This is a genomic window from Variovorax sp. BGA-UO-ETr-C22 (genome assembly GCF_059567965.1).
The window spans coordinates 1072497-1129705 of sequence record NZ_JCAQPA010000010.1; the positions used below are offsets into that span (position 1 = coordinate 1072497).

The 57209-nt window shown below is 68.9% G+C and carries 47 protein-coding genes and 1 tRNA gene (1 of these 48 only partly in view); 16 read left to right on the forward strand and 32 right to left on the reverse strand.

What is annotated here, in order from left to right; genetic code table 11:
• On the reverse strand, window positions 1–2199 hold the beginning of the coding sequence (locus AC57B8_RS18460) for a hypothetical protein (protein ID WP_496480364.1). 2301 nt of this gene lie to the left of the window's left edge; 2199 of the gene's 4500 nt are visible here — the first part of the coding sequence; it begins with the start codon at window positions 2197–2199; the stop codon falls past the left edge of the window.
• 298 nt (window positions 2200–2497) lie between these two features.
• Here AC57B8_RS18460 and AC57B8_RS18465 point away from each other — a divergent pair, with 298 nt between their 5' ends.
• Window positions 2498–2932: a DUF1841 family protein gene (locus AC57B8_RS18465; protein ID WP_070062687.1), complete on the forward strand. Its 435-nt coding sequence runs from the start codon at window positions 2498–2500 to the stop codon at window positions 2930–2932.
• A gap of 4 nt (window positions 2933–2936) precedes the next feature.
• On the opposite strand, the gene AC57B8_RS18470 is transcribed toward AC57B8_RS18465, so the two are convergent.
• Window positions 2937–3932 carry a LysR substrate-binding domain-containing protein gene (locus AC57B8_RS18470; RefSeq protein ID WP_496480365.1) on the reverse strand — a complete coding sequence of 332 codons (996 nt, stop codon included), beginning with the start codon at window positions 3930–3932 and terminating at the stop codon, window positions 2937–2939.
• Between the two features lie 103 nt (window positions 3933–4035).
• Here AC57B8_RS18470 and pcaH point away from each other — a divergent pair, with 103 nt between their 5' ends.
• Together pcaH and pcaG are read left to right on the forward strand one after the other, a co-directional pair.
• Window positions 4036–4758: a protocatechuate 3,4-dioxygenase subunit beta gene (gene pcaH / locus AC57B8_RS18475; protein WP_062482599.1), complete on the forward strand. Its 723-nt coding sequence runs from the start codon at window positions 4036–4038 to the stop codon at window positions 4756–4758.
• A 12-nt stretch (window positions 4759–4770) separates the two neighbouring features.
• A complete protein-coding gene (pcaG, locus tag AC57B8_RS18480; RefSeq protein WP_496480366.1) occupies window positions 4771–5382 on the forward strand; it encodes a protocatechuate 3,4-dioxygenase subunit alpha in 612 nt (203 codons plus the stop codon).
• A gap of 81 nt (window positions 5383–5463) precedes the next feature.
• Here the strand turns inward: pcaG and AC57B8_RS18485 are convergent, their stop codons facing one another.
• A complete protein-coding gene (locus tag AC57B8_RS18485; protein WP_095746763.1) occupies window positions 5464–6156 on the reverse strand; it encodes a c-type cytochrome in 693 nt (230 codons plus the stop codon).
• Window positions 6157–6306: 150 nt separating this feature from the next.
• On the opposite strand from AC57B8_RS18485, the gene AC57B8_RS18490 reads away from it, so the two are divergent.
• The 8 genes from AC57B8_RS18490 to AC57B8_RS18525 all read left to right on the forward strand — a co-directional run bounded on the left by AC57B8_RS18490 (window position 6307) and on the right by AC57B8_RS18525 (window position 16602).
• Entirely contained in the window at window positions 6307–7161 is an 855-nt protein-coding gene (locus AC57B8_RS18490) for an AAA family ATPase (RefSeq protein ID WP_070062691.1), read from the forward strand.
• Window positions 7162–7164: 3 nt separating this feature from the next.
• Entirely contained in the window at window positions 7165–7413 is a 249-nt protein-coding gene (locus tag AC57B8_RS18495; protein ID WP_159279304.1) for a hypothetical protein, read from the forward strand.
• A gap of 46 nt (window positions 7414–7459) precedes the next feature.
• Window positions 7460–8047, forward strand: a complete 588-nt coding sequence (locus tag AC57B8_RS18500) for a GNAT family N-acetyltransferase (RefSeq protein WP_496480367.1) — start codon at window positions 7460–7462, stop codon at window positions 8045–8047.
• Between the two features lie 21 nt (window positions 8048–8068).
• On the forward strand, window positions 8069–9256 hold the full coding sequence (locus tag AC57B8_RS18505) for a vWA domain-containing protein (protein WP_062482585.1): 1188 nt from the start codon (window positions 8069–8071) through the stop codon (window positions 9254–9256).
• A gap of 58 nt (window positions 9257–9314) precedes the next feature.
• On the forward strand, window positions 9315–11252 hold the full coding sequence (locus AC57B8_RS18510; protein WP_496480368.1) for an autotransporter assembly complex protein TamA: 1938 nt from the start codon (window positions 9315–9317) through the stop codon (window positions 11250–11252).
• 8 nt (window positions 11253–11260) lie between these two features.
• The gene (locus AC57B8_RS18515) at window positions 11261–15358 is read left to right on the forward strand and encodes a translocation/assembly module TamB domain-containing protein (RefSeq protein ID WP_496480369.1); all 4098 of its coding nucleotides are present in this window, start codon (window positions 11261–11263) and stop codon (window positions 15356–15358) included.
• 61 nt (window positions 15359–15419) lie between these two features.
• Window positions 15420–15494, forward strand: a tRNA-Arg gene (locus AC57B8_RS18520).
• A 97-nt stretch (window positions 15495–15591) separates the two neighbouring features.
• Entirely contained in the window at window positions 15592–16602 is a 1011-nt protein-coding gene (locus tag AC57B8_RS18525) for a LacI family DNA-binding transcriptional regulator (protein WP_496480370.1), read from the forward strand.
• Window positions 16603–16628: 26 nt separating this feature from the next.
• Here the strand turns inward: AC57B8_RS18525 and AC57B8_RS18530 are convergent, their stop codons facing one another.
• The 5 genes from AC57B8_RS18530 to AC57B8_RS18550 all read right to left on the reverse strand — a co-directional run bounded on the left by AC57B8_RS18530 (window position 16629) and on the right by AC57B8_RS18550 (window position 22979).
• Entirely contained in the window at window positions 16629–18161 is a 1533-nt protein-coding gene (locus AC57B8_RS18530) for an FGGY-family carbohydrate kinase (RefSeq protein ID WP_496480371.1), read from the reverse strand.
• Window positions 18162–18203: 42 nt separating this feature from the next.
• Window positions 18204–19235 (reverse strand): ABC transporter permease, encoded by a 1032-nt coding sequence (locus AC57B8_RS18535; RefSeq protein ID WP_496480372.1) that lies wholly within the window; start codon window positions 19233–19235, stop codon window positions 18204–18206.
• Window positions 19232–20845, reverse strand: coding sequence for an ATP-binding cassette domain-containing protein (locus AC57B8_RS18540; RefSeq protein WP_495272054.1), 1614 nt, complete (start codon window positions 20843–20845; stop codon window positions 19232–19234). Before AC57B8_RS18540 ends, AC57B8_RS18535 begins: the two co-directional genes overlap by 4 nt.
• A gap of 39 nt (window positions 20846–20884) precedes the next feature.
• Window positions 20885–21895, reverse strand: a complete 1011-nt coding sequence (locus AC57B8_RS18545; protein ID WP_496480373.1) for an autoinducer 2 ABC transporter substrate-binding protein — start codon at window positions 21893–21895, stop codon at window positions 20885–20887.
• A gap of 94 nt (window positions 21896–21989) precedes the next feature.
• Window positions 21990–22979: an ABC transporter permease subunit gene (locus tag AC57B8_RS18550; RefSeq protein WP_495272052.1), complete on the reverse strand. Its 990-nt coding sequence runs from the start codon at window positions 22977–22979 to the stop codon at window positions 21990–21992.
• Between the two features lie 296 nt (window positions 22980–23275).
• Between AC57B8_RS18550 and AC57B8_RS18555 the strand changes: the two genes are divergently transcribed.
• Window positions 23276–23677, forward strand: coding sequence for a hypothetical protein (locus AC57B8_RS18555; RefSeq protein ID WP_307696960.1), 402 nt, complete (start codon window positions 23276–23278; stop codon window positions 23675–23677).
• On the opposite strand, the gene AC57B8_RS18560 is transcribed toward AC57B8_RS18555, so the two are convergent.
• Genes AC57B8_RS18560 through AC57B8_RS18605 form a run of 10 tightly spaced genes read right to left on the reverse strand, consistent with a single transcriptional unit; the run spans window position 23640 to window position 34786 of the window.
• Window positions 23640–24359 (reverse strand): EthD domain-containing protein, encoded by a 720-nt coding sequence (locus AC57B8_RS18560; protein ID WP_496480374.1) that lies wholly within the window; start codon window positions 24357–24359, stop codon window positions 23640–23642. The genes AC57B8_RS18555 and AC57B8_RS18560 overlap by 38 nt on opposite strands.
• Window positions 24356–25540, reverse strand: a complete 1185-nt coding sequence (locus AC57B8_RS18565) for an NADH:flavin oxidoreductase/NADH oxidase (protein WP_496480375.1) — start codon at window positions 25538–25540, stop codon at window positions 24356–24358. The genes AC57B8_RS18560 and AC57B8_RS18565 overlap by 4 nt, the downstream gene beginning before the upstream one ends.
• 9 nt (window positions 25541–25549) lie before the next feature.
• A complete protein-coding gene (locus AC57B8_RS18570) occupies window positions 25550–26473 on the reverse strand; it encodes a DMT family transporter (protein ID WP_496480376.1) in 924 nt (307 codons plus the stop codon).
• 1 nt (window position 26474) lies between these two features.
• Window positions 26475–27443: an MBL fold metallo-hydrolase gene (locus AC57B8_RS18575; RefSeq protein WP_496480377.1), complete on the reverse strand. Its 969-nt coding sequence runs from the start codon at window positions 27441–27443 to the stop codon at window positions 26475–26477.
• Between the two features lie 28 nt (window positions 27444–27471).
• Window positions 27472–28182, reverse strand: a complete 711-nt coding sequence (locus AC57B8_RS18580; RefSeq protein ID WP_492730914.1) for an ATP-binding cassette domain-containing protein — start codon at window positions 28180–28182, stop codon at window positions 27472–27474.
• A 20-nt stretch (window positions 28183–28202) separates the two neighbouring features.
• Window positions 28203–29984, reverse strand: a complete 1782-nt coding sequence (locus AC57B8_RS18585; protein ID WP_496480378.1) for a branched-chain amino acid ABC transporter ATP-binding protein/permease — start codon at window positions 29982–29984, stop codon at window positions 28203–28205.
• Window positions 29981–30904 (reverse strand): branched-chain amino acid ABC transporter permease, encoded by a 924-nt coding sequence (locus AC57B8_RS18590; RefSeq protein ID WP_062469725.1) that lies wholly within the window; start codon window positions 30902–30904, stop codon window positions 29981–29983. The genes AC57B8_RS18585 and AC57B8_RS18590 overlap by 4 nt, the downstream gene beginning before the upstream one ends.
• 56 nt (window positions 30905–30960) lie before the next feature.
• Window positions 30961–32160 carry an ABC transporter substrate-binding protein gene (locus AC57B8_RS18595; RefSeq protein WP_062469728.1) on the reverse strand — a complete coding sequence of 400 codons (1200 nt, stop codon included), beginning with the start codon at window positions 32158–32160 and terminating at the stop codon, window positions 30961–30963.
• Window positions 32161–32220: 60 nt separating this feature from the next.
• Entirely contained in the window at window positions 32221–32997 is a 777-nt protein-coding gene (locus AC57B8_RS18600; RefSeq protein WP_495262346.1) for a glucose 1-dehydrogenase, read from the reverse strand.
• 34 nt (window positions 32998–33031) lie between these two features.
• Entirely contained in the window at window positions 33032–34786 is a 1755-nt protein-coding gene (locus AC57B8_RS18605) for an FAD-dependent oxidoreductase (RefSeq protein ID WP_496480379.1), read from the reverse strand.
• A 191-nt stretch (window positions 34787–34977) separates the two neighbouring features.
• On the opposite strand from AC57B8_RS18605, the gene AC57B8_RS18610 reads away from it, so the two are divergent.
• Window positions 34978–35775 carry an IclR family transcriptional regulator gene (locus AC57B8_RS18610; protein WP_070062752.1) on the forward strand — a complete coding sequence of 266 codons (798 nt, stop codon included), beginning with the start codon at window positions 34978–34980 and terminating at the stop codon, window positions 35773–35775.
• A 304-nt stretch (window positions 35776–36079) separates the two neighbouring features.
• Here the strand turns inward: AC57B8_RS18610 and AC57B8_RS18615 are convergent, their stop codons facing one another.
• The 6 genes from AC57B8_RS18615 to AC57B8_RS18640 all read right to left on the reverse strand — a co-directional run bounded on the left by AC57B8_RS18615 (window position 36080) and on the right by AC57B8_RS18640 (window position 40806).
• The gene (locus tag AC57B8_RS18615) at window positions 36080–36826 is read right to left on the reverse strand and encodes a lysophospholipid acyltransferase family protein (RefSeq protein ID WP_139704793.1); all 747 of its coding nucleotides are present in this window, start codon (window positions 36824–36826) and stop codon (window positions 36080–36082) included.
• Between the two features lie 58 nt (window positions 36827–36884).
• On the reverse strand, window positions 36885–38168 hold the full coding sequence (locus tag AC57B8_RS18620) for a dihydroorotase (RefSeq protein WP_496480380.1): 1284 nt from the start codon (window positions 38166–38168) through the stop codon (window positions 36885–36887).
• Window positions 38169–38307: 139 nt separating this feature from the next.
• Entirely contained in the window at window positions 38308–39270 is a 963-nt protein-coding gene (locus AC57B8_RS18625) for an aspartate carbamoyltransferase catalytic subunit (protein WP_056577783.1), read from the reverse strand.
• Window positions 39270–39767, reverse strand: coding sequence for a bifunctional pyr operon transcriptional regulator/uracil phosphoribosyltransferase PyrR (gene pyrR, locus AC57B8_RS18630; RefSeq protein WP_496480381.1), 498 nt, complete (start codon window positions 39765–39767; stop codon window positions 39270–39272). The genes AC57B8_RS18625 and pyrR overlap by 1 nt, the downstream gene beginning before the upstream one ends.
• Complete coding sequence (ruvX, locus tag AC57B8_RS18635; RefSeq protein WP_139704798.1) at window positions 39764–40198, reverse strand: Holliday junction resolvase RuvX; 435 nt, start codon at window positions 40196–40198, stop codon at window positions 39764–39766. The genes pyrR and ruvX overlap by 4 nt, the downstream gene beginning before the upstream one ends.
• An 8-nt stretch (window positions 40199–40206) precedes the next feature.
• The gene (locus AC57B8_RS18640; protein ID WP_062479100.1) at window positions 40207–40806 is read right to left on the reverse strand and encodes a YqgE/AlgH family protein; all 600 of its coding nucleotides are present in this window, start codon (window positions 40804–40806) and stop codon (window positions 40207–40209) included.
• On the opposite strand from AC57B8_RS18640, the gene AC57B8_RS18645 reads away from it, so the two are divergent.
• Entirely contained in the window at window positions 40807–42309 is a 1503-nt protein-coding gene (locus AC57B8_RS18645; protein WP_496480382.1) for a cryptochrome/photolyase family protein, read from the forward strand.
• 68 nt (window positions 42310–42377) lie between these two features.
• Here AC57B8_RS18645 and AC57B8_RS18650 read toward each other — a convergent pair whose 3' ends face one another.
• The 6 genes from AC57B8_RS18650 to AC57B8_RS18675 all read right to left on the reverse strand — a co-directional run bounded on the left by AC57B8_RS18650 (window position 42378) and on the right by AC57B8_RS18675 (window position 52368).
• Window positions 42378–48398, reverse strand: a complete 6021-nt coding sequence (locus AC57B8_RS18650; protein ID WP_496480383.1) for a hybrid sensor histidine kinase/response regulator — start codon at window positions 48396–48398, stop codon at window positions 42378–42380.
• A gap of 31 nt (window positions 48399–48429) precedes the next feature.
• Complete coding sequence (locus tag AC57B8_RS18655; RefSeq protein WP_062479109.1) at window positions 48430–50757, reverse strand: methyl-accepting chemotaxis protein; 2328 nt, start codon at window positions 50755–50757, stop codon at window positions 48430–48432.
• Between the two features lie 42 nt (window positions 50758–50799).
• Window positions 50800–51333 carry a chemotaxis protein CheW gene (locus AC57B8_RS18660; protein WP_307584473.1) on the reverse strand — a complete coding sequence of 178 codons (534 nt, stop codon included), beginning with the start codon at window positions 51331–51333 and terminating at the stop codon, window positions 50800–50802.
• Window positions 51334–51352: 19 nt separating this feature from the next.
• Window positions 51353–51718: a response regulator gene (locus tag AC57B8_RS18665; protein WP_062479114.1), complete on the reverse strand. Its 366-nt coding sequence runs from the start codon at window positions 51716–51718 to the stop codon at window positions 51353–51355.
• Window positions 51718–52116 (reverse strand): response regulator, encoded by a 399-nt coding sequence (locus tag AC57B8_RS18670; protein ID WP_021012487.1) that lies wholly within the window; start codon window positions 52114–52116, stop codon window positions 51718–51720. Before AC57B8_RS18670 ends, AC57B8_RS18665 begins: the two co-directional genes overlap by 1 nt.
• 81 nt (window positions 52117–52197) lie before the next feature.
• Entirely contained in the window at window positions 52198–52368 is a 171-nt protein-coding gene (locus tag AC57B8_RS18675) for a rubredoxin (RefSeq protein WP_007838397.1), read from the reverse strand.
• Window positions 52369–52479: 111 nt separating this feature from the next.
• Here AC57B8_RS18675 and thiD point away from each other — a divergent pair, with 111 nt between their 5' ends.
• Window positions 52480–53445: a bifunctional hydroxymethylpyrimidine kinase/phosphomethylpyrimidine kinase gene (gene thiD / locus AC57B8_RS18680; RefSeq protein ID WP_496480384.1), complete on the forward strand. Its 966-nt coding sequence runs from the start codon at window positions 52480–52482 to the stop codon at window positions 53443–53445.
• Window positions 53445–54725 (forward strand): glutamate-1-semialdehyde 2,1-aminomutase, encoded by a 1281-nt coding sequence (gene hemL / locus AC57B8_RS18685; RefSeq protein ID WP_496480385.1) that lies wholly within the window; start codon window positions 53445–53447, stop codon window positions 54723–54725. Before thiD ends, hemL begins: the two co-directional genes overlap by 1 nt.
• 16 nt (window positions 54726–54741) lie before the next feature.
• Here hemL and AC57B8_RS18690 read toward each other — a convergent pair whose 3' ends face one another.
• Both AC57B8_RS18690 and AC57B8_RS18695 read right to left on the reverse strand, forming a co-directional pair.
• Complete coding sequence (locus AC57B8_RS18690) at window positions 54742–56142, reverse strand: amidase family protein (RefSeq protein WP_496480386.1); 1401 nt, start codon at window positions 56140–56142, stop codon at window positions 54742–54744.
• A gap of 43 nt (window positions 56143–56185) precedes the next feature.
• The gene (locus tag AC57B8_RS18695) at window positions 56186–57175 is read right to left on the reverse strand and encodes a Bug family tripartite tricarboxylate transporter substrate binding protein (RefSeq protein ID WP_496480387.1); all 990 of its coding nucleotides are present in this window, start codon (window positions 57173–57175) and stop codon (window positions 56186–56188) included.
• Between the last annotated feature and the right edge of the window lie 34 nt (window positions 57176–57209).

The following is a 57209-nucleotide window of genomic DNA, read 5'->3' on the forward strand; positions in this document are numbered from 1 at the left end:
GAGCACGCCGCCCAGCACGCCGTCGCCGCCGAGCAGGCCGCCGATGGGGCCGGCATCGCCGAGCAGGCCACCGACCAGGCCGTCGTCACCCAGCAGGCCGCCCAACGGGCCGTCGCTGCCGAGCACACCGCCCAGCAAGCCGTCGTCGCTCAGCAGGCCGCCGACCAGGCCGTCGTTGCCGAGCAGGCCGCCGATGGGGCCGCCTTCGCCGATGACACCGCCGAGCACGCCGCCCAGCAGGCCGTCGTCGCCACCGAGCAGGCCGCCCAGCGGGCTGTCGGCGAGCAGGCCGGAGATCGCGCCGTCCTGGCCAAGCAGGTTGTCGATGAGGCCGCCCTGGCCGAGCAGTTCGCCGGTGAGGCCTTCCGAGCCAGCCAGGCCGGCCAGTGCGCCGTCGCCGCCGAGCAGGCCGCCCACGAGGCCGTTGTCGCCCAGCAGGCCGCCGATCGCGCCGTCGTCGCCGAGCAGACCGCCCAGCAGGCCGTCCGCGCCGAGCAGGCCGCCGGTCAGGTTGCCGACGGCGCCGTCGCCCAGCAGGCCGCCGACCAGGCCGTCTTCGCCGAGCACGGTGTCGAGCAGGCCGCCGACGGCGGTGTCTTCACCCAGCAGGCCACCGACCAGGCCGTCCGGTGCCAGCAGGCCACCGACCAGGCCGTCTTCGGCCAGCACGCCGGCCACGAGGCTGCCTTCGCCGAGCACGTTCTCGAGCAGGCCGCCGAGCGCGCCGTCGTCGCCCAGCAGCTGGTCGGTGACACCGCCCAGGCCGAGGGCGTCGGTGAGGCCGCTGACGATGCCGTTGTCGCCGACGAGGTTCTCGAGCCCGTTGTTGAGCGCGTCGGTCACGTAGTCGACCTGGCCGAGCAGGCCGTCCAGGATGGCACCGGCGGCGCCGGCACCGAGCAGCGGATCGAGCACCGGGCTCAGCGCTTCGCCGAGCGGGTCGGTGATGCTGCCGACGGTGTCGTCGATCGGGTCGAGCTGGTTCGGGTTGTTGGCCTGGAACTCTTCGCCGAGCAGCGGAGCGAGCACGTCGTCGACGACGTCGGTCAGGTCATCCACCACCCCCGCCACCGGGGTCAGCGAGCCACCAAGGCCGAGCGCGTCATCCAGGCCGTCGACCACGCCACCCACGATGCCGTCGGCTGGGTCGAGGAGGTGGTCGGCGTCTGCGTCGGAGTCGGAATCGCTGTCCGAGTCGGAGTCGGAGTCAGAGTCGGAGTCACTGTCCGAGTCCGAATCAGAGTCGCTGTCCGAGTCAGAGTCTGAATCCGAGTCACTGTCCGAGTCGGAATCAGAGTCGCTATCCGAGTCGGAGTCGCTGTCCGAATCCGAGTCAGAGTCCGAATCAGAGTCGCTGTCCGAATCCGAGTCGCTATCGCTATCGCTGTCGGAGTCGCTGTCCGAGTCGGAGTCAGAGTCAGAGTCCGAATCGCTGTCCGAGTCCGAATCGGAATCCGAGTCGCTATCCGAATCCGAATCCGAATCCGAATCCGAATCCGAGTCAGAGTCGCTGTCCGAATCCGAGTCGCTGTCAGAGTCCGAGTCGGAATCCGAGTCCGAGTCAGCGTCCGCATCGGACTCACCGCCCGGGCCGCCCACGAACAGCGGGAAGCCGGTGGTGCCACCGTCGCCGCCACCGCCGCTCAGTGCAGCACCCAGCGCCGCGGCGCCCAGGGCGCCCAGCGCGAATTCACCCAGGCCGATGCCGCTGCCGGCCGCGGTCTTCTTGGTCACTGCCAGAGCGGCCGCATCGGCGTCGCTGTCCGGCGGGGTCACCTGCAGGTCGCCCGAGGCGACGTCCACATTCACTTGTTCGAGGCCACCGGGCAGCTTGGTCGAGCCGATGGTCGCATCGGTGCCGCCGGTGAAGACGCCGGCCAGCGGCGCCTTGTTGGAGGCCGATCCGGGGAACAGCACGTTGGCCTGGCCGCCGTCCGGCACGATCACGCGGTCGCCGGCCATCAGGGTCTGATTGCCGTCCACCGGAATGCGGACACCCTCGCGCATCACTGCAACGCCGGGCGTAGCATTGGACAATGTGCCCACGCTGGGCGACGCCACGGCCGCAGGCGCGGCGGAGGCGCCGGCGCTGATGCCCGGCGTGCCGAGCGGCGTGACGGTGGCTTGGGCGAGAACCACGGGCGCGCCAGTGGCGGCGAGCCCTTCGGTCGAAACGGTCGATGCTTGTGGAGCGGTCATGGCAGCCTCTGTGACAAAAGATGCATCTACAGGGGCAACTTGCGTGCCGCTTTTCCGCCGCCGTGCCAACGCCGCGCCATCGGCGCTTCAAGTGATTGATTTGTATGGATATTTTTCTGAAAACCGCGCAACACACCGGCCTCCGAAACAGCCCGTAAGGAGGTCAATTCGCGATTCGTTACGTAACGATGTAACGCCTCGTACCCGGAACGCCGGGCGTGTCACGCGCACTTTCCACAGCCCTGGCGCCCACGCCGCGCCACCCGCTTTTTCTCTTTCCTTCTTCTCTCTTCTATATATGTTCAATCCCTCCCAGGAAGACGTGCGCCGCTTCTTCTGCGACGTGTACGCCAAGCACCGGCAGGGCCTGCCGATGGAGCCGCTGGAGACCATCGCGGCCGGCTGGATCGACGAGCACCCCGAGTACCACGAGGACCTGCTCGACGCCGATGCGGCGGTGGCGCGGGTCTACGACGGATCGAACGGCCGCGAGAACCCGTTCCTGCATCTGTCGATGCACCTGTCGATCAGCGAGCAGTGCTCCATCGACCAGCCGCGCGGCATCCGCCAGGCCGTCGAGCTGCTGGCCGCACGCCGCGGCTCGCTGCTGCATGCGCACCACGAGGCGATGGATTGCCTGGGCCAGATGATGTGGGAGAGCCAGCGCGCGGGACGCCCGCCGGATGGCGATGGCTATGTGGCCTGCGTGCAGCGTCGCGCCACGAAGGACTGAGCGATCAGCCGGCGGCGCGCGGCGTTCCTTTTCGCGCCGGCAACGCGCCCTGCGCCTTCGCCGCCTCGCGCAGCAGCCCCGCCATCGCGGCGCGCATCGGCGACGGCTCGGCCTCGCTGCGCTGCAGGAGGCCGACCGGCTCCTCTGTGCCGGTGGTGTCGATCGGCAGCCGCACCAGGCGGCCATCGGCCAGCTCGCTGCGCGCGGCGCCCAGCGGCGTGATCCACACCGCATCCGACACCGCCACCAGCGCGCGCGCCACCGCCACGTCGAGCGTCTGCAAGGCGTTGGGCGGCAGCGCGAGGCCGCGCGCCGACAGGAAACTCTCGGTGTTGTGGCGCGGGGCCGTGCCCTCGCCGTACACGACCAACGGATAGTCGAGCACTGCCTGCACCGGCGCTGCCTTGAGTGCAAGCGGATGGCCGGCGCGCACGGCGAACACCAGCGGCTCGGTGTGCAGCAGCTCGAAGCTCAGGCCCCCCATCAGGCGCGGGTCGCTCATGCGGCCCACCACGAGGTCGAGTTCGCCGGCGCGCAGCTCGTCGAGCAGCACGGCGTTGGCCGCGCTCTTCACCAGGATCTGCACCGCCGGCCAGCCCTCGCGCAGCCGCGCCAGCGCCACCGGCAGCAGCGCGGGCGCCACGCTGGGCAAGGCGCCGATGCGCAGGCGCTCGATGCGCCCGCCCGCCGCCGGCGCCACGGCCTGGGCGCTGGCGTCGAGCGCTTCGAGCACGCGCAGGGCGTGGGCCAGCAGCTGTTCGCCGGCCGGCGTGAGGCCCTGCACGCCGCGGCGACCGGCCTGGCTGCGTTCCACCAGCCGGGTACCGACCACGGCCTCGAGCTCCGACAGCGTCTTGGACACCGCCGGCTGGCTCAGCGCCAGCCGCTCGGCAGCGCGCGCCAGGTGACGCTCCTGCGCGACCGCGACAAAGGCGCGCAGGTGCCTCAACTGCACGTTGCGCACGAAATCCTGGCGAAGCTCGGCGGGAGACTTTTTCAATGCCTTCTGGTTATTGAAACTGGAACAATCTTCAATTTACATCATTGATCGCGACTTCTACAGTGCGGGCTTCGGATTCGTCCCACGACAGGAGACAACGTACATGACCAAGACCAGCGGCGTTCAGCCCACCCTCACCCCGCGCGACTGGGACGCCCACCCCAGCTACATCTACCCCGGCTACAAGTCGACCGGCAAGCGCGGCCCGCAGAAGCCGCTCATTCCGCTGAAGGCCTCGCTCGGCGAGCTGCAGCAGCCGGTGTACGGCCACGACAGCATCGGCGAGTTCGACCACGACCTCACGCGCAACGCGCGCGTCAACGGCGAGCCGCTGGGCGAACGCATGATCCTCACCGGCCAGGTGCTCGACGAGCGCCGCCGCCCGGTGGCCAACACGCTGGTCGAGCTGTGGCAGGCCAACGCCTCGGGCCGCTACGTGCACAAGGTCGACCAGCACGACGCCCCGCTGGACCCCAACTTCCTGGGCGCAGGCCGCTGCCTGACCGACAGCGAAGGCCGCTACCGCTTCCTGACCATCAAGCCCGGCGCGTATCCCTGGGGCAACCACCCCAACGCCTGGCGCCCGCAGCACATCCACCTGTCGCTGTTCGGCCAGAGCTTCGCCAGCCGCCTCGTGACGCAGATGTACTTCCCCGGCGACCCGCTGCTGCAGTACGACCCGATGGTCACCGGCACGCCCGAGCGCTACCGCAACCGCCTCATTGCCGACTTCAGCCTCGACATCACCGAGGAAGGCTACGCCCTGGGCTACCAGTTCGACATGGTGCTGCGCGGCGCCGATGAAACGCCGTTCGAGAACCGCTGAAAGGAATTCCCCATGCCATTGATGACCGCACAGGAAGCCGACTTCGGCCAGACCCCCTCGCAGACCGTGGGCCCCTACTTCGCCTACGGCCTCACCGCCACGCAGTACGGCTACAACTTCAACCAGCCCTTCGACGCCGTGCTGGCGCTGGACACCGCCAGCGGCCAGCGCATCCGCCTCGAAGGCCGCGTGATCGACGGCGACGGCAACCCGATCAACGACGCGCTGGTCGAGATCAGCCAGCCCGACGGCGAAGGCCGCTACCCGCAGACGCCCGACGAGGCACGCGCCCTGGGCTTTCGCGCCTTCGGCCGTGTCGGCACGGGCACCGACGCGCAGAACCGCTTCGTATTCCATACCGTCAAGCCCGGCGCCGAAACGCCCGGCGAAGCCCCGCACATCAACGTGATCGTGCTGATGCGCGGCCTGCTGCTGCATGCCTTCACGCGCGTGTATTTCAGCGACGAGGCCGAGGCCAACGCGAAGGACGCCGTGCTGCAGAGCGTGCCGGCCGAGCGCCGCCACACGCTGGTCGCCGAGCGCGTGGCGCAAGGCGGCGCGGTGACGTACCGCTTCGACATCCGCATGCAAGGCGCGGACGAGACGGCCTTCTTCGACGTCTGACCCCCGGGAAAATCCGGACGAAAAAAAGCCCGCATCAGCGGGCTTTTTCTTTGGAGCACCAGTCTTGCGGACTGGCCTGGCTTACTGAGGCGCGTGATGCAGGCGCGATTCAGGCACGACCTTCAGTTCGCCGGGCAGCGTGCTGATGTAGGTGGCCAGCGTCTTCAGCTCGGCGTTGGTGAACTTCTTGGGTTCGACCTGCGCGGCCATCACGGCGTTGGAGCGGCCGAGGTGGGGGTTGTTCTTCACGCGGTACGACTTCAGCGCCACGAACAGGTAGTCGGCGTGCTGGCCGGCCAGCTTGGGCACGGTGCCGTCGTTCGGCGTGTTGAAGTTGGCGCCGTGGCACTTGGTGCAGCTGTTGTCCTTGTCGCGCGCGATGAGCGCCTGGACGTTCTCGGACGCGGCCTTGGCCGGTGTGGCCGCAGGCGCGTCGCCTTCCTTCACGCCCAGCTGGCTGTAGTAGGCCGAGAGATCGGCGATGTCCTGTTCGGTGAGGCTGTCGGCGATGGCGCGCATCGTCGGGTGCTTGCGATCACCGCCCTTGTACGCGGTGAGCGCGGCCGAGATGTAGGTGGCGCTCTGGCCCGCGATCATCGGGACCTTGTGGATCTCGGGGAAGCTCGCCTGGTAGCCGATGATGCCGTGGCAACCCACGCACATCTGGACCTTCTTGGCTCCGTCCTGGGCCTTGCCAGTGACTTGTTGGGCTTGGGCCGAGACCGTCACGCAAGCGACAGCAAGGGCAAACATCGTGGTCAACAACTTGTTCATTTTGCGCGCACAATCTCGTGGAGATACAGTTTTTCGAATCAACATTCGATTATATGCAAGGGTCCCACGGGAACCTCGCGCGAGCTGCACAAGAGACTGCGCAATGCAGATCGAGTGTGTTCTTTTCTCCACCCTGCCTCCGCTCCACTCATGAAATTCAAGGGCTCAGACAACTACGTCGCCACTCAGGACCTGATGCTGGCGGTCAATGCGGCCATCACACTCCAGCGCCCCCTGCTCGTCAAGGGCGAGCCCGGCACCGGCAAGACCATGCTGGCCGAGGAAGTGGCGCAAGCGCTCGACATGCCGCTGCTGCAGTGGCACATCAAGTCGACCACCAAGGCGCAACAGGGCCTGTATGAATACGACGCCGTGAGCCGCCTGCGCGACTCGCAGCTGGCCGACGTGGACGGCGGCCAGCGCGTCAAGGACATCCAGAACTACATCGTCAAGGGCGTGCTGTGGCAGGCCTTCACGGCCGACAAGCCGGTCGCGCTGCTGATCGACGAGATCGACAAGGCCGACATCGAATTCCCGAACGACCTGCTGCGCGAAATCGACCGCATGGAGTTCTACTGCTACGAGACGCGCGAACTCATCCGCGCCAAGCACCGTCCGCTGGTGTTCATCACCTCGAACAACGAGAAGGAACTGCCCGACGCCTTCCTGCGCCGCTGCTTCTTCCACTACATCAAGTTCCCCGATGCCGAGACGATGAAGCACATCGTCGCCGTGCACTTCCCGAACCTGAAGCAGGAGCTGCTCACGTCGGCGATGAAGACCTTCTACGACGTGCGCAACCTGCCCGGCCTGAAGAAGAAGCCCTCGACCTCCGAGCTGCTCGATTGGCTCAAGCTGCTGGTGGCCGAAGACATTCCGCTCGAAGCCCTGCAGAGCAAGGACGACAAGGTCGCCGTGCCCCCGCTGGTGGGCGCGCTGCTCAAGAACGAGCAGGACGTGACCCTGTTCGAGAAGCTCGTCTTCATGCAACGCAACAACCGCTAGGCCATGAGCCGGCAACCGCATTCCACCAGGCAGCTGATGAAGCTGGGCATCGCCCAGGCGGTGCTGTTCGTGGTGGGCGCGCTGATCGGGCGCGGGATCGGGCTCTTGCTCGGGCTCGACGCCTTCGGCACCGACAGCAAGTACGGCACGCGCGAGATCGTCGGCATTGCGCTGATCGGCCTGGGCGGCGGCGCCGGTGCGCAGGCCGCGCGCGCGTGGTACGTGCACAAGTACGGCGACCCGCGCGGCTGAGCCCCAGATCCATCGAGACCCGCACGGAGACACGGAGAGTTTGCACATGGCGTTCGTCGAACCCGTCACGCTGAAGGCCCGCGGCCTCGCGCTGGTGCCGCTGGCACTCACCCACGAAGACGGCCTGCGCGCCGCGGCCGCCGATGGCGAGCTGTGGAAGCTGCGCGTCACCTCCGTGCCCGAGCCGCAGGACACGCGCGCCTACATCGAGACCGCCCTCAAGACGGCCGACCGCTTCGCCTTCGCTGTCACCGACGAAGCCACCGGCACCGTGCTGGGCAGCACGAGCTTTCACGACATCCTTCCGGGCGTGAAGCGCGTCGAGATCGGCTACACCTGGTACGCCGAGCGCTGCCAGCGCACTCACGTCAACACCACCTGCAAGCTGCTGATGCTCACGCACGCGTTCGACACGCTGGGCTGCAACGTGGTGGGCTGGCGCACTGACAACTTCAACTTCGCCTCGCAGCGCGCCATCGAGCGTCTGGGCGCCAAGAAAGACGGCGTGATCCGCGGCCACGTGATGCGCCGCGACGGCACCATCCGCGACACCGTCATGTACAGCCTGCGCGCGGGCGAATGGCCCGAGGTGAAGGCCCAGCTGCTGTACCTGCTCGACAAGCCGCGCGGCTGAACGAAACACAAGGAGCGCTCCATGCTCATCGACTTCTTCTACACCCTGCGTTCGGCCAAGCTGCCGGTGTCGGTCAAGGAATACCTCACGCTGCTCGAGGCGCTCAAGTCCGACGTGGTGGGCCCGAACTCCGACGGCGCCTACGGCATCGACGATTTCTACTACCTCTCGCGCACCGCGCTCGTGAAGGACGAGAAGCACTACGACAAGTTCGACCGTGCCTTCGCCGCCTACTTCAAGGGCGTCGAGATGCTCACCGACTTCACCAAGGAAGTGCCGCTCGACTGGCTCAAGAAGACGCTGGAGCGCGAGTTCACGGCCGAAGAAAAAGCCAAGATCGAGAAGATGGGCTGGGACGAGCTCATGGAAACGCTCAAGAAGCGCTTCGAAGAGCAGAAAGAACGCCACGAAGGCGGCAGCAAGTGGATCGGCACCGGCGGCACCTCGCCCTTCGGCAACGGCGGCTACAACCCGCAGGGCATCCGCATCGGCGGCGCCGGCAAGAACCGCAGTGCCGTGAAGGTGTGGGACCAGCGTGCCTACAAGGACTACGACGACACGCAAGAGCTGGGCACGCGCAACATCAAGGTCGCGCTGCGGCGCCTGCGCAAGTTCGCGCGCGAAGGCCACGAGGAAGAGCTGGACCTGGACAACACCATCCACTCGACCGCCGCCAACGCCGGCTACCTCGACATCAAGATGCGGCCCGAGCGCCACAACAACGTCAAGGTGCTGCTGCTGATGGACGTGGGCGGCACGATGGACGAGCACATCCAGCGCGTCGAAGAGCTGTTCTCGGCCGTGAAGACCGAGTTCAAGCACCTGGAGTTCTACTACTTCCACAACTGCGTCTACGACTTCATGTGGAAGAACAACAAGCGCCGCTTCTCCGAGAAGTTCGCGACCTGGGACATCCTGCGCAAGTACAACAAAGACTACAAGCTGATCTTCGTGGGCGACGCCACGATGAGTCCTTACGAAATCTTGCAACCTGGCGGCAGCGTCGAATACAACAACGAAGAGGCCGGTGCCGAGTGGATCCAGCGCCTCACGCACACCTTCCCCAAGTTCGCCTGGATCAACCCCGAGCCCCAGGGCGTGTGGCAGTACCGCCAGAGCATCGCGGTGATGCAGCAGCTCATGTCCAACCGCATGTACCCGCTCACGCTGCGCGGCCTCGAAGAGGCGATGCGCATGCTGTCCAAGTAACCCGCGGCCCCGCACAAGTGGGGGGCAACCGCCATACGGGTGCTGTCAGAATGCCCCCATGGTCAGGGTGGCATCCGTTCTTTCGCCGGCGTTGTGGCCGGCTTTGCTTTTTTCCGGCGTCCTGCTTTTGCAAGGCTGCAGCCTGCTGCCTAAAAAAGAGGCGGCGGACACCGGTGCGTCCACCGCCGGCGTGGTGCGCAGTGCCGATGCCGACAGCCACGGCGACAGCGCCAAGGACGACGACAAGGCCAAGGCCGACGGCCGGCGCAACGCCTTCACCGTCGACGTGCGCGGCCCCGAAACCGAGCGCGACTACCTCGCGCGCCACCTCGAAATCCAGCGCTACCGCGAGCTCGACGACCTGGGCGTGACCGAGGTCTCGCGCCTCATGGTCGCGGCCGAGGCCAATGCGCGCGAGCTGCTGGGCACGCTGGGCTACTTCACGCCCACGCTCACGCTCGAACTCAACGAAACGCCCGACAGCACCGAGGCCCCGCGCGAGGTCGTCATCACCGTGGCGCCCGGCGAGCGCACGAAAGTGTCGACCGTGCAGATCCGCTACGCCGGCCAGATCGCCAACGACCCCACTGCCGAAGCGCAGCGCGACGCCATCCGCACCGGCTGGGCGCTGCGTGCCGGCGAGCCCTTCACGCAAGGCGCGTGGGACGACGCCAAGACCACCGCGCTGCGCAGCCTCACGGCCAAGCGCTTTCCCACCGGCAGCGTGGAGATCAGCCGCGCCGAGATCGACGCCGACCGCCACGAGGCCCGGCTCGGCGTGACCTACCAGTCGGGCCCCGCCTATAAGTTCGGCCCGCTGGTGCTGCGCGGCGTGGAGCGCTACGACGCCGACGCCGCGCGCCGCATCGCGCGCCTGCCCACCGGCACCGACTACGACCAGCAGAAGCTGCTCGACGCCCAGCAGCGCCTGGCCAGCAGCGGCTACTACGACTCGGTGTTCCTCACGCTCGACACCGACAGCAACACGCCGCTGGCCGCGCCCGTGATCGCGCAGCTGCGCGAGGCGCCGCTGCAGAAAGTGGTGATGGGCGTGGGCTTCACCACCGACAACGGCCCGCGCCTGTCGATCGACCACACCCACAACCGCATGCCGCTGCTCGGCTGGCGCGCCGTGTCGCGGCTCTCGCTGGACAACGACATCCAGTCGCTGGGCACCGAGTGGAACGCCGTGCCCGACGACCGGGGCTGGCGCTGGTTCGCCGGCGGCGAACTCAAGAGCGAGCAGTCGGGCAGCTACGTGGTCGACAGCGGCCGACTGCGCGGCGGGCGCAACAAGTCGAGCGACCACATCGATCGCAGCTACTTCCTGCAGTACGACTACGCCCACAACCGCGGCACCGACGCGCCGCCCTCGGCCTCGGCCGTCACCGCCAACTGGGGCTGGACCGGGCGCTACTTCGACGACAACTCGGCGCCCTCGCGCGGCTACGGCCTGGCGCTCGAAATGGCTGCGGGCTACACGCTCACCGGCCAGCAGGTGCCCTTCACGCGCACCTACGCGCGCTTTCTCGGCGTGCTGCCGCTGGGCGCGGCCGAGGACAAGAACGCCCGCGCGCGCCGCAGCCGGCTGCAGATGCGCCTGGAGGCCGGCGCCGTCGCGGCCAAGGACAGCGCGCAGATCCCGTCCACGCTGATGTTTCTTACCGGCGGCGACACCACCGTGCGCGGCTACAGCTACAAGCAGATCGGCACCGTGCGCGCCGACGGCAAGACCGTGGCGGGCCGCTACCTCGGCGTGGCCAGCCTCGAATGGCAGCGCCCCTTCGTCTACAAGGACAAGCTCACCGAATGGGAGAGCGTGGTGTTCGTGGATGCCGGCGCCGTGGCCGACAAGCCCGGCGAGCTCAAGCCCAAGGTCGGCGTGGGCGTCGGCGCGCGCTGGCGCAGCCCGGTCGGCCCGGTGCAGGCCGACCTGGCCTACGGCGTCGACTCGAAGAAATTCCGCCTGCACTTCCGTCTCGGCTTCACCTTCTGACCCGCTTCATGCCGTCCACGCCCACCACAGCCACGCCCCGTCCCCGCTCGCGCACCCGCCGCGTGCTGCGCGCGCTGGGCTGGACGCTGGCGGGCCTGTTGCTCGTCGTGCTGCTGCTCGCCGCAGGCACGTGGTGGTGGCTCGGCTCGAACAAATCATTGGCCTTCGCGCTCGCCCAGGCCGCACAGCGCCTGCCCGCGGGCCAGACGCTCGAAAGCCGCGACGTGACCGGCTCGCTGCGCACCGGCGGTCGCATCGGCTGGCTCAAGTGGCAAAGCGAGAGCCTCGCGGTCGAGGTGAACGACGCCACGCTCGGCTGGCAGCTCGCCCCGCTGTTCCAGCGCAAGGTGCAGCTCGGCGAGATCCACGCGGCGAGCCTGTCGATCGAACGCCGCGGCCCGCCCAGCGACACGCCGACCGAGCCGCTCACGCAGGTCGCATTGCCCGTCGAAGTGGCCGAGGTGCCCTTCCGCATCGACGAGGTGCGCTGGGCCGGACCGCCCGCGCTGGAAGCCAAAGGCCTCGCGGGTCGCTACAGCTACCTCGGCGCGCAGCACGCGCTGGACATCGAAGGCGTCGACATCGCCGACGGCCACTACAGCGCCCGCGTGCGGCTGCAAGGCCCGGCACCGATGGCGCTCGACGCCACGCTCGACGGCCGCGTGAAAGCCCCGCTCGCCGAAGACCGCCACATCGAGGTGCAGGCCAGGGCCTCCGTGAAAGGCACGCTGGCCGGCCCCGAAGCGCGCCTGCAGATCGCCGCCGACCTGCAGCCCACCGAGCCCGACGCCGAAGCGCCCATGGCCGCCCAGCTGCGCGCGCAGATCGCGCCCTGGCTGCCGCAGCCCGTGATCGACGCCAAGGCCGACCTGCGCAACGTCGACGCCGCCAGCCTCTGGCCCGGCGCACCCCGGACCCGGCTCACCGGCACCGTCGAACTCGCGCCCGACGCTGCCACCGGCCCCGCCGCTTGGAAGGCCTCGGCCGACATCCGCAACGCCGTCGCCGGCCCGTGGGACGAACAGAAGCTGCCGGTCGAACAGGTCCAGGCGCAGGTCGGCTTCGACGGCACGACCTGGACCGTGCCCGAAGCCACCGTGCGCGCGGGCGGCGGCCGCGTCGACGCCGAAGGCAGCTGGAGCCCCGCGCCCTCGCCCTGGCAGGTGCGCGCCACCGTGCGCGGCGTGCGGCCCGGCGCGCTGTACAGCGAGCTGTCGGGCGCGCCCGTCGGCGGGCAGATCAGCGCGCGGCAGGCCGAAGACTCCGACACCCTCGTCTTCGACGTGGCCCTCCGCGCCGAAGGCAACGGCGGCGCCGGCAGCAAGGCGCTGCCCGGCTTCGGCCTGGACCGCGCGCTGGCGCAGGGCCAGTGGAAAGACCAGGTGCTCGACCTGCGCACGCTGCGCGTCGAAGCGATGCGCGCCAGCATCGACGGCAAGCTGCAGGTGCGCGTGGCCGAGCAGGCCGCCAACGGCAAGCTCGCCCTCTCGCTGCCGGGCGGCAGCGCGCAACTCGACGGCCGCATCGCGCCCACCACCGGCGGCGGCGACCTCCAGGCACGCATCGACGACGCCGAAGCGATGCAGCGCTGGGTGCAAGGCCTGCCGGGCCTGTCAGCCGTGTTCGCGAACGCCAGTGCCAAGGGCAGCGCCCGGCTCGACGCCAGCTGGCAAGGCGGCTGGCAGACCGTGCAGCGCCGCATCGAGAACCCCGGCGCCCCGGCCGCACGCGGCAATGCCGAGCCCAGCCTCAAGGCCGCGCTCGCCGTGCCGCGCCTCGACCTGAACCTGCCCGCCGCCCAGCCCGGCGGCACGGCCACCAGCGTGCAACTGCGCGCACTGCAGGCCGACCTCGCCGGCAGCATCGCCCAGGCCACGCTGACGCTCAAGGGCGAAGCCACCACCGGCACGCAGAAGCTGGCGCTCGACACCCGCGCCAGCGGCGGCCTCGCCAGCGCCAACCAGTGGCGCGCCACCCTCGCCAGCCTGCGCCTGCAGGCCCAAGACACCGTCACCGCGCGCCCCGGCCAGGGCCCTTGGGTGCTGGAGCTGGGCCGCGAGGTCACGGCCACCGTGCGCGCCGCCGACAACCGCCTCGACGTCGAAGCCTCCGCCGCCGACGCCACCCTGCGCGGCCCGCTGCCCGGCACCGTGCGCATCGACTGGCAGCCGCTGCGCTTCAACCAGAGCGGCGCCGCGCCCAACCGCGTGTTCCGCCTGCAGTCCAAAGGCCAGATGCAGGGCCTGCCGATGGCCTGGGCCGGCGCGTTCGGCGCCAACGCCACGCTGAGCGAACTCGGCATCAGCGGCGACCTGCTGTTCAACGGCGACTGGGACATCGACGCCGGCGACACCCTGCGCGCCAAGGCCCGGCTCGCGCGCCAGAGCGGCGACATCCGCGTGCAGGCCGGCGAAGCCGCGCTCGTCACCCGCATCACCAGCACCGGGACCGGCACCGCGAGCGAACGCACCATGAGCTCGGCCAGCGGCAAGAACGAGGTCAACGGCGTCGACGTCACCGCCACCCCGGCCGGCCTGCGCCGCGCTGAACTGCAGCTCGACGCGCAAGGCGACGCCGTGCGCGCCACCCTGGCCTGGGACAGCGAACGCGCCGGCCGCCTCGACGCCGAACTCGGCACCCGCATGCAGCAGCGCAGCGGCGGCTGGCAGTGGGCGCCCGACGCGCCCCTGAACGGCACCCTGCGCGCCGCGCTGCCCAACCTGGGCGTGTGGTCCATGCTCGCGCCACCCGGCTGGCGCATCGCCGGCACGCTCGACGCCAACGCCACCCTGTCGGGCAACCGCACCGCGCCGCGCTGGAACGGCACGCTCGGCGCCGACCAGCTCGCGCTGCGCGCCCCGGTCGAAGGCCTCGACCTGCGCGACGGCCGCCTGCGCGCCTCGCTCACCGGTGACCGCCTGGAGATCACCGAGTTCACGCTCAAGGGCGGTGCCGGCAGCAACGCGCGCATCGGCGGCCAGAGCGGCAACCGCAGCACCGCCGCCAGCGAAGCGCGCACCGACGGCGGCTCGCTCACCGCGCGCGGCGACCTCAGCTGGGGCAGCAACAACAGCACGACCAGCACCGGCATCCGCATGGCGCTGCAGGCCGAGCTGCGCGCCCTGCGCGTGCTGGTACGCACCGACCGCCAGGTGTCGCTGTCGGGCAACCTGCAGGCGCGGCTGGACGACGGCCAGTTCAACGTGCGCGGCAAGCTCAAGACCGACCGCGCCGTCATCATCCTGCCCGACGAGACCGCGCCCAGCCTGGGCAGCGACGTCGTCGTGCGCTCGGCCGCCAAGGACAAGGCTGCCGCCGAGGCCGCGCAGCGCGAATCCGCCAAGGCCGACGCCCAGGCGGCCAAGGCCGCCAAGCCCCAGACCGCCAAGCCGCCGGACATCGTCGTCACCTTCGACCTCGGCGACGACTTCGCCGTGCAGGGCCGCGGCATCACCACGCGGCTCGAGGGCGAACTCGAAATCCGCAGCACCCGCCTGGACGCCCCGCCGCGCATCACCGGCGAGGTGAAGACCGTGAAGGGCCAGTACCGCGCCTACGGCCAGCAGCTCGACGTCGAGACCGGCATCGCGCGCTTCAACGGCCCCTTCGACAACCCCGCGCTCGACATCCTGGCCATCCGCCCGAACATCGCGCAGCGCGCCGGCGTGCAGATCACCGGCTCCGCGCAGTCGCCGCGCGTGAAGCTCTACGCGGAGCCCGCGCTGTCCGACGCCGAGACGTTGTCATGGGTCATCCTGGGCCGCGCCTCGGCCACCAGCGGCGGCGAGTCGGCCCTCTTGCAGCAGGCCGCCCTGTCGCTGTTCGGCAAGATCGGCGGCACCACCACCGGCGGCAGCCTGGCCAGCCGTTTCGGCCTGGACGAACTCGGCTTCAAGGGCCCCGGCAACGGCGGCGACCTGCGCGAGTCGGCCGTCACGCTGGGCAAGCGGTTGTCCAAGGACTTCTACATCACCTACGAACGCAGCCTGGGCGGCACCTTCGGCACCCTCTTCATCTTCTACGACCTGACCAAGCGCCTCACGCTGCGGGGCCAGGCGGGGCAGACGAGCGGGGTGGACCTGATCTATACGGTGAAGTACGACTGAGGGCGGCCGAGACACCCCAAGCTGGTAAAGTGCGGGCCGCGCAGCAGCAGCAGCGCACACCGTCTTCGTAGTTCAATGGATAGAACGGGGTCCTCCTAAGACTCAGATACAGGTTCGATTCCTGTCGAAGGCACCATGAGACCGTTGATTTCGATGAACCGGAAGTTCGACGCCGACCGCTCTTGCCCTCCTGCCACGCAAGGACCTGGTGGCCGCGCCGCCGGGCAAGACCGATGACCCGACGCGAACCGACCATCTACGATCTGGCGCGCATCGCCGAAACCTCCGCGTCGACGGTCAGCGCGATCCTGAACGGCACTTGGAAGAGTCGCCGCATCGGCGAGGAAACAGCCATGCGCGTGCTGGCGCTCGCCAAGGACCTGAAGTACACGCTCAACCGCCAGGCCAGCGGCCTGCGGCGCAAGCGCTCCGGGTTGATCGGCATGGTCATTCCGATGCACGACAACCGCTTCTTCAGCGCCATGTCGCAAACCTTCGAACGGCTGGCGCGCGAGCGGCATCTCTACCCCATCGTGGTCAGCACGCTGCGCGACCCGAAGCTCGAGGCAGAGACGGCGCGCACGCTGATCTCCTACCAGATCGAGTACCTGCTGGTGACCGGTGCCACCGCGCCGGATGCGGTGAGCCGGATCTGCTCGCACCACGGCATCGCGCACCTCAACGTCGACCTGCCGGGCAAGCTCGCGCCCTCTGTCGTCTCCGACAACCGCTGGGGCGCGCGTGAACTCACAGCGCGGCTCGTCGCACGGTCCAAGGTGCCGCGGGCGTCCCGGCGCAACCGGTTCTGTTTCGTCGGCGGCATTCCGGGCGACCACAACACGGCGCGACGCATCGAAGGTTTCTCGGACGCCATCACCGACGCGTTCGGCAGCCTGGACGGCGCGGACATCGACGCCTGCGGCTACGAAGCGGACCAGGCCGAAGTGTCGATGCGGGCGCTGTACGCGCGCTTGGGAGGTTTGCCGCGCGGCCTGTTCGTCAACTCGACCATTGCCCTGGAGGGCGTGGTGCGGTTCCTCAAGACCTTGCCGCTCGACGAAGTCCACCAGTGCGCCATCGGCAGCTACGACTGGGATCCGTTCGCGATGTGCCTGAGCTTTCCCCTGCTCATGGTCCGGCAGGACATTCCCGGCCTGCTCGGAAAGGCCTTCGAGATCATCGACTCGGGGCACTTCGACCCCGGCGAGCTCATCCAGATCCGGCCCGAGCTGATTGAAACCTGAGCCGGGCTGTCGGCCCCGCGGCCGGGCTAGGCCGGCCCTGACCCCGCCTCGTCCGACGCCATCGCCTTCAACGCGTGCATCACGTCGCGGGTGCCGTCGTAGAGCTTGCGGTACTGCGCGTACATGCGGTCGTACACCGCGCGGCGCGACGGATCGGGAACGATGCGGCGCCCGGGCCGGACCCACTGCGCGATGTCGCTGCGGCGGATCAGGCCGGCGGCGCAGCCGGCCAGGAATGCGTCGCCGAAACTCGCGCCCACGGTCACGGCCGGCACTTCCTGTTCGACCTGCGTGATGTCGGAGACGATCTGCAGCCAGGTGTTGCCCTGCGCGCCGCCGCCCACGGCGACCACCCGGTTGACCTTCGCGCCGATGTCGGCAAAGGCCTCGAGGTTGTGGCGCACGCCGAAGCCCACGCCTTCCAGAACCGCCCGGAAGAGCTGCTCCCTCGAGTGAGACAGGCTCAGCCCGGCGATGACCCCGCTGGCACGCGTGTCGTTGATGGGCGTTCGCTCCCCGCTGAAGTACGGCAGCACCAGCAGGCCGCCCGCACCCGGCGCGACGCGGGCGGCGCCATCGAAGAGCGTGGCATAGCCGCCGGGCTCTTCCAAGTCGCGTGCCAGCTCGTCCTTGAACCAGCGTGTGAGGCTGCCGGTGGTGCTCATGCCCGCGGCCAGGTTGAACTGTCCCTCGTACGCGCCGGCCACGGTCCACACCCGCGGATCGGGTGTCGGCTGGTCCTGCACCAGGACGAAGAAGGTCGTGCTTCCGTACATCACCATCAGGTCGCCCGGTGCGACCGCGCCCACGCTGATCGCCTCGCTCAGCGCATCGACGGCCCCCACGGCCACCGGCGTCCCCACCGACAGGCCGGTGGCTGCCGCGGCCTGCGTGCTGATCTCGCCGGCGATCTCGTCCGACCAGGCCGGGCGCGGCAGCGCGTCCAGCGTCACGAACGAATGATGGAAGCGTGCGTCCCACGTGCCGGTCGCGGGGTTGTACAGCGGCATGTAGTGGCTGGCCGTGTGCCGGTCGATGCAGTGCCGGCCCGTCAGGCGGTAGCCGAGGTAGGAACTGGCCGTGGCCAGGTACCGGGTCGCCGCCCAGACCTCGGGCTCGTGCTTGCGAATCCAGCGGATCTTCGGCCCGATGGCCTGGCTGGTGAGGTCCATCAGCGAGAACGCGCGAATGGCGGCGGCACCGAGCTCTGCCTCGATCTCCGCGATTTCTTTCTCTGCCCGCACATCCACGCCATACAGGATGGCGGGCCGCAGCGGGCGCATCTCGGCATCGAGCGGCACCACGCAGGGGCCGATGGCGCTGACCGCGACGGCGGCGATGTCGCTGCCGCTCAGGCCGGTGCCCTCCACCACCATCTTGCACAGCGCACACACGTCATGCCACCAGACCTTGTCGGCGTCCTGCTCGACATGGCCGGGGCGCGGCAGGCTGATGTCATGCGGGATGGTGACGGTGTTGAGGATCCGCCCCTCGAAGGTCGTGAGGGTGGCCTTGCTGCTGTAGGTGCCGACGTCGATGCCGAGCAATGCGTGCTTCATGGGTGCGGGTGCGATCAGGAGGACAAGGGTGCGACCCCGGGATCAGCGCGTTCGCCGGATCGAGAACAGCGTGCCGGCGACGAGGATGAACGCGCCCACGATGACTTTCTGCCACGTGCTGGGCACCCCCGCCAGGATGAGCACGTTGTTGATCAGCGTGACCAGCAGCACGCCGAGCAGCGTGCCGAAGACCGTGCCGTTGCCTCCCGTCACGCGGGCGCCGCCGAGCACCACGGCCGCGATCACGTCGAGCTCCGTGCCGACGAGATCGAAAGGGTTGGCCAGCCGGTTGCTCGAGACATGGACGATGCCGGCGATGCCGGCGAGCAGGCCCGCGTAGCCGAACACGAACATGTGCACCACGCGCAGCCGGAACCCCAGGCGCTCGGCAATGCCGAGATTGCCGCCGATGGCATACACCGCGCGTCCCATGAGCGTGCGATTGAGGATGAACCAGGTGAGCATCGCGGCCGCCGCGAGAACGAGGACCGATGCGGGCAGCACGGACATGGCGCCTCTATCGGTGGCATGGCGCAGCAGCGCCGCGCGGCCGAAGCTGTCCATCGGATCGGGGATCTCCATGAAGAACACCGTTCCGATGAACGTCAGGAGGAAGCCCCGGAACAGGTACTGGGTGCCGATGGTGACGATGAGCGACGGCGCCTTCAGCCAATCGACGAGGCAGCCGTTCAGCATGCCCAGGAGCACGCCGCCGAGGGCGCCCGCCAACAGGATGAGTGGCATCGGCGCATAGGGCCACCACAGCGTGACCGCCTTGGTGATCGCGTACATGGTGAGCGCGGCGATCGCGGTGAACGAGACGTCGATGCCTCCCGCAGCCAGCACGACGAGCACGCCCAGGGCAAAGATGCCGACCACCGTGCAGGAACGCAGGATGTCGAAGAGCGTCCCGACCTGCAGGAAGTCGGGGTTGATGACGGCGACCGCGATCGCGACCAGCGCGATCATCGACGCGGTGAAGAACTCGGGGCGCGCCGTCGAAAGACGACGTGGGTGCGCGGGCGCCGCAACGGCCGTCACGCTGCGGGGCTCTGTCGATGTCGTGGCCGTCATGGGGTGCTCTTCGGGAGGGTGTCGGACAGCAGCGCCCGATACAGCGCGCTTTCGTCCAGTTGCTGCGCATCGAACTGCGAGACCAGCCGCCCCTTCTTCATCAACAGGATGCGGTCGCAGTTCTGCAGCAGTTCGGGCAGGTCGTCGCTGACCAGGATCACGGACATCCCGGCGTCGGCCAGGCGCTGGACGAGGCGATAGATGATGTCCTTCGACCCCACGTCCACGCCGACGGTCGGGCCATGCAGGATCAGCAGGCGCGGCTGGATGGTCAGCCAGCGACCGATCAGCACGCGCTGCTGGTTGCCGCCCGACAAGGACTGCACCGCACGCCGCACGTCGGGCGTCGCGATCTGCAGGTCGCGCACGATGGTTTCGGCCATGGCTTGGCCGCGCCGCGGCTCCAGCAGCCCCAGGCGACCTCTCAGCTTCGAGATCACCACCGAGACGATGTTGTCCTGGATGGGCTTGTCGAGAAACAGGCCTTCGCCGAGCCGGTCTTCCGGTACGTAGCCGATGCCCCGCGCGATCGCGTCCGCGGGCTGGCGCAGGGCGATGGCCTGGCCGTCGAGTTCGATCGATCCGCTGTCTGCCGGCGCCACGCCGGCGAGTGCATGTGCGAGTTCGTTGCGCCCCGAGTCGAGCAGGCCCGTCACACCGAGGATCTCGCCGCCGCGTAGCTCGAATCCGACGTCGGCAAACGCGCCGCGCCGGCCCAGGCCCCGAACCGCCAGGAGCACCGGGCCGCCGGTCGGCGTGGTTCGGTATCGCCGGGTGGCGATGTCGCGCCCCGTCATGAGGCGCGCCAGTTCCGCCTTGTCGAAGTCGGCGATGGGCCCTTGCGCCACCTTCTGGCCGTCGCGGATCACGATGACCTCGCCGCCGATGGCGTAGCACTCGTCCAGCTTGTGGCTCACGAACAGCACCGCGACGCCGCGCGATTGCAGCCTTCGCACCACGGCGATGAGGTTTTCCACCTCGCGCCGGGTGAGCGCGGTGGTCGGCTCGTCCATGATCACCATGCGCGCGTTCGTGGCAATGGCGCGCGCGATGGCGACCAGTTGCCGGGTCGCGATGGGCAGCGACTCCACCTGCGTGGCCTGGAAATCCGCGGTGTCGGGCAGGCCCACCGTCGCCAGCGCACGGCAGGCGGTCTGCGCCAGCTTCCGGCGGTCCAGCAGGCGAGACAAACGCCCCCGGTTCGCGACGAGCTGCTCGGTCAGCCCGATGTTCTCGGCGACGCTCAGGTTGGGCAGCAGCGAGAGGTCCTGGTAGACCGTCTCGATGCCGGCCGTGAGCGAATCCAGCGACGACAGCGCGCTGAAGCGCACGCCCTGGATGCGCAGCTCGCCTTCATCGGGCGGTTGCACGCCTGAGATGATCTTGATCAGGGTGCTCTTGCCGCACCCGTTCTCTCCCAGCAGGTGATAGACCTCGCCGGCCCGGACGGTCAGCGAGACGCCCCGCAGCGCATGCACCCCTGCAAAGCGCTTGTGGACGCCCACCACCTCCAGGAACGCCGGGTCGGCGGCGGCCGCGGTTGCCGTGCCTGCGGCTTCGTGTTCGCGCGCGGACGCGCGCGCCTCTTGGACAACCCCGGTGGACGCCATGCTTCAGTTCTCGCTCGAATGCGCTCGGAGCCAGGGGCCTCAGAACGGGTATTGCTTGTAGTTGCTCTTGTCGACGTCGACCCAGGCCTGGCCGCGGACAATGACGCCGCGCCCCGGACCCTTGGTCACCTGGACCTTCTCGTAGCCCTTGACGCCCAGGTCCATGCCGATTTCAGGGCTCTTGCCGTCGAGCAGCAGCTTGGCCATCTTGTTCATGACGATGCCGGCGTCCTTCGGGTCCCAGAAGGAAATGCCCGTGATGGCGCCGGACTCCAGGAGCTTGGCGGCCTCCCCGGGCAAGCCGGTGCCGTAGACGCACACCTTGCCCTGCAGCCCCGCCTCTTCCACCGCGCGGCCGATGCCCAGGACGTCGAGCGACGACGAACCCTGGAAGCCTTTGAGGTCGGGGTACTTGCGCAACAGCTCCTTGGTCTTCTCGTAGGCCTTGGTCGCGTCGTTGAACGATTCGTTCTTGGCGGCGACGAGTTGCAGGCCCGCGTATTTCTTCGATGCGTTCGCGGCACCGGCATTGGCCCACTGCACGTGCGACTGGCTGCCCAGCGAGCCGACGAAGGAAGTCCACTTGCCGCTTTTCTTCATGCATTCGGCCATGCGGTCGTTCAGGCGCGCGCCGTAGTCGGCGTTGTCGAAGGCCTCGATGTCGATCTGCGTGTTCTTCTGGTTGTCGGCTTCGTGCGTGACCACCTTGATGCCCTTGTCCATGGCGCGCTTGAGCACCGGCTCGAGCGTCGGGGGGTCGAAGGGCACGACCGCGATCGCACTGACGTTCTTGGCCACGAGGTCCTCGATCACGCGCAACTGCTGCGCGGCGTCGGCCTGGCCGGGCCCTGCCTGCAGCGTCTTGACGCCGGCATTGGCGGAGCCGAACGCCTTCACCCCTTCTTCCATGCGGTTGAACCAGCTGATGCCGGTGATCTTCACCACGGTGGCGATGGTCTGCTCCTGGGCTTGCGCCTGCGCCGCTCCCGCGGCCATGGCCACCACGCCCACTCCCAGCGTGCATCGGATCAGTTTCTTCGTGCTCTTCATCGTTGATGTCTCCTTGAATGCCCCCCTGTCGATACACGTGCCCGGCACAAGAGGGGATTGCGCCAAAGCCTTCAGTGAATGAACGCCCCCGGGGTCAGCCCCGGGGCCGCAGCCAGTGCCTGATTTCGAAACGCGACGACGCCAGGAAGAGCAGCAGCATCAGTCCCCAGGCGCAGTCGCGGAAAAAGCTGGAGATCCCCACCAGGTTGAATGCGCTCGACAGGACCTGCAGCGCCGTGGCGGAAAAGAAGAGGCAGGTCATGCGGCCGTACCCGCCGGAAGGCCTCACGCCGGCCATCACGGCGATCAGGATGGTGATGAGCAGGTACGACCCACCGTAGTCCCACTTCACGCTCGCGGTGCGCGATGCGATGAGCACGCCCGCCAGCGCGGCCAGCACGCTGCTGAGGATGTAGGTGCTCAGGAGGACCCGCGTGGGAGAGATGCCGGCATAGCGCGCCGCCTTCGGGTTCGTGCCCATCAGGTACAGCCGGACGCCGTAGGCGCTGCGGCCGAGGACCAGTCCCAGCAGCAGCGTGGCCGCGAAAAAGAGGACGAAGCCGATGGGAATGCCGAGCACCGTGTCGTTGCCGATGGCTGACAGCGGCTCCACGTAGCCGAGCCGCATGGCGGAGCCGTTGGTCAGGACCACGGCGATGCCCGTGAACAGCAGCTGGGTGCCCAGCGTGGCCAGGATCGGCGTGAGGCCCAGGCGGGCAATGAGCAGTCCGTTGAACGCCCCGCCGACGACACCCGTGACCAGGGCCACGGCGGCGAAGAGCACGGTGAACAGGACCGGCGCGTCGTCGGGCGATACGAACTGCGGCGCCACCAGCGCCCCGACCACGCCGGCGAGATTGGCCATCGCGGCGCCCGACAGGTCGATGCCCCCGTTGCCGGAAATCATCGTGAGCATGACGCCGATGGCCAGCAGGCCGATCTCGGGCAGCTGGCTGGCCATCGACTGGAGGTTGTCCGTGCTGGCGAACTGCCCGCCGGACCAGACGGTCGCGCCCGCGATCACCAGGAGGTTCACAAGCAGCAGGAACGACAGCTGCGGGTCGCGAGGCAGGCCGAACTTCATGATCTGGCGGTGGCACAGGGCGCGAGGCCTGCGACGGCAAAAGGGTTGGAGTGGGTGTTTTGCACAATCGATTGTGCAATTGCAGGAAATCGTATCGAGCGCGAACTTGCCAGTCATCAGGGTTTACCTCAGGCGACCCTGCGCGCACGAATCCTCCCGGTGCCAGGCGTACGCCCCGCCCCGCGCAGCGACGAGATTTCAATCGACGACCCGACGGCGCGCCGGACTACTTTTGGATGCACCGCGTAACGGCATGCTGTCCTTCGTAGCAAGAGACAAGCAACAGGGGGCAAGCGATGAACAAGACCGAGGCCTTGGCGGCCATGGTGGAAGTGGCCCGGATCGGGCGCGGCATGACGCCCGCCGATGCACTCACGCAGCTGGGCGAGCTGATCGCGCAGGAGTCGCCGGACGATCCGGCGCATGACGTGAAGGTCGAAAAGCTGCTGCGCCTCGGCGCCTGCATCTGGTCGTTGCGGCGCGGGGTGTTCCTGCCCGAGCCGCCCGGGCGCAGCGACGAAGCGGAGGCTGCGCCGGTGCAGCGGCCCCGCGAGATCGCGCCCATCGGCACGGTGCCCGCGCGCGCATCGCACCCCGTCTCCCACCACCCGGTGATCCCGGCCCTGAGCACGTCGGTGCACTACGGGCTCGCGACGGCCTTCACACCACCCGAAACTCCTCCACCACAAAGGCCGTGATCTCCGCCAGGAAGGTCTTGGCGTGCGCCATGGTGCGCTGGCCTTCGGGCGAGGCGAACGCGGCGTTCAGCGTGTCGGTGTTCTCGAACCACAGTTCCACGATGCCGTCGATCGGCAGCTCGGCGTAGCCGCAGGGCGTGCCCTTCTCGAACTCGCGCGCGACCACCACGTTCTGGCGGTAACCGGCCACGCCGGGCATGTGGCGCACGTGGTCGGCGTGCACCTTCCATTCGCGGCGGAAGTCTTCTTCCGACTGCGCGACCGGGCGTCGCAGGGTCGAGATGCGCTTGAGCATCGCCGGCCCCGCCGGCGATGCAGGCGACGGCGGCGCGATGACCTCGGTCTGCTCGACCGTCACGATGTGCAGCCCGCCTAGAAAGTGGCGCTCGTCGGCGCGGATCTCTGCCGCCAGCTCACCGGTGTTGAAGGCCGCATCGGCCTGCGCCGCCGCATCGAACTGCAGCTGCGAGAAACCATCGAAGTCCCACGGTCCGCGCGCGAAGTCGATGCCGCGCTGCAACCGGTCGGTCACGCGGTTCTGGCGGTAGGCGCGCAGCGTGGGCAGCCGCGCGACGAGCGGGCCGTGGCGTTCGCGCCAGTGGCGGCTGAAGGCCTCGTCGGTCCAGCCGGGCTGCTTGCGGATCAGGCCCATGCGCAGGGTCGTGGTCGTGGGGTCGGTCATCGGTCAGTTTCCTTGTGGGGTTGCGCGTTCTGCGCTTCGGCGCGCGCACGCGCCAGGCCGGGCGCACGCTTGGCGAGCCACACGCCGTGGCGCACGGGCCAGCGCTGGTACTGCGGGTCGGCGCCGAGCGCGGCGGCCGCGTGGTGCGGCCAGTAGGGGTCGAACAGGGCTTCACGGCCGAGCGCGACGAGATCGGCCTGCCCGGCGGCGAGCACGGCCTCGGCCTGTTGCGCGTCGACGATCATTCCGACGGCCTGCGTGACCACGCCGGCCTCGCGCCGGATGCGTTCAGAGAACGGCACCTGGAAGCCCAGGCCGCGCGGCACGGGCAGCGCGCGCGTCTCTTCAGTGAGGCCGCCCGAGGAGCAGTCGATCACGTCGACGCCGCAGCGCTTCAGCTCGCGCGCGAGCACCACCGAGTCGTCGAGACTCCAGCCGTCGAGCGTGCCGTCCACGGCCGAGAGGCGGCAGAACAGCGGCTTGCCGGCGGGCCATGCGGCGCGCACGCGCTGCGCGATTTCCAGCGCGAGCGACATGCGGTTCTCGCGGCTGCCGCCGAGCGCGTCGTCGCGGTGGTTGGCGTTGGGCGACAGGAAGCTCGCCACCAGGTAGCCGTGGCCGAAGTGCAGCTCGACCACGTCGAAGCCGGCCTGGTCGGCGCGCACGGTGGCATCGACAAAGCGCTGCACGACCTCGGCCATGTCGGCGGCATCGAGCGCGCGCGGCGCCGACCAGCCGGGGCCGGCGGCGAGCGCGCTGGGGCCCAGGCGCTCCCAGGGTTCGTCGTCGGCCGCCATGCGCGCCGGGTCGATGGCCGCCCCACCCTCCCACAGCGGCTCGCTGCCGGCCTTGCGGCCCGCGTGCGCCAGCTGCACGCCGATGGCGCTGCCTTGCGCGTGGACGAAATCGACCACGGCCTTCAGCGGCGCGATCTGGCTGTCGTTCCACAGGCCGAGGTCGGCGGTGCCGATGCGCCCGCGCGGATCGACGGCGGTGCTCTCGGTGAGGATCAGGCCCGCGCCGCCGAGCGCGAACTTGCCCAGGTGCACCAGGTGCCACGGCGTGGCATGGCCGCGCTCGGCGGCGTGCTGGCACATGGGCGAGATGACGATGCGGTTGGCCAGCGTGAGCTCGCGCAGCTGCAAGGGCTGGAACAGCAGGGGAAGAGAAGAATCAGGCATGTGAAGGAATCAAGGGGCCGGCGCAGCCACCGGCCGCGTGCCGAGCCAGGTGCCGCTCATCACCGCCGCAAAGCCGAACAGGTGCCACCACGTGAGCACTTCGCCCAGCAGCAGCGCCGCGAACAGCACGCCGAACACCGGCACCCAGTAGAGAAAGACGGCCGTGCGCGCCACGCCGATGACGGAGATCGCACGGTTCCAGATGAGGTTGCCCGCGGCGGTGGCCGCGATGCCCGAGAACAGCACGAGCGCCCACGGCCACAGGCCGGGAAAGAGCTGCGCCGTGCCCAGCCGCGATGGCCCGAGCAGGGTGTGCACCACGAGCATGAACGTGCCGATGAGGTAGATGACCCAGCTGATCGACAGCGGATCGACCTGCCGCGCCAGCCGCTGCACGCCCACGCCGCCGACCGCGAAGCTCACCACCGACAGCGCGAGCATCAGGTCGCCGATGCCGGCGCTCGACAGCCCCGCGCCCGGGTGGCTCAGCACCACCGCCGCCACGCCCGCGAAGCCCAGCGCCACGCCCACCATGCGGCGCGCCGTGAAGCGCTCGCCGAAGACCAGCGCGGCCATCAGCGCCGACACCAGCGGGCTCAGCGCCATGATGAGCGCGCCGTTGGTGGCGGTGGAGCGCAGCAGCCCCTGCGCGAACAGGATCTGGTTGCCGTAGACCATGAGGAACGCACAGCCCGCCATCACCGCGAGCTGCCGCGCCGTGAGCCGGGGCACGCCACCGCGCCGCCACAGCACGATGGCGCTGAGCGCGACGCACGCCACGCCCATGCGCAGCGCCGCCAGCGGCAGCGTCTCGAAGGACGCGGTGAGCGCCTTCACGGCCGAGACGTTCACGCCCCACACCAGCATCGCGAGCAGCATCCAGCCCTGCACGGACGCGGGCGTGGCGCCGTGCGAAGGCGCGGGTTGGCTCACCTCAGCTTTCGAGGGCGTTCCACATTTCGATGTCGCGCTCCGCGGTCCAGATGCGCGGATGCACATGGCCGGTGGCTTCGTCGTAGGCACGGGTCACGTCGAAGGGCATGCAGTGGTCGAAGATGACCCAGTGGCCGTAGGTCGGGCGCAGCGCGGCCACGGTTTCCTTGTAGATCACGTTGAGCGACTTGCCCTCGGCCACGCCGTTGTTCACCAGCGTGTAGACGTCGGAGATGAAGGCGCGCGTGGAGGCGATGGCCTTGCGCACGTCGGCGGCGTTTTCCAGTGCGGCGCCGCGGCCGGGCACCAGCTTCTCGAAACCGAAGCCGGCCAGGCGATCCAGCGTTGTGGGCCAGTCGCGGAAGTAGCAGTCGCCCGCGTAGGCGGTGCTCTGGTATTCGACGAGGTCGCCGGCGAAGCAGATCTTCTGGTCTTCGAGGTAGGCGATGGTGTCGCCCTTGGTGTGGCCGCGGCCGACCTGCACGATCTTCACTTCGAGCTTCTTGCCGAGCCACACGCTCATGGTGCCGTCGAAGGTCATGGTGGGCCAGGTGAGGCCAGCGGGCACCGACTCGACGTTGCGGAACAGGCGCGGGAAGCGGCCGATCTCGCTGGCCTTGTCCTGCTCGCCGCGCTCGACGATCAGGTCGTAGGTGTCGCGGCTGGCCAGGATCTGCTCGGCACCTTCCTTGAAGTACGCCGACGCGCCCAGCACGCGCACCGCGTGGTAGTGGCTCAGCAGCACGTACTTGATGGGCAGCGGCGTGACTTCGCGGATGCGGCGGATCACGTCCTGCGCCATCGCGGGCGTGGCCTGGGTGTCGACCACCATCACGGTCTCGTCGCCGATGAAGACGCCGGTGTTGGGGTCGCCCTCGGCGGTGTAGGCGTAGGCGTTCTCCGAGAGGCGGGTGAACGAGACCTTCTTTTCTTCGAGGTCGGCCTGGCTGGCGAATTTCTTGGTGGTCATGGGAGTTCCTTTGATGTGAGCGGTGAATTCAATGCGTGCCGAGGTACGCCGACTTCACCTTGGGGTTGTCGAGCAGCTCGCGGCCGGAGCCTTCGAGCGTGATGCAGCCGGTTTCGAGCACGTAGGCGCGGTCGGCCACGCCCAGCGCCTGCTTGGCCATCTGTTCCACCAGCAGGATCGTGAGACCCGAGCTGCGCAGCTGACGGATGGCGTCGAAGATGTCCTTGATGATGAGCGGCGCCAGGCCCAGCGAGGGCTCGTCGAGCAGCAGCAGGCGCGGCTCGCTCATGAGCGCGCGCGCAATCGCGAGCATCTGCTGTTCGCCGCCCGACAGCGTGCCGGACAGTTGATGCGCGCGTTCCTTCAAGCGCGGAAAGCGCGCGAACTCGCGTTCGATGGCGCGCTCCACGAAGGCCTTGTCGCTGCGGCGCGAGTAGGCGCCGAGCATCAGGTTCTCGCGCACGGTCTGGTCGGGAAACACGCCGCGCCCCTCGGGCGACAGCGCCACGCCCAGGCCCACGCGCTGGTGCGCGGGCACGTGCGTGCAGTCCTTGCCGTCGATGAGCACGCGGCCTTCGGCCACGGGCTCCAGCCCGACGATGCTCTTGAGCAGCGTGCTCTTGCCGGCGCCGTTGGCGCCGATGATGGTGACGACCTCGCCCGCGCGCACTTCCAGGCTCACGCCCTTGACGGCCTCGATGGCGCCGTACGAGACCTTCACCGATTCGATTTTCAACATGATGGTTTCGGTCCTCTGGCTCAGGCGGGCACGGCGGCCATGTCTTCTTCGTCGTCCACGCCCAGGTAGGCCTCGACCACGCGCGGGTTCGACTGCACCTCGGCGGGCTTGCCTTCGGCGATCTTCACGCCGTAGTCGAGCACGATCACGTGGTCGGAGATCGACATCACCAGGTCCATGTGGTGCTCCACCATCAGGATGGACACGCCGCACTTGCCGATGCGCACCAGCAGTTCGCCGAGCTCGGCGGTTTCCTGCGGGTTGAGGCCGGCGGCGGGCTCGTCGAGCAGCAGCAGCTGCGGCTCGGTGGCCAGCGCGCGCGCCAGTTCCACGCGGCGCTGCAGGCCGTAGGGCAGGCTGCCGGCGGGCCAGTGCGCCAGGTGGCCCAGGCCCACGAGGTCGAGCAGCTGCAGCGCGCGCTCGCGCGTGGCGCGCTCCTGCTTGCCGGCCGTGGGCCAGGCCACGAGCGACGACAGGAAGCCGTTGCTCATGCGGCTGTGCCGCCCGAGCATCACGTTGTCGAGCACCGAGAGGTCGGCGAACAGGCGCAGGTTCTGGAAGGTGCGGCCCATGCCCAGGCAGCAGATGGTGTGCGCCGGCTGGCCCACGATGTTGCGGCCCAGGAAGCGGATCACGCCCGCGTCGGGTTCGACCACGCCGGTGAGCATGTTGATCATGGTGCTCTTGCCGGCGCCGTTCGGGCCGATGAGCGCATGGATGTGGCCGCGCTGCAGGCGGAACGACACGTCCTGCGCGGGCCTCACGCCGCCGTACGACTTGGTCACGCCCTGCACCACCAGCAGCTCGCCTTCGCCGCCGGGACCGATCCGGCCCGGCACGCCGTTGCCGGCCGCCCCTTCGCCGCGGTGGCGCGACTTCAGGAACCACTTGTTGAACAGGCCCACCACGCCGCCCGGCATCACGTACAGCGCGAACAGCAGCAAAAAGCCGTACAGGAAGTGCTGCGCCGAGGGCCAGCGCGCGAGCAGCGCGTCGGTCGCCGTGAGCAGCACCGCACCCACGATGGGGCCGTACATCGAGCCCGCGCCGCCGAACAGCACCAAGAGCAGGATGAAGATCGACAGGTGGAAGGTGATGAAGTCGGAGTTGATGTACTGGTTCTGCTGCGCCACGAGCGCGCCCGCGATGCCGCAGGTGACGGCCGCGACCACGAAGGCCATGACCTTGGCGCGGTACACGCGCACGCCCACCGACGACGAGGCGATCTCGTCCGCCTGCAGCGACAGCAGCGCGCGGCCGAAACGGCCCTGCAGCAGGTTGCGCAGCAACAGGTGCAGCGCGGCGCTGAGCACGATGCCCAGGATCACCCATTGCACGCTGCTCAGTGGCTGGCCGTTCCAGGTCAGCGGGCGGATGCCGTAGATGCCCTGCGCGCCGCCGAACACGTCGGTCCATTCGCCCACGAGCTTCTCGACCACGATGCCGAAGGCCAGCGTGACCATCGCGAGGTACGGGCCCTTCACGCGCAGCGAAGGCAGCGCAATGAGCACGCCGCACACGCCCGAGACAACGGCCGCGATCACCAGCGCGAGCCAGGGGCTCAGCTCGGTGCGCGAGGTGATGAGCGCGACCGCATACGCGCCGGCCGCGAACAGGCCGGCCTGGCCCAGCGATTTCTGGCCTGCATAGCCGACCAGCACGTTCATGCCGGCGGCGCACAGGTAGTAGACGCACATCATGAAGGCGATGCGCAGGTAGTAGTCGTTGCCGGACAGCGAGACCAGGCCGCACAGCACGGCCGCCACCAGCACCACGGCGGCGGGATGGGCAAGGCGCTTCATACCTTCTCCACCGTCGAGCGACCGAACAGGCCCGTGGGCCGGAAGGCCAGCACCAGGATCACGAGCGCGAACACCGCGACCTCGCGCCACTGCGCCTGCCACAGGTTCACCATCGACTCGAGCACGCCCAGCAAAAAGCCGCCGATGACGCAGCCGCGCGGGTTGCTCAGCCCGCCGATCATGGCGCCCGAGAAGCCCTTGAGCCCCACAGTCAGCCCCATGAAGAGCGAGGCCTGCGCGATGGGCGCGAGCAGGAAGCCCGACAGCCCCGCCAGCGCCGAGCTGACGACAAAGGCGCCGATCATCATGGCGTTGGTGTTGATGCCCATGAGGCTGGCGACGTTGCCGTTCTGCGCCACGGCGCGCATGGCCTTGCCGATCATGGTGCGGTTCATCACGCGGTCGAAGCCGATCATCACGACCACGGCCACGCCGAGCGTCAGCAGTTCCTGCGGGCGCACGCCCACGCCGAACATGCGGATCACGGTGTCACCCACGGGCGCGGGCACCACCACGGGCTTCGGGCCCCAGATGGCCAGGCCCACGCTCTGCAGGATCACGCCGAAACCCAGCGTGCTCATGACCCAGGCCATGCCCGGGCGGCCCGCGAACGGGCGCACGCCGAGCACGTAGAGCAGCCAGCCCAAGAGGCCCATCACGCCGAGCGCGGCGACCAGCGCGAACAGCTGCGCGCCCGCGCCGGGCACGGCGTCGCCGAAGGTGGTGGAACTGAGCGGCTTGCCCAGCACGAGGAACAGCGCGCTCATGCCGATGAACGCGCCGGCCGAGACGAACTCGCCGTGCGAGAAGTTCAGCGTCTTGGTCGTCGTGAACGTGATGCTGAATCCGAGCGCCACCAGCGCATAGGCACCGCCGACGGCGAGCCCGCTGATGAGCGCCTGCAGGAGCGCTTCAACCATGGTGTGTATCTCCGTTGCGGAACGGGGCGGTGCCCCGTTCCTTTTGTCTCAGACGTTTATTGCTTGAAGTCGGCCGGCTTGAGCGCACCGATCAGCGCGTCGCTGTAGGGCAGCAGCTTGCCGTCCTTCCAGCGGATCCAGACCAGGTCCTTGGCCGTCAGGGCTTCGTGGTTGGTCTTGCTGAAAGGCTTCTCGTAGGTCTTGAGCACGCCCTGCACCGGCGTCTTCAGGTCTTCGAGCGCCGCACGCACGGCCGCGCCGTCGGTGCTGTTGGCCTGCTTCATGGCCTGGGCCAGCAGCAGCACCGAGTCGTAGCCGTGCAGCGCGAACGAGAACGAGCCCGGCGCCTTCAGCTTGCTGCCGATGCGGTCGAACAGCTTCTGCTGCACGGGCGTTCGCGTTTCGCTCACGGTGCGCATGAAGATCGGCTTCTCGGCCAACGCCTTGCCGGCCGCGTCGTAGAAGGTGATGTTGTCGGCCGCCCACGACGTGAGCGTCAGCGGGAAGTAGTTGATCTTCTCCATGCTGCGCACCAGCTGCGCGATGGGCGTGCCCTGCGCCCACACCACCACGGTGTCGACGTTGGCAGCCTTCATCTTGCTCAGCTGCGAGGTCATGTCGGTGTCGCCGACGCCGAAGCGCTCGGTGGCCGCGATCTTGATGTCCTGCAGCTTGGCGATTTCTTCCATGTCCTTCAGGCCGCCCTGGCCGTAGCCGGTGGTCTCGGCCATGAGGCCCACGACCTTGGAGCCGGCCGTGTTGCGCTTCACGTAGGCCATGAGCGCGGCGACCTGTTCGCGGTCGACCATCGAGACGCGGAACATGTAGTTGTCGGCGCCCGCGCTCATGGGCTTGGTGATGTCGGTGCCCGAGCCCACGTTGCCCAGCACCGGAATCTTCTTCTGGTTGGCGATGTGCTTCCAGGCCATGGCGTTGCCCGAGTTGGTGGGGCCGAACACGGCGACGACCTTCTCGTTGTCGACCAGGTCGCTCATGTTCTGGATCGACTTCGGCGGCGCCGAGACGTCGTCGCGCGTGACCAGCGTGAACTTCCGTCCGAGCGCGCCGCCGGCGGCGTTCAGGTCGGCAATGGCCGCTTCCATGCCCAGCACCGCTGCCTGGCCGCTCTGCGCCGAGGGCGATGCCGAGAGGTCGCCGTTGTAGCCGAGCTTGATGTCTTGCGCGTAAGCCCCGGCACTGAACGCAGCGAAGGCGGCGGTCGCGAGCAGGGTCTTGTACAGACGGATCGTTTTCATTCTTTGTCTCCTAAGGGTTGACGGACGGGGAACGGGAAATCGAAAAGGAAGAGGCGTGGCTCAGACGGCGAGGAAGCCGCCGTCCACCGGCAGCGTGATGCCGGTGACGTAGCGCGACATGTCGCTGGCCAGGAAGATCACCGGGCCCACCAGGTCTTCGGTCTGGCCGACGCGGCCCAGGGGGATGCGCGTCATGAACGACTCGAGGCGCTGCGGGTTCTCGCGCGTGGCGGCGGTCATGGGCGTCTCGATCACGCCGGGTGCCAGTGCGTTCACGCGCACGCCGGCCGGCGCGAGCTCCTGCGCCAGCGACTGCGTGAGCATCTTGATGGCGCCCTTCGAGGGCGAGTAGCCCAGGCTCGCGGCCTGCCCCGCGTAGGCGGCGATGGAGGCGATGTTGATGATCGAGCCCTTCGTCTGCTTGAGCACGGGGATGAAGGCCAGCGTGGTGTTGAAGGTGCCGTGCACGTTCACGTCGATGGTCTTCTTCCAGTTGGCCGCGGCGTTCGGGCTGCTGGTGGTCTCGCGGATGATGATGCCGGCGTTGTTCACCAGCAGGTCGACATGGCCGACCTCTTGCGCCACGCGCGCGGCCAGCGCCTGGCAGGCCTCGGGCACGGTGACGTCGAGCACGAACGACCAGGCCTCGCCGCCTTCGTTGCGCACCAGCTGCGCGGTCTCGGCCACGGTGGCTTCGTTCATGTCGGTTACGACGACGCGCGCGCCCGCCTGGGCCAGGCCGAGCGCGAGCGCACGGCCGTTGCCCTGGCCGGCGCCGGTGATCAGCGCGAGGCGGCCTTCGAGCAGGCGCGGTGCGACGTGAGGAGGAAAGGGCATGGTCGGCTCCTTGGGTTGACTATCGGAACGGGGATCAGGCGCCGCGCGGCACGGCCACGGCTTCGCGCTGCTCGACGTGCAGGGGCGCGGCGGCTTCGGCCTGCGCGACCTGCAGGCCTGCGACGTAGCCGAAGGTGAGCGCCGGGCCGAGCGTGATGCCCGCGCCGGGGTAGTTGCCGCCCATCACGCTGGCCGCGTCGTTGCCGACGGCGTACAGGCCCTTGATCGGCTGGCGGTCGGCGTCGAGCACGCGCGTCTTCTCGTCGGTGACGAGGCCGGCGAAGGTGCCGATGTCGCCGATGACCAGCTTGATGGCGTAGTACGGGCCGTTTTCCAGCGGCGCCACGCAGGGGTTCGGCGTGACGTTGGCGTCGCCCTGGTAGCGGTTGTAAGCCTTGCTGCCCTTGCCGAAGGCGGGGTCGTCGCCGGTGCGCGCGCCCTGGTTGAACTCCTGCACGGTGGCTTCGAGCGCGGCGGGGGCGATGCCGATTTCTTTCGCCAGCTCGCCGATGCTCGCGCCGCGCTTGAGGTAGCCGGTCTTCAGGTGGCGGCCGATGGGCAGCGGCGCAGGCGCGACGCAGCCCAGGCCGTAGTCGCGCAGCGCCTTGTGGTCGCACAGCAGCCAGGCCGTGACCTCGGGCTCGCCCTCGCAGGCCTTGACCATCGCCTGCACGAAGTCGTGGTACGAGTTGCCTTCGTTGGCAAAGCGCTTGCCCTTGGGCGTGACCGCGATCACGCCGGGCTTGGCGCGGTCGATGAAGTGCGGCATGACGCCCTTGCTGCCGTCGGGGCGCGTGGTGACCGAGGCCGGCACCCACGCCGCGGCGTGCGGGATGGTGCCGTCGACGCGGCCGCCCACGGCTTCGGCCAGGCGCAGGCCGTCGCCGGTGTTCGTGGAAGGCGACGGCGAGTAGTGCTCCTTGCCGGTGGGTGCGTGCGGGAACAGTTGCTTGCGGCGCTCCACGTCGTAGGGGAAACCGCCACAAGCCAGCACCACGCCGCGCCTGGCAGTGATGCGCACCGTCTTGCCTTCGTGCTGCACCACGGCGCCCGAGACGCCGTCGTACTCGACCACGAGCTTCTTCACGGGCGACGAGAGCCACACGGGAATGTCCAGGTCCATCGCGGCCTTGGCCAGGCGGCCGGCCAGCGCATTGCCGTTGGTCAGCGTCATGCCGCGGCCGTGGCGCACCACGTCCAGGAAGTGCCGGGTCAGGCGCTTGGTGACGTACCAGAACGAGGTCGGCGACTTGAAGGCCCGCATGAAGTGTTTGATCTCGGGGCCCGAGCCCAACATCATTCCGAACACCGTGAGCTCGGGCAGCGGCGGCGCCAGGTGCTTGATGCGCGCACCGAGCTCGCGGCCGTCGAACGGGCGCGTGACCATCGAACGCCCGCCGGGCTGGCCGCCGGGCGCTTCGGCGTGGTAGTCGGGGAAGACAGCCGGCATGTCGAACTGCACGCAGGTCTGGCGCGTGAAGAAGTCGATGGCCTTGGGGCCCATGTCGAGAAAAGCACCGACGCGCGCCGCATCGAAGTGCGTCGTGGTCTCGTGCTTCATGTAGTCGAGCGCCGCGCCGGGCGGCTCATGGATGCCCTGCTCGGTGGCCAGGCGCGTGCCCGGAATCCACAGCCAGCCGCCCGAGCGCGCGGTGGTGCCGCCGAAGCGCGGCTCTTTCTCGACCACCAGCACCTTCAAACCCTGCGACGCCGCCGTGACGGCGGTGGCCATGCCCGACGCGCCGCTGCCGACGACGAGGACATCGCATTCCCACGTGTTCTGTTCCATCTCTGCCTCTGTTCGCTCTCGTGTTGTGTGTACGACTTAAGTTGCGGCGGAGTGTAGGCAGCGATGTTGATATGGTCAAGTCGTTTAGTTACTATCAGATGATCAGTCATCGTCGATTGAACACGACAATATCAGTAGAAACCCTGATGGCTATACTCGCTCCCACTCTCAACCCCCACGCCGGGCGCCCCATGGAAAAGCCAAGACGTGGCATTCAATCCGTCGAAATCGGAACGCAATTGCTGGTCGCGCTCGGCCGGCACGTGGCGCCCATGGCGCTGCGCGATCTCGGCAAGGCCGCCGGCGTGCCGGTCGGCAAGGCGCATCCCTACCTGGTGAGTTTTCTGAAGGTCGGCTTCGTGGTGCAGGACGGCACCGGCCGCTACGAGCTGGGCCCGCTGGCCCTGCAGCTGGGCCTGGCCAAGCTGCAGCGGCTCGACCCGATCAAGGAAGCCTCGCCGCTCATCGAGGCGCTCGCGTCGGAGACCGAACAGAGCATCGCGGTCGCCGTCTGGGGCAACTTCGGGCCGACCGTGGTGCGGCTGGAAGAACCGATCCACCCGCTGCACGTGAACCTGCGCACCGGCACCGTGATGTCGCTGGCCTACACGGCCACGGGCCGGCTGTTCGCGGCCTACCTGCCGCCGAAGGTGGTGGAAAAGATGATGCTCGAAGACCTGGCGCGCACGCGTCCGGCCGACGGGCGCGGCGCCAGCGAAGAGCTGTCGAAGTCGCAGATCGAGGCGCTCCTGGTCGAGACGCGGTTGCACGGCATCTCGCGCACGCTGGGCCAGCCGATTCCGGGCATCGACGCCTTCTGCGCGCCGGTGTTCGACTCGACCAACAACCTGGTGCTGGGCATCACGGCCATGGGCCCCGAGGCCACCTTCGACAGCGACTGGAACGGCCGCGTGGCCGTGCCGCTGAAGGCCTGCGCACTCGAAATCTCGCGCCGCCTGGGCTTCGTGCCCACCGACGAAGCGGGCTGAACCGCCGGCCCGTGCCGTGTAGGCAGGCGCTCACGCGCTTGGTTTGCCTTATCCCGCACGCGCGGGCCGCAGACGCGGCCACCGTGGAGGCCTACCTACCTCACGGAGACCGGTCATGAAAAGCATCATCCTTTGGCTCTGCGGCGTCCCGCTGATCGTGATCATCGGGCTGAAGGTGTTCGGCATTCTCTGACCGGCCACGCGCCACGGCGAACGATCCCGCTTCCTCCTCACGGCGCTTCTTGCGTCGTTACAGCGCCCCTCCCGGGGCGCTTTTTTTGCGGATCGATCCGGTCAGTGCCGCTCAGTGGGTATCGCGGCGCAGCTGCTGCACGTCTTCATGCAGCGAATGCGCCCAGCTGCGGCGTTCGCGGCTGTACGAAGGCTGCGGCTCGCCGAAGCGCACGATGGCCAAGAGCGGCGGCGCGCGCAGCGTGTTCCACACCGAGGCCAGCAGGTTGTCGTCGTCGATGTAGCGCGGCGCCTGGCTGGTCTCGCCGGTGGCGGCGTCGGCAAAGCGCAGCGCGGCCGGGATCACCGGCGCGCCCGAGGAAATCGCGGCCTGCAGCAGGTTGGCATGGAACGGCAGCAGCCCGCGCCCGTCGCTCGTGGTGCCTTCGGGAAACACGCCGATCAGGTCGCCGCCGCGCAGCGCCTCGGTCATGTGGTGCACCACGCGCATGGCGTCGCGCCGGCGTTCGCGCTCGATGTAGAGCGTGCCGGAGCCGGTGGAGAGCGTGCCGATCACCGGCCACTGCTTGACGTCCGACTTCGACACGAAGCGCACATGGCGCGCCGCATGGATGGCGGTGATGTCGAGCCATGAGAGGTGGTTGCAGATGAGCAGCGCCGGCCCGTGCGCGGGCGGCTCGCCCTGCACGCGCAGCGTGACGCCCATGATCTGCAGCATGCGCGCCGACCAGGCCTGCACGCGCGCGTTGCGCTCGTCCTGCGGCAGGCGGGGGAAGGTGAAGCGGATCGTCCACCAGCCCGACAGCGCATGCGAGGCCGCATGCAGCAGGCGCCAGCCGGCCTTCAACGAGTGCAGCATCTGGACGCGGGCCCTCTTCTTCTTTTTGACGGCGTGCCGTGTGGCGGGCGGCTGTCGCTCAGCCGTGCACGACGCGACCGGCCACCAGCGTGTGGCGCGCGCGCCCCTGCATCGGGTAGCTGGAGAACGGCGTGTGCTTGCCCTGGCTGCGCAGCGCCTCGGGCACCACCTGCCATTCGAGCGACGGATCGGCGATGCACAGGTCGGCCACGCCGCCCTCGGCGATGCGGCCGATGCCGCTGGCCGCATCGGCCGCGTTCAGCAGTCGCGCCGGCGCCGAGGTGACCACCTCGATGGCGCGCGCCAGACCCGCGCCGCTGCGCTCGCCCCACTGCAGCGCGAGCGGCAGCAACAGTTCGAGGCCGGTGGCGCCGGGTTCGGCTTCGGCAAAGGGCAGCGTCTTGGCGTCGGCCTCGACCGGCGTGTGGTCGGACACCAGCGCGTCGATGGTGCCGTCGGCCAGCGCGGCCGAGAGCGCGTCGCGGTCGCCCTGCTGGCGCAGCGGCGGGTTCAGGCGCGCGCGGCTGTCGAAGAAGCCGATGTCGGTGTCGGCCAGGTGCAGCGAGTTGATGCTGACGTCGCAGGTGATCGGCAGGCCCCGCGCCTTCGCCTCGCGCACCAGCGCCACGCCGCGGGCGCTGGAGATGCGGCACAGGTGCACGCGCGCGCCGGTGCTCTTCATGAGCTCGATGATGGTGAAGATGGCGATCGTCTCGGCCGCCACCGGCACGCCGCCCAGGCCCAGCCGCGTGGCGAGCGCGCCGCTGGCGGCGACGCCCTTGCCGAGGTCGCGGTCCTGCGGACGCAGCCACACGGTGTAGCCGAAGGTGCTGGCGTACGACAGCGCGCGCTGCAGCACCTGCGTGTCGGCCAGCGGCACGTCGGCCTGGCCGAAGCCGATGCAGCCGGCCTCGGTGAGCTCGGCCATCTCGGTGAGCACGCCGCCGGCGAGGTTGCGCGTGAGCGCGCCCAGCGGGAACAGGCGCGCGCACTGCAGCTTTTCGGCGCGGAACTTGAGCATCTCGACCAGGCCGGGCTCGTCGAGCACGGGGTCGGTGTCGGGCGGGCACACGAGGCTGGTCACGCCACCCGCGATGGCCGCGGCCATTTCGCTTTCGAGCATGCCTTCGTGCTCGTAGCCCGGCTCGCGCAGGCGCGCGGCAAGGTCGACGAGGCCGGGCGTGACGATGCAGCCCGTGGCGTCGAGGGTGCGCTCGGGCTTGAAGCCCGCCGGTGCGCGCCCGATGCCCGCGATCTTGCCGTCGGCGATGGCGATGTCGGTGGGCTTGTCGGTGCCCGAGGCGGGGTCGACCACGCGGCCGTTGGTGATGAGGATTTTCATGCGTCTGTACTTCCGGTGGCAGTCAGGGCCTTTTCGGGAAACACCGTGGAACCGGCTTTGCCGGGCCACTGGTGTTGCCCCCGGTAGGGGGTTGGCGAAGCGACACGAAGTGCGCGAAGACTGGGGGCGAGCAACATGTCTATGCTTCGTTCCCTGCCACGATGCTCATCACGGCCATGCGGACCGCGATGCCGAAGGTGACCTGCGGGAGGATCACGCTCTGCTTGCCGTCGACCACGGCGGAGTCGATCTCCACGCCGCGATTGATCGGGCCCGGGTGCATCACGATGGCGTCGGGCTTGGCCAGCTGCAGCTTTTCCTGCGTGAGGCCGAAGGTCTTGAAGAACTCCTGCGACGAGGGCAGCAGCGCGCCGCTCATGCGCTCGTTCTGCAGGCGCAGCATGATGACGACGTCGCAGTCCTTGATGCCTTCTTCGAGCGTGTGGCACACGCGCACGCCCATGCCGGCCATGTCGGCGGGCACCAGCGTCTTGGGGCCGACCACGCGCACTTCGGCGCAGCCGAGCGTGGTGAGCGCATGGATGTCGGAACGCGCCACGCGCGAGTGCAACACGTCGCCGACGATCGCGACCGTGAGGTTCGAGAAGTCTTTCTTGTAGTGGCGGATCGTGTACATGTCGAGCAGCCCCTGCGTCGGGTGCGCGTGGCGGCCGTCGCCGGCGTTCACCACGTGCACGTGCGGCGCGACGTGCTGCGCGATCAGGTACGGCGCGCCCGACTCGCTGTGGCGCACCACGAACAGGTCGGCGGCCATGGCGCTCAGGTTGGCGATGGTGTCCAGCAGCGACTCGCCCTTGGTGGCCGAGGAGCGCGCGATGTCCAGGTTGATGACGTCGGCACTCAGGCGCTTGGCCGCGATCTCGAAGGTGGTGCGCGTGCGCGTGCTGTTTTCGAAGAACAGGTTGAACACGCTCTTGCCGCGCAAGAGCGGCACCTTCTTCACCTCGCGGTCGCTCACGCTCGTGAAGTTGGCGGCCGTGTCGAGGATGTGCGTGACGATGTCCTTGGGCAGGCCCTCGATCGACAGCAGGTGGATCAGCTCGCCGTTCTTGTTGAGCTGCGGGTTTCGCTTGTAGAGCATTACTTGTTGTCCTCCACCTTGAGGCTGAAGGCGCCGTCGTCGGCGCGTGCGAGGGCTAGCAATTGGGTGTTCGGCAACGTGAGCGTCGTCGCGGCGAAGTCGGCTGCAACAGGCAACTCGCGGCCACCGCGATCCACCAGCACGGCGAGCCGCACGCAGGCGGGGCGGCCGAAGTCGAACAGCTCGTTGAGCACAGCGCGGATCGTGCGGCCCGTGTAAAGCACGTCGTCGAGCAGCAGCACGTCAGCGCCGTTCACGTCGAAGGGCAGCGCGGTCTGCGCGCTGGCCGAGAGGCCGCGGCGCGCGAAGTCGTCGCGGTGCATGGCCGACGAGATGACGCCGGGGGCGCCGGCCAGGCCCAGGTCTTTTTGCAGGCGCTCGACCAGCCAGGCGCCGCCGGAGGTGATGCCCACCAGTTTCGTCTCGGGGCGCATCAGCGCCTTCACGCCGGACAGCAGCGTCGTGTAGAGCGCTTCGGCATCGGGGATTGAACTCACGGGAGACTCCTCAAAAACTGTTCCAGGATGATGCAAGCGGAGGCGGCATCGGCATCGCGGGCGCCGGACGACAAGGCCTCGGTGGTGCTGTAGCGCTCGTCTACCTCGAACACCTGGAGATTGAAACGGCCGCGCAGCTGGCGCGCGAACTTCTGCGCGCGGCGGGTGTTCTCGTGCGGGGCGCCGTCGGGGTGATAAGGCACGCCGACCACGAGCGCGTCGGGCTGCCATTCCTTGATACGGGCCTCGACCTGCGCAAAGCGGGCGTCGGCCCCCTCGGCCTTGATGGTGGCCTGCGGGGTCGCCGTGCGCAGCAGCCGGTTGCCGCTGGCCACGCCGGTGCGCTTGGCGCCGAAGTCGAAGGCCAGGAAGCTCTGGAAATGCGCGGAAACGGGAACGGAAGCAGGGGCGGATGCAGGCGCGTCGGACATGACGTCGCTCATGCGTGGCCCGCGTCGGGGGACAGCGTCCAGGCTTCGAGCCCCAGCAGCATCAGCGCCTTGTCGTAACGCTTTTCCACCGGCGTGTCGAAGATCACGGCCGGGTCGGCCAGCACGGTGAGCCAGCTGTTCTCGGCCAGTTCGGACTCCAGCTGGCCCTCGCCCCAGGCCGAATAGCCCAGCGAGACCAGCACCTTGCGCGGGCCGGCGCCGGTGGCCAGGGCCTCCAGCACGTCCTTGGAGGTGGTCATTTCGAGCCCGCCGGGGATGGTCATGGTCGAGGCGTAGACCGATTCCTCGGGCTTCTCGGCCTGGGTGAACACCGGCTCGTGCAGCACGAAGCCGCGCTCGGTCTGCACCGGGCCGCCCTGGAAAACGGGGGCCTCGCCCAGCTCGGGGCGGGCCAGGTGCAGCTCGATCTTCTCGAACAGCACCTTGAGGTTGATGTCGCTGGGTTTGTTGATCACCAGCCCGAGCGCACCGCGCTCGCTGTGTTCGCAGAGGTAAACGACGCTGCGGTTGAAAGTTTTGTCTTCCATCCCCGGCATCGCGATCAGAAAGTGATGCGTCAGGTTCATCGGGGCAGAATCGGCAGCCATATGCCCCCGATTTTACTGGCCGTCGACAAGACCTATCCCAAAGGGCTCATGTGGTTTCGCCGGGACCTGCGGGTGGACGACAACGCGGCGCTGTACCGGGCGCTGCGGGCCTGCCGGCAGGTGGTCTGCGTTTTCGTGTTCGACCGGGCGATCCTGGACGCCCTGCCCCGGGCGGACCGGCGGGTCGAATTCATCCGCGAATCGCTGGTGGAGCTCGAAGCCGAGCTGCGCGGCCTGGGCAGCGGGCTCATCGTGCGGCACGCGGTGGCCGCCGAAGAGATACCGGCGCTGGCCCACACGCTCGACGTGCAGGCGGTGTTCGCCAACCGCGACGACGAGCCCGACGCCCTGGCGCGTGACGCCCGCGTGCTCGGCGCGCTGGCCAACACGGGCATCAGCTTCCACACCTTCAAGGACAGCACGGTCTTCGACCGCGACGAGGTCATGACCAAGGCCGGGCTGCCCTACACGGTGTTCACGCCGTACAAGCGGGCCTGGCTGGCGAAGGTGGATTCGTTCTTCCTGAAGCCGTACCCGGTGCGCAGCCACGCCGACGCGCTCGCGCCGCCGCCCCCGGCCCTGGGCGGGCCGGTGCCCACGCTGGGCGAGATCGGCTTCGAAAGCACCAACCTCCAGACGCTGGAGATTCCCACCGGCACACGCGGCGCGGGCGCGCTGTTCGAAGACTTTTTCGAGCGCATCGACCGCTACGACGAGGCGCGCAACTTCCCGGCCGTGCGCGGCCCCAGCTACATGGGCGTGCACCTGCGCTTCGGCACGGTGTCGATCCGCCAGCTGGCCAGCGTGGCGCACCAGCTGGCGCTGCAGGGCAACACCGGGGCCGCGACCTGGCTCAGCGAGCTGGTCTGGCGCGACTTCTACTTCCAGATCCTGGCGCACTTTCCGCACGTGCACGCGAACGGCGAATCGAAGAGCTTCCGCCCCGAGTACGACAAGATCCAGTGGCACCACGGCAAGCACGCCGACCAGCTGTTCGACGCCTGGTGCGAGGGCCGCACCGGCTACCCGCTGGTCGATGCGGCGATGCTGCAGATCCGGCAGAGCGGCTACATGCACAACCGGCTGCGCATGGTGGTGGCGAGCTTCCTGTGCAAGGACCTGGGGCTGGACTGGCGGCGCGGCGAGCGCTACTTCGCGCTGCACCTGAACGACTTCGAGCTGGCCTCGAACAACGGCGGCTGGCAGTGGGCCAGCTCGACCGGCTGCGACGCCCAGCCCTACTTCCGCATCTTCAACCCCGTGACGCAGAGCGAACGCTTCGACCCCGAAGGCAAGTTCATCCGCCGCTACCTGCCGCAGCTCGCGGGCCTGTCGAACGTGGCGATCCATGCGCCGTGGATGGCGTCGCCGGTCGAGTTGGAGGCAGCGGGCGTCAGGCTGGGCGAGAACTACCCGAAGCCGGTGGTGGACCACGCCGAGGCGCGGGAGAAGACCATGCAGCGCTATGCGGCGGCGCGCGCCAAGGCCCTGCAAAAGCCGTAACCCAAGAAAAAAGGGCCCCGAAGGGCCCTTTTCTTTTGCGCGCCGACTGCCGGCGCGGCCGAGGCCGATCAGGCCACCGCCAGCGCGGCCGGCTCGCTCGTGTACGCACGCACCAGGCGCAGCAGTTCCTCTTCCGAGTACGGCTTGCCCAGGTAGTGGTTCACGCCCAGGTCGCGGGCGTACTCGCGGTGCTTCTCGGCGATGCGCGAGGTGATCATGATGATCGGCAACTCGGCCAGGGCCACGTCGGCGCGGATGTTGCGGGCCAGGTCGAAGCCGTCCATGCGCGGCATCTCGATGTCCGACAGCACCACGGCCGGGCGCTCCTGCTGCAGGCGCTCGAGCGCCTGCAGGCCGTCGGCCGCGAGCGACACGCGATAGCCTTCGCGCTGCAGCAGACGCTGCGTGACGCGGCGCACGGTGATGGAGTCGTCCACCACCAGCACGAGCGGGATCTGCGGCACCACCGGGGCAAAGGCGGCCGGCGTCTGCGGCGCGCCGGTGTCCACCGAAGCGGCATGCGTCGGCGCGGCCAGCGCGGCGGTCTGGCGCGCACGCGCCTGGTCGCCGTGCACCGCGGCCAGCGCCACCGGGTTGTAGATGAGCGCCACCGCGCCCGAAGCCAGCACCGAGATGCCAGCCAAACCGGGCAGCCGCGCGAGCTGCGGGCCGAGGTTCTTCACCACGACTTCCTGGTTGCCCAGCACTTCGTCCACGTGCAGGGCCACGCGCTGCGCCGCGCTTCGCACGATCACCAGCGTGTTGTTCTTGGTGGCGGCGTGCTCGCTGCGGATGGAATGCTGCAGCAGCGCGCCGGCCCAGTAGAACGGCACCTGCTCGCTGCCGAAGGCGAAGCTGTGGTTCAGGTAGGCGGCCTCGAGGTCGGCACCGCTCACGCGCTGCACGAGTTCCACGAGGTTCGACGGCACGCCGATCGAAACCTCGCCCGCGCGCAGCATCACCACGTGCGTCACGGCGGTGGTCAGCGGCAGCACCAGCTTGAAGGTGGTGCCCTGGCCCGGCGTGCTGTGCGTTTCGATGCGGCCGCCGAGCGCGGCGATCTGCGCGCGCACCACGTCCATGCCGATGCCGCGGCCGGCCAATTCGGACACCTGCCCGGCCGTGGAGAAGCCGGGCTTGAAGATCAGCTCGGTGGCTTCTTCGGGCGACAGCTCCTGGTCGGGGCCGAGCAGGCCGAGGGCGCGGGCGCGTTCGGCGATGCGCTTCTGGTCGAGGCCGGCGCCGTCGTCGCGGAAGCTCACCGACACGTCGTTGCCTTCGTGGTGCAGGTCGATGACGATGAGGCCGCTGGCGTCCTTGCCGGCCTTCTCGCGCGCCGCCACATCCTCGATGCCGTGCGCCACGCAGTTGCGCAGCAGGTGTTCGAAGGCGGGCGTCATGCGGTCGAGCACGCCGCGGTCCATTTCGATGGAGCCGCCGACGATGTCCAGGCGCACCTGCTTGCCGGTGTCCTTCGAGGCCTGGCGCACCACGCGGTAGAGGCGGTCGGAGATGCCTTCGAACTCCACCATGCGCGTGCGCAGCAGGCCGCGCTGCAGTTCGCGGGTCTGGCGTGCCTGCACGCTCAGGTCGTCTTCCGTGGCCTGCACGGTCTTTTGCAAGGTGCGCTGCACGGTGGCCACGTCGTTCACCGACTCGGCCATCATGCGCGTGAGTTCCTGCACGCGGGTGAAGCGGTCGAACTCGAGCGGGTCGAAGCTCTGCTGCGAATCCTTGGCTTGCGCCAGGCGCGACTGCATCTGGCTTTCGGCCTGCACCTCGATGTCGCGCAGCTGCTGGCGCAGGCGGTCGAGGTTGCCCGTGAGGTCGGCCAGCGAGCCGCGCAGCTGGCCCAGTTCGGCCTCCAGGCGCGAGCGCGTGATGATGACCTCGCCGGTCTGCGCGACCAGGCGGTCGAGCAGCTGGGTGCGGATGCGAACGGCCTGGCCCGAGGCCGCGCGCAGCGGTGCGAGCAGGGCCGGCGCGGGGCGCGGCAGCAGGGACGACGGGGCTTCCACGGCGGATTCGGCAGAAGCCGCTTCGGCCTGGTCGTCGTTCGCCGACTCGCGCACCTCGGGCGCCGCCTGCACGCGCTGGATGGCGGGTGCGGTCGGGCTGGCGGTGGCGATCAGCTGGGCCACCTCGACCTGGGCGGCGTCGTCGGCCGCGCGCAGGGCGTCGAAGGTGTGTTGCAGCGTGTCCAGGCGCGTGAGCAGCTTCTCGATGTCGGCCCGCTCCGCCCCCTGGGAGCCCAGCAGTTCGATCTCGGACTCCATGCGGTGCGCGCGCTCGCCCAGGCGCATGGCGCCGGCCAGCCGTGCGCTGCCCTTGAGCGTGTGCAGCGTGCGCAGCACCGAGGCGCGCGGCGCGGCGTCGTCGGGGTGGTGCGACCACTGGCGCAGCGCCTCGCCCAGCTGGGGCATCAGTTCGGCGGCCTCTTCCTCGAAGATCGGGAACAGGTCGACGTCGACCGCATCGGCCAGGTCGATGGCGTCTTCGTTGTCGTCCAGTACCACGTCGGCAAAGGCGTCGTTGGCGACGACCTGCTTGGGCAGCAGCGTCTCGAAACGGGCCGCGGCAATTTCGGGCGGCATCGGCGCGGCGGCGATTTCGCGCAGCGCCTGCAGCGTGGCTTCGGACGGATCGCGCAGGAAGCCGACGGCGAACTGGTGCAGCAGGCGACGCAGCTCGTCGGCCGCGGCGACCAGCACGACGCCCTGCTCGCGCGTGCCGCTGCCCTGCATCTGCAGGTGCTGCAGCGCCGATTCGAGCAGGCGGGCCATGCCCGACAGGCTGTGGAAGCCGACGGTGGCCGAACTGCCGGCCAGCGAGTGGGCCAGCGCAATGGTCGAGTCGGGCAGGCGCTCGTGGGTTTCGAGCGCCCATTCGCCGACATCGGTCGCCAGCTGGCGGGACCACTCGTCGGCTTCGTTGAGGTAGACGTTGTACAGCGCGATGCCGATGCGCAACGGGCCGATCACCTTGACCTGGTCTTCGGCGCTCGGCGCGATGGAAGACTCGGGCTCGAGGACCGCCTCGGCCAGCACGGGCTCGGGCTCGGACACGGGTTCCGGCTCGGCCACGACGGCTGCTGGCAGCTCTTCGACGACAACGGGGGCTGGGGCTTCGGGGGCGACTTCGATGGCCGCCGACACAGGTTCCGGCTCCGGCTGCAGTTCTTCGACCGGCACGTCCAGCGCCGGCAGTTCTTCGGCGGCCTCGATGACCTCGACAGGTGCCACCGTCTCGGCGACAGGCTCTGCGGCAGCCAGCGGCAGCGGCTCGGGCGCCCATTCGAGATCGGGCAGGCCCGACGCGGTCGGCATCGTCGCTTCGATTTCCGGGGCGGGCTCGGGCTCGGCGTGCGAGACGGCGGGCTCGGCCGGTGCATGCGTCTTCGGGGGCGCGAGGAAATCGAAATCGTCGCCGCTGGGCAGCACGTCGAGCGGCGCGGGCGCGGTGCTCTGCTTGCCCTCGAAGTCGAGGAAGTCGGTGGAGGCGAAATCGTCGTCGGGCTCGGGTGTGACAGGCTTGGTCGGTGCGTGTGGCGCTTCTTGCGCCTGCTGCCAGTCGGAGAAGTCCAACGTGGCGTCAGGGGCTGCGACATCTTGCGGCGTCAGCGACAGGTCGGGGAGCTCCGGCAGCGGGATCGGCGCCGGCTCGGCGGCGATGTGGCGCGCGGCCACGGCGAGTGCTTCGGCATCGGCCACGCGCACCGGGGCGGGCACGGGCTCACCGGCCAGCAGCGCATTGGCCACGCGGCTGAACGGCGCCGAGTGCCAGGTGCCTGCATCGCCGGCGGCGATGGCTTCGACCCACTGGCTGAAATCGCGCAGCATGCGCTCGGTGCTCGACAGCAGCTCGGGCGTGGCATCGCGCTGGTCGGCCAGCCAGGTGTTGAGCACCTGTTCGAGCGACCAGGCGGCGTCGCCGAAGTCGGTGAGGCCGACCATCCGCGAGCTGCCCTTGAGCGTGTGGAACGCGCGGCGCAGGATGGTGAGTTCTTCGGTGTCGCCGGGACGGTTGCCGAGCGCGGCGATGGCGGCCAGGCCGTTGCCCACCACTTCGCGGGCTTCGTCCAGGAAGATGTTCTGCAGGTCGTCTTCTTCGAGCTCGGTGACCTCGGTGTCGGGCAGCGCCGACGGGCCCGTGATCTTGGTGGTCCAGCTCTCGGCCTTACGACTGAATTCCTCCAGCGGCGACGGCTTGGTCTTGCGATTGGGCGTCGCCAACGCGGCGAGCTTGGAGGCGATCTGCGCGTCGACCTCCTCGATGCTGAGCACGGGCTCGGCGGCCGGTGCGGCGGCGCCTTCGGCCGGGGCCGCGGCATCGATGGCCTGACGGCCCATCAGCGGCTTGAGTTCGCCCGCTTCGGCATCGAACACGAACAGGCGCTTGGCCAGCGCGGGCTGGTAGCCCAGCATGTCGATGAGGAAACCCAGCGCGCCCAGGTTGTTGCCGAGCGCGTCGAAGGTGGCCATTTCCTCGACGGGCGAGCGGTTGACCTGCAGCATCTGCTCGACGTCGTCGCGCATGCGTTGCACGGTGTGCGCGGCCTGCTCGAGCCCCAGCACCGAGAACACGCCACGCATCTGCATGAGCTGGGTGGGCACGGTGCGCAGCAGCGGCTTTTCGGCGGGGCGGCGGAAATACTGGTCGAGCGACTTCTCGAGTTCGCTCAGGTGGCTGCGCAGCTCGTCGACCACGGTGCCCATGGTCTGGCGGTCGCTCACGCGGCGGTACAGGTCCTCCATCCACGGCTCGAGCGGCTCGGAACGGCCGCCGTCGCGCACGCGTTCGATGCGGCCGGCCAGCTGCAGCGTGCGGGCCGTGAGCTGCGGATCGCTGGGATCGAGGTCTTCGAGCGCGGCTTCGAGGTACAGCACCGAGGTGGCGACTTCCATCGCCAGTTCGGTGTCGGGCGGCTGGCCGGAACGCACCGAGGCGTCCACGGCGTGCGTCAGCGCCTGCACCATCGGCTGGCTCGGCGGGTGCAGCTTCAGCAGCGATTCGCCGAGCTGCGCGAACGTGTCGGCCACCTGCCGCGTCCGCGTGATGTCGCCGCCCGAGAGCGCCGACCACATTTCCTTGGCGGTCTCGATGCGCTTGCGCGCCTGCAAGAGCACCAGCGGGTCGAAGCGGCCGAACTGCACCACGGTGTAGTCGACGCGCGGTTCTTGCGTCACGCCCCAGGCGCTGCGCACGGTGCGCAGCGTGGCGGCGTCGTCCTGCGCGCCGGGCACGGCCTGGGCGCAGAAGAACAGCAGGTCCTGGCCGAGGCGGTCGGACACGACGCTGTCGCCGCGCGCCAGCGTGGCGTACTGCAGCAGCACGCGCGAGGCGGCGCGCTTGACGTAGGTGTCGGCGGGAATCAGGCCCAGCGCGAGGGCTTCGAAGAAGCCCGCGGCCAGCGTCCAGAAGCTCGCGACGCGCGGCAGCAGCGCACCGCGCCCGAGCCCCAGGCACAGCGCATGCAGCCGTCGCGCGGCCTGCGCGTCGCCGCTCTTGACCAGTTGCAGCACTTCGCGGTCGAGCCGCGAACGCACGGCCGGGTCATAAGCGAGCGCGGCTTGCGTGAGGGCCGGCTTGACCTCGACCCAGCGCCAGGCGGTGCTCCACAGGTCCGCCGGATGGACGCGCTCATTGCCGCCCAGCTCCAGCACGTCGCGGTACTGCGGAAACAGCGCCACCGACGACACGGCCTTGCCGGCCAGCAGTGCGCTGAGGAAATCGGTGACGGCGAAGCCGGCACGCTCGATCTTGTGCACGGCACTCTCGGTGCAGCGCTGCGGCTCGGCGATGAAGCCCTGCACCGCGAATTCGATGGTGCCCAGCACCAGCGCAGGCGAGCTGTGGCCCACCATCTGCAGCGCGCCGACGGCCTGGTGCAGTTGCTGGCGGGCCATTTGCAGCGGACCGCTCTCGGGCTCCGTGGCACTGCCCACGTCGCGCACGAAACGCCGCAGCGACTTGCCGACACCGTCGAGGGACTTCTGGATTTCTCCCAGCACCCAGGCCAGCGGCCCGAGGTCTTCGGTGGCCGGCATGTTGCCGGCGAGGGGGGCCGTGGCAGGGGTTTGAATCGACACGTGGTTGCTCGCCGTTCTTATCTATCTGTTGTCACGCGATCTTGAAACGAGCCACCGAGCGACGCAGTTCTTCGGCCATCTGCGAGAGCTCGCGCACCTGCTGGGCCGTGGTCCGCGTGCCTTCTCCGGTCTGTTCCGTCACCGCAAAAATGTGCTGGATGTTGGCGGCCACCACGTTGGCCGAATCGGCCTCGCGGGAGGCGGACTGCGAAATCTGCTCGATGAGGTCGGCGAGTCGGCGCGACACGCGGTCGATCTCGGACAGCGCGGTACCCGCGTTGTCGGACAGCTTGGCCCCTTCGACCACACCCTGCGTGGAACGCTCCATGGCGCCCACCGCGTCCTGCGTGTCGGTCTGAATCGCCTTCACCAGCGCCGAGATCTGGCGCGTGGCGTCTGCGGAGCGTTCGGCCAGTCGCTGAACTTCTTCCGCCACCACCGAGAAGCCCCGGCCGGCTTCACCGGCGGATGCCGCCTGAATGGCGGCGTTCAGGGCCAGCACGTTGGTCTGTTCGGTAATGTCCGAGATCAGCTCGGTGATTTCGCCAATCTCTTGCGACGATTCGCCCAGGCGCTTGATCCGCTTGGAGGTTTCCTGGATCTGGTCGCGGATGGAGTTCATACCGCCGATGGCGTTCTGCACGGCCTGCAGGCCCGACGATGCGGCTTGCAGCGACTGGCGCGCCACCGTGGCGGACTCTTGCGCTTGCGAGGACACGCCGTTGATTCGCTCGGCCATGGTCAGCACCGACTGGCCGGTTTCGCGAATTTCGCGCAGCTGCTCGGTCGAGGCGGCGAGCAGTTCGGTCGAGGTGTTTTCCACCTGCGACGTCGTCTGCGCCACGCGGGTTGCCGTGTTCTGCACGTTGCCCACCAGCAAGCGCAGTTCTTCCACCGTGTAGTTCACCGAGTCGGCGATGGCGCCGGTGATGTCCTCGGTCACGGTCGCTTCCTGCGTCAGGTCGCCTTCGGCCACTGTCTGCAGTTCGTTCATCAGGCGAAGAATGGCGGCCTGGTTGGCGTTGTTCACGCGGCCGGCTTCTTCAGAAGCCTGCTCGGCAGCCAGACGCTCGCGTTCGGCGACGGCGGCACGTTCGCGGCCTTCGCGCACCTGCACGAAACCGATGGCGCCGGCCAGAGCCAGGGCGGCCAGCGACAGCACGAACAGCAGCACGATGGTGCCGGCGCCCAGGCCGGTGCGTGCCGAGAGCTTCTCTTGCAGTTCGCCCAGCGACTTACGCAGCGGCTCGCTGTCGGTCAGGATGGACGCCTGCGCTTCGCGCGCGGCCACCAGGCCCTGCAGATTGCCCAGAATGGCCGAGGCCTGCGTGCGCATCTGCTCGTAGGTCTTCAGGATGGCTTCGAGCTGCTGGCGCGTCTGCGGGTCTTTCGAGCCGGGGAAGCGCTGCTGCGCGTTGCCGTCGAGCAGGCCGCGGGTGGTTTCCTGGAAGGTGTTCAGGTCCTTGCCCAGCAGGAACACGGCGTCGGGGTTCACGCCCTCGACCGTGAAGAACTCGTTGGTCGACTTGCCGATGCGCTGCGTCAGCATCACGAGCTGGCCGGCGGCCGAGATCTCGGGCAGCGTGGCGTTCTGCTGCATCTTCAGCGACGCGACGGTTTCCGTCATTTCGAGCAGCGTGGACGACTGCTGGTTGATGTCGCGCAAGGCGGCGCCCACCTGCGTCAGGATCTGGCGCTGGGCCAGCACGGCCTTGGCGCTCGCGTCGGCGCGGGCGACCAGCGGGTTGATCTTGTTCATCTCCTCGTCGTACTGGTTGCCGACGGCTTCCAGGCGCAAGGCGTCGTCGCCGTTGGTCAGGCCCTGCACGCGGCGCGAGAGGTCGTCGGCGCTGTCCTTCACTTCGACGAACGCCGAGGCGCTGCCGACGAGGGCCTGCGAGATCGACTTGGCCAGGCGCTGCGACTGCATCAGCGACTGGCCGGTGGCCGCCACCTGCTGCGCCAGACGTTCCGCGCGAAGGATGGCGGAGCCGGCCACCAGCAACAGCGCCAGCACCACGATGGCCAGCATGATGGCCAGCACGCGCTGCTGCTTGGCGGGGTTGGCGCCCATGCCGCCGCCCGCGGCGGGGGCCAGCGGCACCGCTTCGAGCGTGGCCGCGTTGGCGGCTTCGACGGACGCCGGGTCGCCCAGCGCGTCGATGCCGCCGAAGCCGGTGTCGGCTGTAGCGGCGGATGCCCCCTCACCCTTCTTGGCGAGGCGGATCGTTTTTTCGTCCGGAACCTGAACCGTGTCGACATCGTCGAGCGATATCGAACCGGAGCCGTCGACGCGGGCCTTGTCGTTCCCGTTGGTCGCGGGGAGTAATTTCTTGAACTTGTCGGCGATCGAGCTCACGGTCGGTCCTTCAGGTGGTTGCCAGTGCCATGTGCCGAAGCACTACGCACCAATACTCAAAAACTGGGGTTGCTGCGAAAGCGCCTGCAGGTTGACTTCCTGCCAGCGCTCTCCTGCTGCGTCGGTGTACAGATGCCCGTGCCAGGCCGGGGCCTCTGCGCCCGGGGCCTCGGCGGCCGTGAAGGCCTCCGCACCCCGCAACCCCGCCAGTCGATCGACCAGCAAAGCGCAGTTGACTTCGAGCAGCTCGTTGAATGCCACGAGCCGCGATTGGATGCGTGCCGCCTCGGTGGCGGCGGGAGCGCCCGGCGCACCGGACGCAAACGCCGACAGCTGCACGACGCCGTACAGGCCGCCGCGCAGGTTGGCGACGCCGAGAAACCAGGGCTCCGTGTAGGGCACGGGCTGGGGCGGCGTCCAGGGAAAGATTTCGCCGGCGTGCGCCAGCGGAAAGAGGTACTTGCCCTCACCCGCCTCGACCGCCAGCCAGCTCGCGGCCACGCCCGTGGTGCGCGCGGCCTGGAGGCGGCTCGCAAGCCGGGACTGGAAGGCGCGCAGCGCGTCGCGATTCGCCATGGAGTGCGCAGGTTCCCGCTCAGGCGAGCGCGCTGATCTTGGACATCAGATCGGCCGCGTTGACCGGCTTCACGATGTAGTCGCGTGCGCCCTGGCGCATGCCCCAGACACGATCGGTTTCCTGGTTCTTGCTGGTGCACAGGATGATCGGAATGGCGGCGTACTTCGGGTCACGGGCGATGGCGCGCGTGAGCTGGAAGCCGTTCTGGCCGGGCATGACCACGTCCATGAGGATCAGGTCGGGGTGGTCTTCCTCGAGGCGGCGCATCGCGTCGTCGGCGTTTTCGGCCGTCTTCACGGAGAAACCGTTCTTCTGGAGGAGGTCGGTCAGGAACACCAGTTCCGTCTTGGAGTCGTCGACGACGAGGATTTTTCGAATGGGCATTACTGCACTTCCTGTTGAACAATGCCAAACTGCTGCACGGCCTGCAGCAGCTGGTCTTTGGTGAATGGCTTGGTGAGATAGTCCTGGGACCCGACCATGCGGCCGCGGGCCTTGTCGAATACGCCATCTTTCGAAGACAGCATGACGACCGGGACATTGGAGAAATGCGCGTTGCGCTTGATGATGGCGCAGGTCTGATAGCCGTCGAGGCGAGGCATCAGGATGTCGCAGAAAATCAGGTGAGGCTTGTGGTCGTTAACCTTGGAGAGCGCGTCGAAGCCGTCTTCCGCGAGAAGAACCTCGTGCCCACCCTGCTTCAGAAAAATCTCGGCACTGCGCCGGATGGTGTTGCTGTCATCGATGACCAGCACCTTGTAACCAGATCCATTCGGGCCCATTGCAAACGCTCCTGCTCATGAGACTTGGATGCCCGCCGCGCCGAACATCGACGCAGATCGCGTAGCCCTATGCCATGCTTGTCAGATCTCAACCATTTCGAAGTCTTCCTTGCGCGCACCGCACTCAGGACAGGTCCAGTTCATCGGCACATCGGCCCAGGCCGTGCCTGCCGCGATGCCGTCTTCCGGTACACCAACCGCTTCGTCATAGATCCACCCACAAATCAGGCACATCCAAGTTTTCGTGTTCATCGGAGCTTAAAGTCCTTGTTCATTAAATGCAACGAGTGTATCTATGCGTATCTCACTGGCAGGCCGTAAACGTCGCGCCTATGCCACCATCCAGGGGATTTCGCTAGGCGTATGACCATCTACTTACATCCAGACGAGAACGCCCGCAAACCGGGCAATCTTAACGACCCCCCGCAGGACGACGAGGCGCTGAGCGAACGCGACCTGAATCCCCCCTGCGTGCTGGTGTTCAATGCCAGCGATCCGAGCGGCGCGGGCGGCCTGGGCGCCGACGCGTTGGCCATGGGATCGGTGGGCGCTCACATCCTGCCGGTGGTGACGGGCGCCTACGCGCGCGACACGGCCGAGATCTTCGACCACTTCGCCTTCGAGGAAGAGGCCGTGGCCGAGCAGGCGCGCGCCATCCTGGAAGACGTCGAGGTCCAGCTGATCAAGGTCGGCTTTGCCGGCACCCCCGAGGCGCTGAGCACCATCGCCGAGACCGCCGCCGACTATCCCGACGTGCCCGTGGTGGCCTACATGCCCAACCTGTCGTGGTGGGACGAGAACCTGATCGAGGCCTATCTCGACGCTTTTCGCGACCTCGTGCTGCCCCAGACCACGGTGTTGGTTGGAAACCACAGCACCCTGTGGCGCTGGCTGCTGCCCGACTGGAGCGGCGAGCGCCCGCCCGGCGCGCGCGACATCGCCAAGGCCGCCGGCGAGTTCGGCGTGCCCTACACCCTGGTCACCGGCATGGTGCTGCCCGACCAGTTCATCGACAACGTGCTGGCCTCGCCGCAGTCGGTGCTGGCCAGCGAGAAGTACGAACGGCTCGAAGCCGTCTTCGCCGGCGCCGGCGACACGCTCTCCGCCGCGCTCGCCGCCCTGCTCGCCAGCGGCACCGACCTCGTGGCCGCCACGACCGAAGCGCTCGCTTACATGGACCGCTGCCTCGACGCGGGCTTTCGCCCCGGCATGGGCCACGTGCTGCCCGACCGCCTGTTCTGGGCCGAGCCCGAGGACGACGAAGACGATGACGACGCGCCCGACACCCCACCCGATTTCGCTTTACCCCCGCACGACACGCGACACTGATGACTGACCAGAACGACCTTCTTTTCGAGCGCGCCCGCGCCGTGATCCCCGGCGGCGTGAACTCGCCCGTGCGCGCCTTCAAGGCCGTCGGCGGCACGCCCCGTTTCATCCAGCGCGCGCAAGGCGCCTATTTCTGGGACGCCAACGACAAGCGCTACATCGACTACATCGGCTCCTGGGGTCCGATGATCCTGGGCCACGGCCACCCCGCCGTGGTCGAGGCGGTGCAGAAGGCCGTGCTCGAAGGCTTCTCGTACGGCGCGCCGACCGAGCGCGAGATCGAGCTGGCCGAAGCCATCCTGGCCCTGGTGCCGTCGATGGAGATGGTGCGCCTCGTGAGCTCGGGCACCGAAGCCGCCATGAGCGCGCTGCGCCTGGCGCGCGGCGCCACCGGCCGCAAGACCATCGTCAAGTTCGAAGGCTGCTACCACGGCCATGCCGACGCGCTGCTGGTGAAGGCCGGCTCGGGCCTGGCCACCTTCGGCAACCCGACCTCGGCCGGCGTGCCGCCCGAGGTGGTGCAGCACACGCTGGTGCTCGAGTACAACAACCTGCAGCAGCTCGAAGAAGCCTTTGCGCTGCACGGCAAGGACATCGCCTGCCTGATGATCGAGGCGATCGCCGGCAACATGAACTTCGTGCGCGCCACGCCGGCCTTTGCCAAGCGCTGCCGCGAGCTGTGCACGCAGCACGGCGCGCTGCTGATCTTCGACGAGGTGATGACGGGCTTCCGTGTCGGCCTGCACGGCGCGCAGGGCGTGCTGGGCATCACGCCCGACCTCACGGTGCTCGGCAAGGTCATTGGCGGCGGCATGCCGCTGGCGGCCTTCGGTGGCCCGCGCGCCATCATGGAACAGCTCGCGCCGCTGGGCCCGGTCTACCAGGCCGGCACGCTGTCGGGCAACCCGGTGGCCACCGCCTGCGGTCTGGCCACGCTGAAGGAAATCTCGAAGCCCGGCTTCTACGAAGCGCTGGCCAAGAAGACCCGCACGCTGGTCGACGGCCTGAAGGCCGCCGCGGCCGCCGAGGGCCAGCCCTTCAACGCCGACAGCGAAGGCGGCATGTTCGGCTTCTTCCTGATGAACGAGCTGCCACAGAACTACGCGACGGTGATGACCACCGACAACGCGCAGTTCAATGCGCTGTTCCACGGCCTGCTCGACCGCGGCGTGTACATCGCGCCGGCACTCTACGAAGCAGGCTTCGTGAGCGCCGCGCACAGCGAGGACGACATCGCGGCCACCATCGAGGCGGCGCGCGACATCTTCCGCAAGCGCTGACGCGCGCCCTCCCCGCTCAGGCGGGGTCGACCGCCGCCACCGGCCCGGCCTCGGCTTCGAGCACTTCGGCCGCGGCCAGGCACAGGTCTTCCCGGAAGCGGTCGCTCACGAGCTGCACGCCCGTGGGCAGCCCGTGGCGCAGCCCCATCGGCACCGACAGCCCCGGCAAGCCCAGGATCGCGGTGGACAGCAGCGGGCTCTGCGCATCCAGAATCTCCCGCATCGCGGCGCTGCCGCGCTGGTCGGCATCGACCGGGAACGGATGGCGCCACGACACGGGCATCAGCAGCAGCGGATGTCGTTGAAGGAACAGCGCCCATTCACGCATCAGGCCCGTGCGCGCGGCCAGGGCGCGCATGTAGCTCACCGTGTCGAACTGCGGCGCGTGCGCGTCCATGGCGCGGTAGGCCTGGCGGATGGTGTCGTCGCCGTCGCGCATCAGTGCCTCTTCCACCAGCAGCCGGCTGTCGGCCATCGTCAACGACAGCCAGAGGTCGGCCGTCTCGCGCAGGCGCGGCGGCTGCGCAGGCTCGACACGGTAGCCGGCGCGCTCCAGCCGGCGCGCGGCGCCCTGCAAGGCATCGGCCACCTCGGGGTCGCAAGCAAAGCCGGGCAGCTCGGTGCACAGCGCCACGCTGACGGGACTGCCCGACGTGGCCGATTCCAGCGGCGCGGGCGCCCACCACGGGTCGCGCACATCGCGTTGCGCCATCGCGGCAAAGGCCAGCCGAAGGTCCCGCACGCTGCGCGCCAACGGCCCTTGCACCGACGTGAGCTGGACCACCATCGGCCGCTCGCCCGCACCCGAGGGGTTGAAAGCCGGCACGCGCCCGAAGCTCGGGCGCAGACCGTACACGCCGCAGGCATAGGCCGGGTAGCGGATCGATCCGCCCTGGTCGTTGCCATGCGCGATGGCGCCGATGCCCACCGCGACCGCCGCCGCCGCGCCACCGCTCGAGCCGCCCGGCGTGACGTCGGAGTTGTACGGATTCAGCGTGCGACCGTGGGCCGCGTTGTCCGTGAACCAGCGCATCGAGAACGCGGGCGTGTTGGTGCGGCCGACCACGATCGCGCCGGCGCGCTGCAGGTTCGCCACCACGGGGCTGTCGTCCGTCGCCACGACGCTGCGGTAGGCCTCCACACCGTTGGTGGTGGCATGCCCGCGCTGGTCGACGTTGACTTTGATGGTGACCGGAACGCCGTGCAGCGGCCCGGTCGCCTCGCCCTGCGCGAGCACGGCATCGGCCTGCGCTGCCGCGCCGAGGGCCTCGTCGGCGCAGCCGTCGACCACCGCGTTCACCCGCGGGTTGACGGCCTCCAGGCGCGCCAGGCTGCTGCGCACCGCCTCGACGCACGAGACCTCGCGCGCCTTGATGCGCTGCGCCAGGTCGGCGGCTTCCAGTTGCCAGAGTTGCATGCGTTGTCTCCTTGAGAAAAAGTGAAATCGATCGGGCCGCGCGTCAGTCGCCCTTGACACCCGCGCGCCGCACCGCGTCGGCCCAGCGCGGCTTCTCGCGCTTCATCAGCGCGCTGAGCTCCTCGGGGCTCGAAGGCAGCGCCTCGATCGACAGCGCGGCGTTGGCGCGCACCACGGCCGGGTCGGCCAGCGCGGCGCGCAGCGCGGTGTTGAGCCGGTCGACCGTCTTGCGCGGCGTGCCCGCCGGCGCCATCAGTGCGCCCCAGGCCACCACCTCGAAACCGGGCACGCCGCTCTCGGCCACCGTCGCCACCTCGGGCAGCACGCCGGCGCGCTTCGCGCTGGTCACGGCGATCGCCTTGACCCGGCCCTGCTGGATGAACGGCAGCACCGCCGAGATGTTCTCGATGGTCACGTCGAGCTGGCCGTTGACCATGTCGCCGACCGCCTGCGTGCCGGTCTTGTAGGGCACCTGCACCATCGTCAGCCCGGTCTCGGCCTTCAGCAGTTCGCCGGTCAGGTGGCCCGCGCTGCCGATGCCGGGCGAGCCGGCCGAGAGCTTGCCGGGATGCTCGCGCCCGTAGGCGATGAGCTCCTGCAGGTTGCGCACCGGCAGGTCCTTGCGCACGATCAGCACGTAGGCGTTGCTCGAGATCAGGCCGACCGGCACCAGGTCTTTCTCGGGCGCGTAGGGCAGCTTCGAGAAGAAGGCCGGGTTGATGCTCAGCGTGACGAGGTTGCCGTAGCCGACCGTGTAGCCGTCCGGCGCGGAGGTGGCCAGCGCCTGCGTGCCGACGATGCCGCCGGCGCTGGGGCGGTTGTCCACCGCCAGGGCCTGGCCCAGCTCGCGCCCCATGGCGTCGGCCACCGGCCGCACCGCAACGTCCACGCCCGACCCGGCGGCGTAGGGCACGATGAATTTCAACGGGCGCTCGGGAAACTGGGCCGAGGCGCTCATCGAGGCGCCCAGGGCGATGGCGGCCAGCCCGGCCAGGACGGTGCGGCGGGTCCACGCGAATGACAGTGCAGGCACGAAGCGATCTCCTGTGAAAGTCCCGCCGCTCACC

Excerpts from the sequence above, each read along its gene's own strand:
- AC57B8_RS18465 (WP_070062687.1), top strand. The coding sequence starts at position 2,498 with ATGTTCAATCCCTCCCAGGAAGACGTGCGCCGCTTCTTCTGCGACGTG.
- pcaH (WP_062482599.1), top strand. The coding sequence starts at position 4,036 with ATGACCAAGACCAGCGGCGTTCAGCCCACCCTCACCCCGCGCGACTGG.
- pcaG (WP_496480366.1), top strand. The coding sequence starts at position 4,771 with ATGCCATTGATGACCGCACAGGAAGCCGACTTCGGCCAGACCCCCTCG.
- AC57B8_RS18485 (WP_095746763.1), bottom strand. The coding sequence starts at position 6,156 with ATGAACAAGTTGTTGACCACGATGTTTGCCCTTGCTGTCGCTTGCGTG.
- AC57B8_RS18490 (WP_070062691.1), top strand. The coding sequence starts at position 6,307 with ATGAAATTCAAGGGCTCAGACAACTACGTCGCCACTCAGGACCTGATG.
- AC57B8_RS18495 (WP_159279304.1), top strand. The coding sequence starts at position 7,165 with ATGAGCCGGCAACCGCATTCCACCAGGCAGCTGATGAAGCTGGGCATC.
- AC57B8_RS18500 (WP_496480367.1), top strand. The coding sequence starts at position 7,460 with ATGGCGTTCGTCGAACCCGTCACGCTGAAGGCCCGCGGCCTCGCGCTG.
- AC57B8_RS18505 (WP_062482585.1), top strand. The coding sequence starts at position 8,069 with ATGCTCATCGACTTCTTCTACACCCTGCGTTCGGCCAAGCTGCCGGTG.
- AC57B8_RS18510 (WP_496480368.1), top strand. The coding sequence starts at position 9,315 with ATGGTCAGGGTGGCATCCGTTCTTTCGCCGGCGTTGTGGCCGGCTTTG.
- AC57B8_RS18515 (WP_496480369.1), top strand. The coding sequence starts at position 11,261 with ATGCCGTCCACGCCCACCACAGCCACGCCCCGTCCCCGCTCGCGCACC.
- AC57B8_RS18525 (WP_496480370.1), top strand. The coding sequence starts at position 15,592 with ATGACCCGACGCGAACCGACCATCTACGATCTGGCGCGCATCGCCGAA.
- AC57B8_RS18530 (WP_496480371.1), bottom strand. The coding sequence starts at position 18,161 with ATGAAGCACGCATTGCTCGGCATCGACGTCGGCACCTACAGCAGCAAG.
- AC57B8_RS18535 (WP_496480372.1), bottom strand. The coding sequence starts at position 19,235 with ATGACGGCCACGACATCGACAGAGCCCCGCAGCGTGACGGCCGTTGCG.
- AC57B8_RS18540 (WP_495272054.1), bottom strand. The coding sequence starts at position 20,845 with ATGGCGTCCACCGGGGTTGTCCAAGAGGCGCGCGCGTCCGCGCGCGAA.
- AC57B8_RS18545 (WP_496480373.1), bottom strand. The coding sequence starts at position 21,895 with ATGAAGAGCACGAAGAAACTGATCCGATGCACGCTGGGAGTGGGCGTG.
- AC57B8_RS18550 (WP_495272052.1), bottom strand. The coding sequence starts at position 22,979 with ATGAAGTTCGGCCTGCCTCGCGACCCGCAGCTGTCGTTCCTGCTGCTT.
- AC57B8_RS18555 (WP_307696960.1), top strand. The coding sequence starts at position 23,276 with ATGAACAAGACCGAGGCCTTGGCGGCCATGGTGGAAGTGGCCCGGATC.
- AC57B8_RS18560 (WP_496480374.1), bottom strand. The coding sequence starts at position 24,359 with ATGACCGACCCCACGACCACGACCCTGCGCATGGGCCTGATCCGCAAG.
- AC57B8_RS18565 (WP_496480375.1), bottom strand. The coding sequence starts at position 25,540 with ATGCCTGATTCTTCTCTTCCCCTGCTGTTCCAGCCCTTGCAGCTGCGC.
- AC57B8_RS18575 (WP_496480377.1), bottom strand. The coding sequence starts at position 27,443 with ATGACCACCAAGAAATTCGCCAGCCAGGCCGACCTCGAAGAAAAGAAG.
- AC57B8_RS18580 (WP_492730914.1), bottom strand. The coding sequence starts at position 28,182 with ATGTTGAAAATCGAATCGGTGAAGGTCTCGTACGGCGCCATCGAGGCC.
- AC57B8_RS18585 (WP_496480378.1), bottom strand. The coding sequence starts at position 29,984 with ATGAAGCGCCTTGCCCATCCCGCCGCCGTGGTGCTGGTGGCGGCCGTG.
- AC57B8_RS18590 (WP_062469725.1), bottom strand. The coding sequence starts at position 30,904 with ATGGTTGAAGCGCTCCTGCAGGCGCTCATCAGCGGGCTCGCCGTCGGC.
- AC57B8_RS18595 (WP_062469728.1), bottom strand. The coding sequence starts at position 32,160 with ATGAAAACGATCCGTCTGTACAAGACCCTGCTCGCGACCGCCGCCTTC.
- AC57B8_RS18600 (WP_495262346.1), bottom strand. The coding sequence starts at position 32,997 with ATGCCCTTTCCTCCTCACGTCGCACCGCGCCTGCTCGAAGGCCGCCTC.
- AC57B8_RS18605 (WP_496480379.1), bottom strand. The coding sequence starts at position 34,786 with ATGGAACAGAACACGTGGGAATGCGATGTCCTCGTCGTCGGCAGCGGC.
- AC57B8_RS18610 (WP_070062752.1), top strand. The coding sequence starts at position 34,978 with ATGGAAAAGCCAAGACGTGGCATTCAATCCGTCGAAATCGGAACGCAA.
- AC57B8_RS18615 (WP_139704793.1), bottom strand. The coding sequence starts at position 36,826 with ATGCTGCACTCGTTGAAGGCCGGCTGGCGCCTGCTGCATGCGGCCTCG.
- AC57B8_RS18620 (WP_496480380.1), bottom strand. The coding sequence starts at position 38,168 with ATGAAAATCCTCATCACCAACGGCCGCGTGGTCGACCCCGCCTCGGGC.
- AC57B8_RS18625 (WP_056577783.1), bottom strand. The coding sequence starts at position 39,270 with ATGCTCTACAAGCGAAACCCGCAGCTCAACAAGAACGGCGAGCTGATC.
- ruvX (WP_139704798.1), bottom strand. The coding sequence starts at position 40,198 with ATGTCCGACGCGCCTGCATCCGCCCCTGCTTCCGTTCCCGTTTCCGCG.
- AC57B8_RS18640 (WP_062479100.1), bottom strand. The coding sequence starts at position 40,806 with ATGGCTGCCGATTCTGCCCCGATGAACCTGACGCATCACTTTCTGATC.
- AC57B8_RS18645 (WP_496480382.1), top strand. The coding sequence starts at position 40,807 with ATGCCCCCGATTTTACTGGCCGTCGACAAGACCTATCCCAAAGGGCTC.
- AC57B8_RS18660 (WP_307584473.1), bottom strand. The coding sequence starts at position 51,333 with ATGGCGAATCGCGACGCGCTGCGCGCCTTCCAGTCCCGGCTTGCGAGC.
- AC57B8_RS18665 (WP_062479114.1), bottom strand. The coding sequence starts at position 51,718 with ATGCCCATTCGAAAAATCCTCGTCGTCGACGACTCCAAGACGGAACTG.
- AC57B8_RS18670 (WP_021012487.1), bottom strand. The coding sequence starts at position 52,116 with ATGGGCCCGAATGGATCTGGTTACAAGGTGCTGGTCATCGATGACAGC.
- AC57B8_RS18675 (WP_007838397.1), bottom strand. The coding sequence starts at position 52,368 with ATGAACACGAAAACTTGGATGTGCCTGATTTGTGGGTGGATCTATGAC.
- thiD (WP_496480384.1), top strand. The coding sequence starts at position 52,480 with ATGACCATCTACTTACATCCAGACGAGAACGCCCGCAAACCGGGCAAT.
- hemL (WP_496480385.1), top strand. The coding sequence starts at position 53,445 with ATGACTGACCAGAACGACCTTCTTTTCGAGCGCGCCCGCGCCGTGATC.
- AC57B8_RS18690 (WP_496480386.1), bottom strand. The coding sequence starts at position 56,142 with ATGCAACTCTGGCAACTGGAAGCCGCCGACCTGGCGCAGCGCATCAAG.